Here is a 57671-nt window from a genome sequence, read left to right as displayed (position 1 = left end):
GCTAGTGCAAACGCTGAAACCGCTGCCCAGAAAAAAACCAGAGAGAAAGCAGATAAGGAAGCTAAAAAGGCAAGGGAAAAAGCCCAGAAGGAAGAAGAAAGGGCTCGGGAGGAGTTTCACAAAGCCTCCGAGAAAGCTGAAATTGAGCTTGCCAAACTGAAGGTGGAGATCATGCAGGATGGCATTGATAAAGTCTTGGCTAAACTTCGTCTGCAGCACCAGCTGGAGAAAGAGGAGCTTGATAAGCGTAAAAATGAAGTGGTGGCTAACCTTGCCGCCACCGAATCAGAAAAACAGGCTCTCCTGGACAACTTGGCTGAACAGCAGCGCCTGAAAGATGAAGAGCTGAAAGCGGCCGAGGAAAAGGCACAGGAGGATGAGAAAAAACGCCTGGAGGAAGAAGCCGCAAAAAAACTGGAAGAGAAGCTGGCTAAGCATGATGCTGATGAGGAGCTGAAGGCTGCCCAAGCTGAGAACACGTTTTTGAATGACCAGGCTCGGCTTGATGACCAGACTCTCCGTGCATTGGAGGCGGAGCAGGCTCGTGATCTGGCCATGCTGGAATTAAAAAGGGCTACTGCACAGGCAAAGCTTGCCGACATGGAAGTTGCTGGCCAGGGTGAGGCGTTGGCAGCGATAAAGCTTAAAAACGAGATCCTTAAAACAGACAAGGAGATCGCTGACACGAAGATTGCCAACGCCAAGCGTACTTCTGAGTTCAAGGCAGAGATGATCCAAAAGGAGATGGGCTATTACAGCAGCCTTCTAGATGCAACAATCCAGTTCTTCGGGGCGGATGAGGCTGCCAGGAAAAAGAATGCCTCTTTAATCAAGGCCTTCTCAGGTGCGAAGGTAATGGTTGACCTGACTGAGGAGATAGCCGGTATCTGGAAGAACGCTAACTCCAATCCCATCAACGCGATCATACCAGGCGCAGGTAACGCTTTAGCTGCTATCCAAACTGCTGCTGCGTTTGCAAGGGCAAAGAGTGCTGTTTCAAACATCCAGGCACAGCAGTTTTATGGAGGGGGTGCCACCGGGCCGAGAGGAGGATCAAGGGCACTTATAAAAATGGTGGAAAGAGGCGGTATGTGGGAAATGGCCTCCGGATATTCCGGCGGTAGCATAGGTACTTTTGCTGACGGAGGGTTTGTAAACGATGCCCGCCTCGGGCTGATCGGGGAGAGAGGAGCGGAGCTTGTTATACCTAACTGGATGATCAACTCCCCAAAATATGCCAACACCGTTTCCTGGCTGGAGTCTGAACGTGTGAAAGGTGCCACAGCCTTTGCTGAAGGGGGGGCAACGTCACAGATGCCTGCACCAACCACCCTGCAGGTTCAGGACGAGGAAATGAAGGCTTTTATGGCGCAGCTTTTGTTTGAGTTCCGGGACATGAAGACGGAGGTTACGGCTTGGCCACACAAACTGCAGGTGCACAATAACGTTTCTGACACCTATGATCAGATCCAGGTGCGGAATGAGTTGGTGGAGATGTCAGGGGCTTAATATGGGGGGCAGAAAACTGCCCCCCAGCTGTTATTTCTTGACAATTTGGTGGGTATTTTCTTTAAAACAGCATCAATAAACTTGGGCACTTGAGGTGCTTTCCAGCACTTTGAGTCTAGCGACTGCCCCCGATTTTGCCCCCCAGAAAAAAAAAGCCCCTTTACAGCGTGTAAAGGGGCTTTTTTTTTGATAATTGCGGTCCGGACGGGACTCGAACCCGCGACCTCCGCCGTGACAGGGCGGCATTCTAACCAACTGAACTACCGGACCAACATCTTCTGGAGACCAGCTGCCTCCGTTTTGATGGTGCAAATATGTAGCATTAAATTTTATCATGCAATAGCAGTTCAAAAATTCAGCAAAATAATTTAAGCCTAAATTAGTAAGGGTAGTAAATTTATAGAGAGAGGTAAACCTTGACAGGAGCTGTAAAACAAAAAAGCCCCTCCATTTCTGAAGGGGCTTTTAGCGGTCCGGACGGGACTCGAACCCGCGACCTCCGCCGTGACAGGGCGGCATTCTAACCAACTGAACTACCGGACCAACATCTTCTGGAGGCCAGCTGCCTCCGTTTTGATGATGCAAATATGGGGGGCGAAATCTTACCGTACAACATGTTTAAGCAAAGAAGCCCCAAAAAATGCTCTCTATTCAAATAAGAGTCTCATTATCAAATGGAAAAAATTTGATTAAAATGGCTTAAAGCTACGCTACTAAACTTACTAAGATTCGTTTACCTTTGTAGCCACACTTTAGCAATACAAAAGGGCGTATAACTATGCTGTTAGATTTTGAACATCCTATTGCTTCTCTTGAAGGGAAATTAGCAGAAATGAAAAAGCTGGCCTCCGAAAGCCAGGTAGACGTGAGCGAGGCGGTTTCTGCACTGGAGGAGAAAATAAAAGCACTGAAAAAAGAAACCTATTCAAACCTTACCCGCTGGCAAAGGGTGCAATTGTCGAGGCACGTAGAGCGGCCTTATACCTTAGACTATATAAAGGTTCTTTCACCTACCTTCATAGAATTGCATGGCGACCGTAACGTACGCGATGACAAAGCCATGGTGGGCGGTTTTGGTGAAATTGAAGGACATACGGTTATGTTCATTGGCCAGCAGAAGGGAAGAAATACCAAAGAGCGCCAGTACCGTAATTTTGGTATGGCAAACCCGGAAGGGTACCGCAAAGCGCTCCGCCTTATGAAGCTAGCCGAAAAGTTTAACAAGCCCATTGTTACTTTCATTGATACTCCTGGAGCATTTCCTGGTCTAGAGGCTGAGGAAAGAGGGCAGGGAGAGGCCATTGCCCGCAACCTGAAAGAGATGTTCATGCTGAAGGTGCCGGTAATCTGTATAATTATAGGTGAGGGGGCCTCAGGTGGAGCATTAGGAATTGGTATTGGCGACCGGGTGTACATGTTGGAGAACACTTGGTATTCAGTAATCTCACCTGAGTCTTGTTCTTCTATATTATGGCGAAGCTGGAATTTCAAAGAACAAGCGGCTGAGGCATTGAAACTTACTGCCAAAGACATGTTGGGCAATAAATTAGTAGATGGCATTATTAAAGAGCCTCTAGGTGGTGCTCACGTCAATCCTACTAAAATGGTTAACACACTGAAGAAAAAAATTCTTACAACTTTGGAAGAACTTTCGGCCATTCCGTCTGAGGAACGTATTATGAACCGAATTGAGAAGTTCGGGCAAATGGGAGTAGTGACGGAGTAATTCCGTTTTTGCTCTCTTTTTTGGAAAATACGCTTAAAACGGAGAGGCTATGTCGTTTACTTTATACCCCATATCTACTGGTAATTTCAAGCTAGACGGAGGTGCCATGTTTGGCGTGGTGCCTAAATCTATCTGGCAACGTACCAATCCCGCTGATGAAAATAATTTGTGCACCTGGTCTATGCGCTGTTTATTGGTGCAAACAGAAGAAAGGCTGGTGCTAATTGACACAGGTATAGGGGACAAGCAAGACGCAAAATTTTTTAGCCACTATTACCTGCACGGAGATGATTCCTTAGAGAAATCATTGAAGGCGGCTGGCTTCGGTTTTTCAGATATCACAGATGTCTTCTTGACCCATCTGCATTTTGACCACTGTGGGGGGGCAGTCAAATATGGCAAGGAAGGGAAACTGGAAACGGTTTTCCCAAATGCCAAGTACTGGAGCAATTCTGACCATTGGCAATGGGCCACGGAGCCTAACCCTCGTGAAAAAGCCAGTTTTATCAAAGAGAATATTTTGCCTATGCAGGAAAGTGGGCAGTTGCATTTTCTTGAAATAGGTCAACAGGAATTTTTACCTGGCTTTGGTGTGACCTATGTAGATGGACATACTGATAAAATGATGATCCCGCAGCTGAAGTATAAAGGTCACACCCTTTGCTACATGGCGGATCTGCTACCTTCAGTAGGACATTTGCCTCTGCCTTATGTCATGGGCTACGACACCCGTCCACTATTGACTTTAAAAGAGAAAGAAGCTTTTCTTAACAAAGCAGCCGATGAGCAGTGGGTCCTTTTCTTTGAGCACGACGCTACTAATGAATGCTGTACCGTTAAGCATACAGAAAAAGGGGTGAGGGTAGACCAGATTTTCCCTTTTTCAGAGCTGTAATATGAGGTTAGGGGTCTGCTTATCTGGTGGAGGAGCGCGTGGTGTCGCTCACTTAGGTGTATTGAAAGCGCTTCAGGAGATAGGAGTTGTTCCTGATGTTATTTCTGGAGTGAGTTCAGGCGCAATTGCCGCCGCTTTCGTAGCAGCAGGCTATACACCAGATGAGGTTCTTAAGCTGATAAATGATCTTTCTCTTTCCAGACTCATCAAGCCATCGCTTAACCGCGGACTATTAAACTCAAAGGCTTTATCAAGTATTTTCAAAGAGCATTTGTCTGACCTAAAAATTGAGGAGCTAGATACTAAACTAATTATATCTGCCCTTGACCTGGTTCAGGGTGTAACAATTTATTATACAGAGGGGGATTTAGCCGAGGCCTTGGTGGCTTCTTCATCTGTTCCTGTTGTTTTTAAGCCAGTTTCCCAGGGGAAAAAGCTGATGGTAGATGGCGGTTTAATCAATAACCTTCCGGTGGAATGCCTGCAAGGAGAGTGCGATAAAATAATTGGCGTTCATGTGAACCCCATTCACCACAGCACTAATATTGACAGCATTAAACAGGTAACCGAACGTATTTTTCATCTGGCTATTAATGAAAACGTACGGCATAGAGTGCAATTTTGTGATTTATATCTTGAGCCTCCCAAGCTCATGGATTACCACGTGTATGGCATAGATAAGACAAATGAAGTGTTTGAGATAGGCTATACCTATACCCATGAACTCGCCTCTGAAATAATACAATTACTAAAATAATCTTTTAATATTAGATTTATTAGTAAAGTGCAATCAGATAGTTTGATAAATGAATAAATAAAGCTTGTTTAATTCGTAATAGTCAATATAAGATTTAAACTAAATTATTGACTATATGAAAAAGTTTATTTACTCAATCGTTTTGCTTCTGGGTACTTTTACTGCTGTAGCACAAGAAAACAGAGGCACCCTCATTCCCGCTAAAATTTTTCAGCGCTCATTATTGGTTGGTGGTAGTGTATCAGGCGCTTACAGAAGCTTAGATAACCACATGAACAATGAAACCTCAAGAGGGGTTAGACAGCAGTTCGATTTTGATGGAATGGTCGGATATTTTGTACTGCATGATGTTGCCATAGGAGCAAAGGTTACTTTAAACCATGCCAGGTTTAGAAACAATGGCGACAGCCCAGAAATGAGAAGTACATATTTGTTGGCGGGACCTTTTGCCCGGTATTATTTAGACAACGGCTTTTATGGAGAAGGAAGCTTTGGTGTTGGCCGAAACAATGACCTCGCTGGTTCAAAGGCAAATATTATGGAAGTTGCAGGAGGAGTTGGTTATGCGCTATTTATAAATCCGAAAGTTGCGTTAGAGCCCGCTTTGCATTTATCTTACCTCAAAGAAGAGCGTCATTCTGGCGGCGCCAGACATTTTTCAGAGTTTGGCCCCACATTAAGTATTGGTTTGCAGATTTATTTGTACAGAGAACGAGGGCTTGCTGCCATGAGATAGAATATTATGTAAAAGAAAACCAGCCAAAAAGGCTGGTTTTTTTGTAATATTGTAGATCATACCACTAACAAATACAATGTTCGGAAAGGCATTAGCTAAAGTAATTTTTAAGGTTTCAGGTTGGAGGCTGCAAGGGAATATTCCTTCAGATTTAAAAAAAGCGGTCATGATTGCGGCACCGCATACCAGCAACTGGGATTTTGTTTATGCCAGGGCGGCTTTTTACCTTATGGACATACCGGTAAGAATGACTATCAAGAAAGAAGCTTTCTTCTTCCCGGTAGGGAATCTTATCAGTGCTATGGGAGCCATTCCGGTTGACCGGAAAAAGAATAACAACCTTGTTAATTTTATGGTTGACCTTTTTAACCACCACGACCAAATGATCATGATGGTGACCCCAGAGGGTACGCGAAAATATCAGCCTCGCTGGAAAAAAGGGTTCTATCATGCTGCCACCGGTGCAGGAGTACCTATTGTACTTGGTTACTTAGATTATGCCAAGAAAGAAGCAGGTATAGGACCTGTTATTTATCCTACAGGAAATTATGAGGAAGACTTGGAGAAAATTCAGGCTTTCTACCGCACCGTTACGCCTAAGTACCCTGAACACGGGGTGAAGTAAACATTCTCTTGAATTTTGCAGAAGCGTTTTGGGCCTGTTTTCAATAAAACAGGTCCAAAACGCTTTTGTATTTTCATAAAAGATTGTGACTAGGCTTTAGCTGGTATGCTCCATCGGTTCTTGCGCGCTACTGCGGAAGAAGTACATACAAAAAGTAGAGACAGGTCGCGACCTGTCCTCTGAGGTAGCTAACATTTTTCCACTTGCTATTTTAAGTGTTCGTTAAATCCCTCGGCGCTGCTCGGAATGACAGCAAAGCGTGGATCAGCGGATTTAAAAATTTCTCTTTACTACATTCAAAGGGTGTTTATGGAATGAGTGCGGACACAAGCGGACGCTTGCGCCATAATAGGATTGGCCACTAAATACTTACATGAACTTTATTGTAATAAAACCGCCGTCTGTTTCTGGCTTGTTTTTAGTAAAACAGGTCAGAATCAGACGGCGGTACACTATCAGGCAGTAGGCTTACGCCGACAACGCAGCTTCAATTTCTGGCTCAGGTGCCAGATCGCGCAAGTCAACCGGAATTACCCTTGAAACACCGGCCTCTAGCATGGTAATGCCGTAGATAACATCGGTAGAGACCATGGTGCGTTTGTTGTGCGTTACCACAATGAACTGAGAGTCATGGCTGAACTTCTTCACGATGTTGTTGAACTTGTCAATGTTGGCATCGTCCAGCGGCGCGTCTACCTCATCGAAAATACAGAACGGAGCTGGTTTCAATAAGTAAATAGCGAAGAGGAGCGAAATGGCCGTTAAGGTCTTCTCACCACCAGAGAGCTGGTTGATAGTAAGCGGACGCTTGCCCTTAGGCCTAGCCATTATCTCAATCTTCGACTCCAGCGGATTGCTTGGGTCAGCAATGATCAAATCACAGGTATCTTCTTCAGTGAACAACGAGCGGAACACGCGCATGAAGTTCTCCTTAATCTCATCAAATGCTTGCAGGTATTTCTCCTTGGCCACGGTGTCTATCTCGGCAATGGTGTCTAGCAGCTGCATTTTAGCCTCTACCAGGTCATTCTTCTGCGTCAGGATAAACTGGTGGCGGGTTTCGATTTCCTGGTAAGCCTCGGCGGCCATTGGGTTCACCGGACCAACATTATCTAACCGCTGCTTCACCGACTGTACCTGCTGGCTCAGCTCCTCATTGGAGATAACCAGCTTTTCGGTAGGGGCCTCGGCCAAATCTTCCTGACTCATGTTGAACTCCGCCGACAGACGCTCAATTACGGCCACCAACTTAATGCGGGTGTCGGTGATGGCCTGCTGCATGGTCTGGAATACCTCGTCGGTGTTCTGCTTCCGGCGCTGCAGCTCGCGTATCGCTTTCTCTTTTTCGTCAATTTCGCCGCGCAGCTGGAAGTAAGCTTTCTCTACCTCATCCAGTTGCTTGGCCATGTCTTTGCGGGCAACGGTGCCTTCTTCCAGTAGGGCAGTCTGGTCTTCTACAAACTGCTCCAGCGCCACGGTTTCATCTTCGGCTCGGGCTAACTCATCCTGAAGCTGCACCAGGCGCTCCTGATGGTTCTGGACGGTTTTCTGCTTATAGGCCAGCTCCTGCTGAATGCTCTGTAGGCGGTTCTTCAACTGGTGAAACTTGATGTTCTCCTGATTGAAGATGCCGCTGACCTCGTTGATGATTTCGTTCTGCTTTTCCTGTAGTTGATTCAGCCCTTGCAGCTCGTGCTCAAAGCTTTGTAAAGCCCGATTCTTGCTTTCAGAATCTGGTAAAAGTTCCGCCAAGTTTTCTCCCAGTTCCTGTATTTTCTCGAATAGCTCGTCTTTCTTGGCCTCACGGTTTTGCTGGTTCAGCACAAACTGCTCATAGCGCACCTTGTGGCTCACCAGCTCCTGCTGCAGGGCATTAATAGTACGCTCCTGCGCCTTTATCTCCTCCACCTTGGTGGAAGTCTTCTGTCCGTGCAGTACGTGCTGTAGCGTGCTGATTTTGGTCTTCATCAGCTCCTGCTGTTCTTTCAGCTCCTCCAGCTCCTCGGCCAGCTTCTCTAGGTTCTGCTTCCGGCCCAAACGGTTTCCGTCAAACAAACCAACGGAACCACCCGATAAACTTAGGGGCTTCTTAATGACAGATCCGTCTTTCAGGATGTAGGTGCGGCCGTCGCTCAGGAACAGTTCCGTGTCAGAAGTGGTGCTGATGTACACCTCGTTGAGCATGTAGCGCAGCAGTGGGTGGTATTTCTCCTCGGCCTTCACCACTTCCAGGGCAGCTTTGTATTTTGGTGTGCTCAGGGTGGCGGGCATCTCCAGGTCTTCCACCTCCGAAAGGATGATGAAGTTGGCGCGGCCCTTGTTCTGGTTGTTCAGCAGGTGAATGGCTTCCACGGCTTCGGTGGCAGTTTCTACCACGAAGAAGTTCATGTACGGCTCCAGGTAACTTTCAATGAGCGGCTTGTACTCCTGATCGCAGACAATGATGTCTGAGAGGAGCGGGGCCGGCTTCTGCCAGGTCTTTGACTTGTATAAAAACTTGATGGCATCTGGGAAACCCTCCAGATTGTCTACCAACGATTTGGTCAGGGTGTACTGGTTCTTTTTAGAGTCGAGCTGGCGGTTAATATCTATCAATTGCTGCCGGTACTCCTGCAGAGTGTTCTCGGTCTGCACCATTTCCTCCTGCAGTTGCTGCTCGGCTTCCTGCAAAGCGGTCAGGTTGGCCTGCGCCTCTTCCAGCTGGGCTTTGGTTTCAGCTAGAGCGGCTTCATGTTGCTGCGCCATTTCATTTTCCGAGCCCTCCATCTGCTGCATGCGCTCCAGTTCGGCGCGGTGCGTCTGCACCTGCATTTGAGTAATCTCAATGCTCTTGTTCAGCGTGAAGACCTCATTCTGTAGCTGGCGCTGCGCAATAGACTTCTCCTGCATTTCTTTCTGCAGGGCTGCTTTCTGCTGGTTCACATGCTCCAGCTCTTTCTTGGTCATGCCCAGCTGCTCTTCGCTCACCAGCAGCTCCTCTTGCACCTGCTCTAGGTCATTTTGTAATTGGCCCAGGCTGGCCTCAGTTTGGCTGATGTTCGTGGTATCCTGGTTTATCTGAAAATTCAGCGTTTTGGCCCGCTCTTTCAAATACAGATTACGCTCGCTCTTCAGCTTAATATCATTCTCCAGCTGCCGTAACTGGCTTGTATGTTCGTGTACTTCTTTCTGCGTATTCTGAAGCTCCAATTGAGTGCGGTCCAACAGGGTTTTCTGCTCCTGAAGAGAATCCTCCAGTTGCCCCAGTTCCTCAGAGTATTCCCCCTTACGCTCAGTTTCCTTTTTTAAGTTATTCTCCAACCGCTCCAGTGCCTCTTGGTGGTGGCCAATGTTGCGGCGGGCATATTCCAGACTCAGTTTTTTATATTCTTCTTTTAGGAAGAAATACTTCTCAGTGGTTTTAGCTTGACGCTCCAGGCTTTTGAGGTTTTTCCCAATCTCGAACAGCACGTCTTCCACACGCTCCAGGTCAGCATCGGTTTCCTCCAATTTACGCATGGTCTGCTTCTTGCGAACCTTGAACTTTGAGATTCCGGCCGCTTCTTCAAACAAGTTTCGGCGGGAGTTGTCCTTGTCGTTCAAGATGTCATCGACCATCTTCAGCTCAATGATGGCGTACGAATCAGACCCAATACCGGTGTCCAGGAACAGGTCGTTGATGTCTTTGAGGCGACAGGTAACGTTATTGAGCAGGTATTCACTTTCGCCGGAACGGTAATAGCGGCGGGTAATCGTTACCTGCGAATACTCGGTGGGTAAGATGCCCTTGTTGTTGTTAAACGTGAGACTCACCTCGGCCATTTGCTGTGGCTTACGGTTCTTTGTTCCGTTGAAGATCACGCTCTCCATTTTATCAGAGCGCAGGTTCCGCGTCTTCTGCTCGCCCAGCACCCACCTAATGGCGTCTACTATATTTGATTTCCCGCAACCGTTGGGTCCAACAATGCCCGTAATGCCGCTGTCAAAGTTAATGGAGACTTTATCGCCGAAGCTTTTAAAGCCTTTAATCTCTAATCTTGCTAATTCCATGCTAACTGGCCAAGTACTTTGGCTCTAACCTCAAATTTACGAAAAATAGTTCTTCGGTTGTAGTATTAATTGCCGGTTGAAGAGGGGAAAAGAATGTTTTCGCTTGTTTTTTCAAAAACAAGCCGAAAATATGAAAGGCTAAACCTTAAATGAGATTTATAGCTTGCATAGTTAATTGAGCAGCACTGGCGCAAGCGTCCGCTTGTGTCCGCACGTATTGTGGATAAATGTCAGCGTCCCTAGCTCTTCCCTCCGCCGTTGTTACATATTCTCTCAATTAACCAGAACATTGGTTCATAACTTAAGGGCTACCTCAACGTCTAATATCAGATAAATTTGCGCACTCAAGCGGACGCTTGCGCCATTAACAGTTCAGTTCTATCATGTTCCTGATTACCAGTAGTAACTGTTCACTGTTAACTATTCAAAAGCTTGTCATGGCATAGGCAATAAGGTTGGCACCCATTCTAAGGGCGGCCTGATGCTTTTCAGCTGGGGTATTATGCACAGAAACGTCTTCCCAACCATTGCCCAGATCACACTCATAGGAGTAGAAGCAAATTAAACGCCCCTGATAGATAATGCCAAAACCTTGGGCGGGCTTGTTGTCATGCTCATGTATTTTGGGCAGGCCGCGCGGGAAATCGAACTTTTGGTGGTAAACGGGGTGGGTGAAAGGCAACTCTATGAAGTCAAGGTCGGGGAACACCTTTTTCATTTCACGGCGGGCGAATTTGTCCAGGCCATAGTTGTCATCAATGTGCAGAAAACCGCCACTGGTCAGGTACTTGCGAAGGTTCTGCACCTCATTTTCAGTGAAAACTACGTTACCGTGTCCCGTCATGTGCACGAAGGGGTAATCAAATAATTCAGGGCTGCTGGGTTCAACGGTGCCCTCCCGAGGGGATATATTGGCTTTTAATTCTTTGTTGCAGAAGGAGATGAGGTTCGGTAATGATGTTTTGTTGGCATACCAGTCGCCGCCACCGCCGTACTTCAATCGGGCAATTTTAAAGCTGGGGCGCTGCACAAAAGCTGCCGAAAGTGCAAGCACAAATACCAGAGAGAAAAGGAAAAGTCGTTTTTGCATTGTTTTCCGGAAAAGAGGGCTAAAACAGTAATTAAACGTCTAAGACCACGTGTATGGTATGGCAGGCGGCTAAGGCTGCGGTTTCTGTGCGGAGGCGGCTGCTGCCCAAGGTTACGGGTTTGAAACCTGCCTGTAAAGCCTGTTCAACTTCCTCTGGGCTAAAGTCTCCTTCGGGTCCTATTAAGATAGTGTAAGTGCCATAGCCCGTAATACTTTTGGCTAAGGAAAAGCGTTCCTGTCCTTCTACTAAATGAGCTATGAACTTATGTTCATTTTGAGAGAATCTTTGTGAAATAAAATCCTCATATCTGGTTAATTCGTTGATCTTTGGCAGATAAGACTTCATGCTTTGCTTCATGGCACTGATGGCAATTTTCTCCAGCCGGTCAAGGTTTATGTTTTTGCGCTCAGAGCGGGCGCATTGCAAGAGAGAAATCTCATCTATACCTAATTCAACCGCCTTTTCTACGAACCACTCCATGCGGTCCATATTTTTAGTGGGGGCCACGGCTATGTGAATTCTAAAAGATCGTTTATCTTGATCAGAGGTGTAATTCAGGATGCGCAGTTTTGTTTTTTTAGGGGCGGCGTCAGAAATCTCTGCCTCAAAAAAGCCACCACGGCCGTCTATTAACTGTACTTTGTCGCCTACTCCTAACCGTAGCACCCGTGAGCAGTGTTTTGACTCTTCCTCTGACAAAACATACTCTGTCATGTTTGGCTGCAAATTGGGGGTGTAGAAAAGATTCATGCTGCTGTTTTTGACCTGTTTTCTCAAAAATAAGCCAAAATCAGAGAGAATGGGAAAAGGGCACGAAAAAAGCCTCCCATTTTATGGAAGGCTTTAATTGGAAATGAAGGAAATTTAAAAAGTAAGCTTTCTTCTTTGGGTTATACTTCTACAGCTACCTCTGGGGCACCCGCTAATATTTCCTCATTAGCGTAGTCTGCGTATTTATTGAAGTTTTTAACGAAAGACTTTGCCAGATCATTGGCTTTATTGTCATAGGCTTCTTTGTCAGCCCATGTATTGCGCGGGTTCAGTATCTGGGCAGGTATGTTAGGGCAACTTTCTGGCATTTCCATTCCAAAAACTGGGTGCTTTATAAAGGCCACAGTCTCTAGTTCACCATTCAAAGCAGCGGTAATCATGGCGCGGGTATACTCTAACTTCATGCGGGAGCCGGTGCCATAGGAGCCTCCAGTCCAGCCAGTATTCACCAGCCACACATTCACATTCTGTTCTGTCATCTTCTTGCCCAGCATTTCAGCGTATACGGTAGGGTGCAGGGGCAGGAACGCAGCGCCGAAGCACGCGGAGAATGTTGTCTGTGGCTCAGTGATACCCACCTCTGTACCCGCCACTTTAGCTGTATAGCCTGAAATGAAATGGTACATGGCCTGGCTTTTATTCAGACGGGAGATAGGAGGCAGTACCCCAAAGGCATCGGCGGTTAGAAAGAAGATGTTCTTTGGGATATCTGCTCTAGACGGTTCTATCGCAATGTCAATATGGTGAATAGGATAGGCGGTACGCGTGTTCTCTGTTACCGATTTGTTTGTGTAGTCAATGGTGCGGGTGCCTTCTTTGAAGCGGGTGTTCTCTACTATAGCGCCAAACTTAATGGCAGCCCATATTTGCGGTTCTTTCTCTTGTGTAAGGTCAATGACTTTGGCATAGCAGCCGCCCTCAAAGTTAAAGACACTGTCTTTCGTCCAGCCGTGCTCATCGTCACCAATGAGGCCTCGGTTTGGATCGGCGGAAAGCGTGGTTTTACCAGTGCCGGATAGACCGAAGAAAATGGCTGTGTCTCCGTCTTTGCCTACATTGGCCGAGCAATGCATGGAAAGCGTATTCTTTTGGTGCGGTAGAATGTAGTTAAGCACCGAGAAAATTCCTTTCTTCATTTCACCGGCATAACCTGTACCACCAATCAAAATCATCTTTCGGCTGAAGTTAATAATGGCGAAGTTAGCCTGGCGAGTTCCATCTACCGCTGGGTCGGCCTCAAACTCTGGGGCACAGATGATGGTAAAATCAGCTACTGGGTTTTGTTCAAGTTCTTCTTCAGTATAACGCAGAAACATGTTGTGGCAAAACAAGTTATGCCAAGCCTGGGTGTTGACTATGCGCAGGTTTAGGCGGTATTCCGGATGCGCTCCTGCATAAGCATCCCGCACGTACAGTTTACAGGTAGACAGGTGGGAAATCATTTTTTGATAAAGGGCATCAAACTTTGAAGGCTCAAAGGCAATGTTGAAATCTCCCCACCATACAGAGTCTTTGGTTTGATCATCACGCACCACAAACCGATCTTTCGGTGAGCGGCCGGTAAACTTTCCGGTGTCGCACATGAGAGCACCGGTATCAGTTAAATAGCCTTCTCCGTTGCATAAAGCTTCTTCCACCAGCTGGGCTGGCGATAAGTTCCAAAGAACTTCCCTTGCCTGCTCTATTCCCAAAGCTTTTAGATCCCTTTCTGCTGAGTTGTTGCCAAATTCTTTCATAAAGAAATGTTTAATTAATAAATCCTTAATAATGAATTCTATTAAAGAACTTAGATTGATAAAAGTATAAAAAACTAACGATTGTTATGTATTTATTTCAAAACTTTATTTCTGTTCTTTCCCGACTACTTCATTTTCTTGTGTGTGTATGTTAGATATGGTATATTTACCCTCTTTGTTACACAACTAACCAAATACAACCAAAACTTTTATGTCTTATAAAGATGACCCGCTGAGTGATCAGGTGAGCAAGCATAACATTCCGTATGGTGCACAGACCAATGATATAAGCGGAAAGCACCCAAGTGGCTTGTTTGTACTGTTCTTTACAGAAATGTGGGAGCGTTTCAGTTACTACGGCATGAGAGCGCTTTTTGTGCTCTTTCTTACTTCTTCTTTAGTAAATGGAGGATGGGGCTGGGAAAACAAGGATGCAGTTCATTTGTACGGTATTTACACTGCCCTAGTATATTTAACCCCGATTTTTGGTGGGTTATTAGCAGATAAATTTTTAGGATATAGAAAAGCAATCATCTTAGGTGCTCTTCTCATGACTCTGGGTCATGCCAGTATGGCTTTTGAAACAGAGCCTCTTTTCTATACGGGGCTGGCACTTATCATTTTAGGGAATGGGTTATTTAAGCCAAATATTTCTTCAATGGTAGGTCAACTTTATACCAACAGACCCGAAAAGAAAGACGCTGCTTATACTATCTTCTACATGGGCATCAATTCAGGTGCCTTTTTGGGTATTCTGTTGTGCGGGTACATTGGGGAAAAAATAGGCTGGAGCTATGGCTTCGGCTTAGCGGGTATTTTCATGCTGTTTGGCATGTTACAATTTGCTTTCTCAAAAAATATTTTTGGTTCAATAGGGTTAGTTCCTACTAAAGAGTCAAGAGAAGCAGCCAAGGCAAAAGAGGCAGAGGAAGATGTACCAAGCTATGTTGTACGCGACAGAATCATAGTAATAATGGTACTTGCATTCTTTACTATATTCTTCTGGATGGCCTTTGAGCAGGCGGGTGGTTCCATGACAATTTTTGCCAAGGATTACACAAACCGGTTACTTGAAGGCGATAGCGCCACAATATTTAAATGGGTAAATGCTGTACTGGTAGTAGTGCCTATGCTTATTCTTACCTATGTGCTAGCTAACCTTTTTAAGGATACCTTTAAAAAAATTCCTTACTCAAACTTGTTTTTAGGTACCAGCTTTTTGATAATCTGGGGAATTATTGTTTGGATGCTGAGACGCGAGTTTGCCGCGGATGCCACTGAAGTACCAGCTTCATGGTTCCAGATATTGAACTCTTTTTTTATAATTTCTCTGGCGCCAATATTTTCAAAAATTTGGGAAAGCAAGCTTAATCCTTCTGCGCCAGTAAAGTTTGCTCTTGGTCTAATTTTATTAGGAGTAGGATTTGGTATCTTAGCTTATGGAGGACTTGCAATTCCTCAGGGCGCAAAAACTGCTTCTGTGAGTATGGTTTGGTTAATTCTGGCTTACCTGTTCCATACATTAGGAGAACTTTGCGTTTCTCCGGTTGGCTTGTCTTACGTAAGCAAGTTGTCTCCTGTAAGGTTGGTAGGTTTGATGTTTGGAATATGGTTTGTAGCTAACTTTATTGCAAATTATTTGGCTGGTTTGACAGGTTCATTCATTGATAAAATTACGGAGCAATATTCCATCTCTATCTTCTTCTTTATTTTCACGGCACTGCCCATTTTGGCGGCCATTATAATGCTGGCGTTGAACGGTACGTTGAAAAAGAAAATGCACGGTATACAGTAAATTAGCTTATCACTATAGAAAAGCCCCTGCAATTTGCAGGGGCTTTTTTTTGCCCTGCCTGTTCTTCATGCCGAAAAGAAGCCGTAAATTTGATTATACTTTGCTCTGAAGCTGATTAAATTTTTAAATTATTACCATTGTGGCATCGCGCGCCGTACCTAAAGCAAGAAAAACTGCCCCTCGCAAAGGCTTACCCAACCAAAGCTCTCCACTTGCCTGGAAGCCATTGGCATTGGGTATAGTAGGCTTTTTCTTTCTTGTACTTGGTATTGAGTACTACAAGACTGGGGGTAGATTAGCTTTTTTACGCCACAAAGTAGAAGAGGCCACCAACACAAATTCCCTTACAACCTTCAGCCCAAAAGGGTACGATATCATAGGTTTAGATGTATCGCACCATAACCGTGAAATTGATTGGCAAGAAGTAAAGCAGCAGAACATTGTTTTTTCTTTTATCAAAGCCACCGAGGGCGTTACCCATCATGACCGATATTTTAATAAGCACTGGAATCAGGCTAAAAAACATGATGTGCTAAGAGGGGCATATCATTTCTTTCTGCCAGCGCGTGACGCTAAAGGCCAGGCTCTTAATTTTCTTAACAGAGTAAAACTGGAAGCGGGCGACCTGCCGCCGGTTCTGGATGTGGAGGTGACGAATCATCAGTCTGATGAGAAGATAAGAGAAGGGGTGCAGATTTGGCTTGATATGGTGGAGGAAAAGTATGAGCTGAAACCGATTATCTATACCAACTATGCTTTCTATGAGAAGCATTTAGCGGGCCATTTCGATCATTACCCCCTCTGGATTGCCCATTATACGCCTGAGAAAAGCCATAAAATAGAAAAACGAAACTGGTTGTTCTGGCAGCATACCGACAAAGGCAAGTTGAAAGGGGTAAAGGGAAACCTTGATCTCAATGTGTTCAACGGCACCATGGAAGATTTGTACAATTTATGCTATGAGCCTATACACGGTCATGCCGATTAAAATTATTATGTTATTTAACGAGGGAGTTGTTTTAATTTATTGATAAAAAGCGTTTTGCGTTTTGAGGGAATGTATTGAATGACTAATTTTAAGATACTAAACCCTTTACACCAATGCAACCCTTTTACAAAAAGCTCCCAATTTTATTGGTAGTGGCTGGTCTTTTTGCGTCTTGCTCCGTAGAAGATTTAATTCCTTCTACAGAAGCCGTAACTCAGGAAGAAACGCAATACACTATCAAGTCTGGTGCCCATGAAACCACCAATCCTTTCAAGCCGCTGAAAACGAACAAAATTAAATTTTCAGTAAAATTTGATAAGACGGCTAAATACAGCACCAAAGACCCAAATAATCAGGCTGACATAAACAAGCTTTATGGTATGGCGGATTGCAACAGCTTTCACCATACCAACAGTGCCCGTTTTGGGTGGAGATGGTACCAAGGCAAATTAGAATTACATGCGTACTCTTACGCCAATGGTGTTAATTCTTCTAAACTTGTCTCTGCAGTTGATTTAGACAAGTGGTACACCTGCGAAATTAAACTGGAAGACAACAAGTATGTTTTTCAAGTAGGCAACCAGAAAGTTGAACAGCCGCGAGGCTGTGACGGGGAAGGAGTAGGATACCAGCTTTACCCATATTTTGGAGGAGATGAAACTGCCCCCCATGAAATCAATATCTTAATCAAAAATGAGAAATAGGTTTTTGGCCTCATTTTAATAAACTAAGCTAAAAACAGATACCAAAAGAAAAGCCCCGGCTATAGTAGCCGGGGCTTTTTTTATGGTATAAGCTATGGGCTGATTACATCATGCCACCCATACCACCCATGCCACCTGGCATACCAGCGCCAGCGGCAGCGCCACCTTCTTCTGGTTCATCAGAAATGACACACTCAGTAGTCAATAACAAGGCAGCTACGGAAGCGGCATTCTCTAAAGCCATGCGAGTAACTTTAGTTGGGTCAATGATACCAGCGGCAAACATGTTTTCAAACTTGTCGTCGCGGGCGTTGTAGCCGAAGTCAGCTTTTCCGGCACGTACTTCGTTTACAACCACTGAACCTTCGCCTCCAGCGTTGGCTACAATAGTTCTAAGAGGAGCCTCTAGAGCTGTGCGGATGATCTGCACACCTGTTTTCTCATCTTCGTTGCGGGTGTCAACTTTGTCAAGCGCGTCAATAGCACGAATTAAGGCTACACCACCACCGGCAACAATACCTTCTTCAACAGCAGCTCTGGTAGCATGCAAGGCATCATCAACACGGTCTTTCTTCTCTTTCATTTCTACCTCAGTCGTAGCACCAATGTAAAGGATAGCCACACCGCCAGACAATTTAGCCAAACGCTCTTGCAGTTTTTCTTTGTCGTAGTCAGAAGTAGTTTTCTCAACCTGCGCTTTGATCTCGTTTACACGGGCAACAATTGCGTCTTTCTCACCACGTCCGTTCACGATAGTGGTGTTGTCTTTGTCAATGATCACGCGCTCAGCTTGGCCAAGGTACTCTAAAGTAGCGTTGTCCAGTTTGTAGCCACGCTCTTCAGAGATAACAGTACCGCCAGTCAATATAGCGATGTCTTCCAACATAGCTTTTCTGCGGTCACCGAAACCTGGAGCTTTTACAGCGGCAATTTTCAAGGAACCACGCAATTTGTTTACTACTAAGGTAGCAAGGGCTTCGCCGTCTACATCTTCAGAGATGATTACCAGCGGCTTTCCAGTTTGTACCACTTGCTCCAATACCGGAAGCAATTCTTTCATGGTAGAAACTTTCTTGTCGTAGATCAGGATGTAAGGGTTGTCAAACTCCGCTTCCATTTTCTCTGGGTTAGTCACGAAGTAAGGAGACAGGTAACCGCGGTCAAACTGCATACCTTCTACAGTCTTCACTTCAGTTTCAGTACCTTTAGCCTCTTCTACCGTGATCACACCATCTTTCCCCACTTTGTCCATGGCATCGGCAATCATTTGTCCGATCTCAGTGTCATTGTTGGCAGAGATAGTACCTACCTGAGCTATTTCTGAAGAGTTCTCAATTTTCTTTGACTGAGCTTTCAGGTTTTCAACCACTTTAGCTACGGCTTTGTCTATACCGCGCTTCAGGTCCATTGGGTTGGCACCGGCGGCTACGTTTTTAGAACCGGCACCGTAGATAGCCTGTGCTAACACAGTGGCAGTAGTAGTACCGTCACCGGCAGAGTCAGCCGTTTTAGAGGCAACCTCTTTCACCAGCTGCGCGCCCATGTTCTCCACGGCGTCTTTTAATTCAATTTCTTTGGCAACAGTCACACCATCTTTGGTGATGGTAGGAGCACCGAATTTTTTATCAATTACTACGTTGCGGCCTTTAGGGCCTAAGGTTACTTTCACGGCATTTGCCAGAGTGTCCACGCCTTTTTTAATCTTATTGCGCGCTTCTACGTCGAAAGAAATGTTTTTAGATGCCATAGTTTCTTAAAATAGATTATGGTTGAAGTTTAAATTTAAAATGAAGGATTAAAGAACCGCCAGGATGTCAGACTCACGCATGATCAGGTAGTCTTCGCCTTCCAAATTGATTTCAGTACCGGCGTATTTGCCGTACAATACCTGGTCGCCAACTTTCAACTGTGACTTTACTAAAACACCTTGATCGGAGATTTTGCCTTCTCCAACGGCAACAACTTCGCCGCGTTGTGGTTTTTCTTTGGCAGTATCCGGGATGATGATACCAGACTTGGTTTTTTCTTCAGCCGCAGCAGGTAACACGATTACTCTGTCTGCCAATGGTTTTAGATTTAAGGCCATAGGTTTGTTATAAGATTTGATTAAGTTAACGATAGTGTCCGGCCAACTTTGACCGAGGACGTAAGGCAGATAGCGATTCTTGTGCCAAGTACTTAACTCTGACAACTTGCCTTATTTTGACGCCTTCTACTCTGCCAAGATTTCAATTGTACTGACAGACTCTGCTAAAGACTGCTTAAAAATGGCAGTGTCTTTTGGCTGCCGGTTTGTTTTTGGCTCGTTTTTTAGAAACTAAGGCAAAAACAGAAAGGGTATAAAAAAAGAAATCCGAACTGGTTAAAGTTCGGATTTCGTATTGGGTTTAGTATCAGGTTTGATTACTGGTTGGCTGAATCAGCGGCCGGAGCCGGAGTGATGGCTGGTGCCTCGCTGCCACCTTCTTGTGGTATAGAAGCTGGGGGAACTGCTGCAGGAGCAGGAGCTGCTGAAGTACGCTGCTCATTTACGCTGCGTCTTTCTTCACCGGCGCCATTAGAAACAATCATGTGGGAGCTAAGGCTTAAGATAATGATACCGAAAGCAAAGCCCCAGGTAAGTTTTTCAAGAAGGTCACCGGTACGTTTCACGCCCATTAATTGGCTGGTGCCGCCACCGCCAAATTGGCTAGATAATCCGCCGCCTTTAGAGTTTTGGGATAAAACTACCAATACCAACAGCACGCAAAGGAAAAGGATGACGCTAATCAGAGCAATGTACATACTAGGGTTCGTTTCTTAATTTTTCAATTTGTTGTGCAAAGTAACTCTTTTTTTCGGGAAACTTTACTATGAGCTGCTCATAAATTTTAACAGCTTTTTTGATTTTTCCTTGTTTTATGAAGATATGGGCAAGGTTCTCTGAAGCCAGGTTCTTCTTTATTTTAGAGCTTTTAGCAGAAAGATCTTCTTGGGGCGCATTGTTCTGCTGCACATTGGCCAATGTTTTACGCCTAGGCGTATTTTTCAGGAACTGATTGATGATGTCTAACTGAATGTCCAGCTTGGCAACCTGTGGCTGTTCTTTTTCAGAGGCAGGGGAACCGTTGTTTTTGACATGCTCCAGTATCAGTTCAGGTTGGAAGTGATAAGGAGTAGCAGAGGTCAGGTCGTCTTTCAGCTGGATGCTCTCACCCAATCGGCTAGAGTTCATCCAATAAGCTAAGTTGTTCTGCGCAAATAAAGCCAAATAAGGATCATCTGGCGCAGCCGTCTCAGAATCAGTTTGTGTTCCCAAGGTCTGCATCATCGGGAACTGATATTCTATAGAGTCTAATGCCTCAGTTTCTCCTGCAGCAACAACATAATCTTCAGTTGCTAAAGAAGTATCATCAGTCTGTACCGCTTCCGCGACTGTATTCTCTGCTGTGAACGACAACGGCTCTGGTTCTTCCGCATTCGCAGCTTCAGTAGCTGACAAAATTTCAGAAACAATTTCAGCGTGCGTCAGATCAACTGCCGGAATAGGGGCGGAGTAGGTAGCAAGACTGTCTATCTGAATAAGATCAATTAGCTCTTGCTCCTCTTGAGAAGATTCGACCTTGAATTCGCTTTCTATAGCTTCATCGCCCACTGAGCAGTCTGTAGGTTGCGCTGGTTCAGTTACAATTGCTGCAGGGGCAGTTGTTTCTTCTTCTGATTCGGCATGTTCAGCTATGTCCTGTGTGTGCTCTACAGAAGGTTCTGTGTCAATTGAGAAGGCGGCAGCAACGGTGGCTATAGGACTTGCAGGAAGTGAAACCTGTAGCAGATCATCAAACGATTCATCTGAATCTACAACAGCAGGATTTTTGATTTCTGATTCAACTTCAGTTTCTGCAATAGCGGGTAATGCTGCAACAGGTAATTCTGGCTCCGTCTCTACCAGCTCCACTACTTCCGCCTCAAACGTCTCTGTTTCCTCTATGACTTCTACAGATACTGTCTCTGTAGATGCAGGCTCGGGCTCAGGTTCAGCAGTTGATTTTTCCAGTAAAGCTATGGTCGGCTCCTGAGTTTCTATAAAAAGGCTCTGTACGTTTTGGGACTGTTTTTCAGAATTTGGCTCTAAAACAGCATAAGTTTCGGCAGGAGTAGGCTCAGATAATTCCTCTTCTACTACCACCAATTCATGTACGGGAGCAGGCGTGTACACAATGCGTTTTAATAAAGCACGGTTAGATACGTGCGCGGCAGCCCGGCGTAGCTTTTGAGTGGAAAGCATGCTGCCCCTGTCATAGGCGGCTTTGGCTAAAAGAACATGAGCGGTTTGGCAATAGGGGAAAGACACCACCAATTTCTCCAGGTCTTCCACTTCCTGGTCTTTGATTGGGGCTACCTGCCGTACAATATTTAAAAATGCCGCTTTGTTCATGAACTCTTTGGTCAACTGCCTCAGCATAAGAGGCAATATCAAATTATAAATTTTTGGCTAATAATTACAAGCCACTATAGGAGCTTTTTTCTGTTTCTACCAGTTAGCCACGGTTTTAGTGAACACGCTGTAGATAATTCGCTCGGTGATCTTCTGAATTTGGGCTCTGCTAATTTGGTTGATGTCTTGTGACGGAGGAAAATCAAAAAAGCTGGAGAAGCTTTGGTCAAAATTGTTCACAGGGTTTTTAGTGTCAGTGTAATTAATCTGCACCACAATTGTCAGGCGGTTGGCACCGGCCTGGTCAATTGACACATTTGAATTTCCACCAGTAGGAATATCGTTGCGTTGAATGGCTGCCGGGCTAAAGGTATAGCTCATAATTTGGCCTTGAATCTGTAGATCACCCGCCTGAGGCAATACTCTTAAATTGGTATTGCGCTGAAAGTAATCTTTAAAGTCTTCTGTTACGAACTGCTGTAAATTAGCAGGTCCCATTCCTGAAGCGTCGCTAAAGTTAGAGATGGAGATAGTTTTCACATTATCTGGAATGCTGGTACCAGAGAATGAATAACAGCCTTGCAGTAACAGGACAACCGCCAGTAAAGGAGAAAAGAACAGACGCTGCTTATAGGTCTTCAATGTCGTATTGTTTTAATTTTCTGTAAAGGGTGCGTTCAGAGATTCCCAGGTCTTTGGCGGCATATTTCCGCTTGTTCCCATGTTTCTTCAACGCCTTCAGTATCATTTCCTTTTCTTTTTGTTCTAAAGAAAGGCTTTCTTCTTCAGTTTCGTGGGCAATATCTTCTACTTTTTCCTCGTAGTCTTCCTCTTCATGCTGGTCACTAACCGTCAGCACATAGCCTTCGCGGCGCTCTGGAGTTTGGCGGTAAACCGGTGGCTCAAAGTTTCTGACTTCATCAAACAAATGACTATTGGCCTTAAGTAGTTCCGAATCTTCCTGCTGATGCGATAATAAATCAAAAACAACCTGCTTTAAGTCATTCATGTCTTTGCGCATGTCAAAAAGCACTTTGTACAGCAAGTCGCGCTCAGAAATGCCGGCAGCACCGTCAGCACCGGCTTTAGCACCGTTAAACAAAGCTGGCAGCTGGTTAATTTGCTCCTGGGGCAGGTACTTGCGCAGAGTTTCAGCGTTTACTTCTCTGTCATACTCCAAAACGGAAATCTGCTCTACAATATTTTTGAGCTGACGGATGTTACCCGGGAAGCGATAGCGCAGCAACTCCCGTACCGCATCTGGGTAAAGGGTGACCGGCTTCACATGGTACCGCTCGGCAAAGTCAGAGGCGAATTTTCTGAACAGCAAATGTATGTCATCTCCACGCTCACGCAGGGGCGGGACGTTGATGGGAACTGTGTTCAGGCGGTAATACAGATCTTCTCTGAACTGCCCCCGTTCTACCGCCTGCAACAGGTTAACGTTAGTGGCCGCCACTACGCGCACGTCTGTTTTTAACACTTTAGAAGAACCCACTTTAATGAATTCGCCGTTTTCCAACACCCGGAGCAGGCGGGCTTGGGTTCCTAAAGGCATTTCCCCAATTTCATCCAGAAAAATGGTGCCTCCGTTGGTGACCTCAAAATATCCCTTGCGTGCCTCTTGGGCGCCCGTAAAGGAGCCTTTCTCATGGCCAAACAGTTCAGAGTCTATGGTTCCCTCCGGAATAGCGCCGCAGTTGATAGCTATGAACTGTCCGTGCTTGCGGGGGCTCAGTTGATGAATGATTTTGGAAAATGATTCTTTTCCGCTTCCACTCTCACCTGAAATAAGAACGGTCATGTCAGTAGGAGCCACCTGAACCGCCACCTGAATAGCGTGGTTCAACAACGGAGAATTACCTATTATACCAAAGCGTTGTTTAACAGACTGAATCTCTATATCGCGCATGCGTTAGATGTGTAGATTTGAAAATGTGAAGATTTGGAAATGCAGAACGCCTGCCAAAGAAAAGATTTAACTTCAAATCTCCTCATCACCAAATTTCCAAATTAATGAACTGGCTCTCCAAACAAAGTACCTACAGAGCAGTCGGTAATCAAGACATTCACATAATCTCCTTTTTTGAAATGTTGTTTAGGGAAAATGACCACCTTGTTTTGATCGTTACGGCCACTGAGCATTTCATCTGAACGCTTAGAAAATCCTTCCACCAGCACTTTCTGCACTTGGCCAACTGCCAATTGATTTCTTATCTGGGAGTACTCCCGCTGCTTGTCTATAATTTCCTGTAAACGGCGCTTCTTCACTTCCAGCGGAATGTCATCTTGTAGTTTTCTGGCTGCCAACGTGCCGGGGCGCTCAGAATAAAAGAACATGTAGGCATAGTCGTACTGCACGTAGTCAATCAAAGACAAGGTATCTTGGTGTTCTTCTTCGGTTTCAGAACAGAAACCAGCAATCATGTCAGTAGAAATACCGCAATCCTCACCTAAAATTCTTCTGATGGCGTCAACGCGTTCTATGTACCAGTTGCGGTCATAGGTGCGGTTCATCAGCTCAAGAACTCTGGAGTTACCGCTTTGTGCTGGCAAATGTATGTATTTGCAGATGTTGTCGTACTTCTTCATGGTGTACAACACTTCATCTGTAATGTCTTTGGGGTGGGAGGTAGAGAATCGAACCCTTAAATCTGGACTGATTAAGGCCACCCTTTCCAGCAGCTGGGCAAAGTTTACTTTTTCAACTCCGTCTTCAGATTGCCATTTATAGGAGTCAACGTTCTGGCCCAGCAAGGTAACTTCTTTATAGCCCTGTTTTACCAGATCCTGCGCCTCGCGTACAATTGAATGCGCATCACGGCTACGTTCGCGGCCACGGGTAAAAGGCACCACGCAGAAGGAGCACATATTGTCACAGCCCCGCATGATAGAAACGAAAGCACTCACGCCGTTGCTGTTCAGCCTGATTGGATTTATATCTGCGTAGGTTTCTTCTCTTGAAAGAAGAACATTCACGGCTTTCTGCCCCTCGTCTACCTCATTGATAAGCGATGGAAGATCACGGTACGCATCAGGACCCACCACCAGGTCTACCATCTTTTCTTCCTCCAGCAGGTTTTTCTTCAGGCGTTCCGCCATACAACCCAGTACACCCACTACCATTCCCGGTCTTTTCTTTTTTAAATGCTGTAGCTGGGTTAAGCGGTGTCTAACGGTCTGCTCTGCTTTTTCACGTATGGAACAGGTGTTCAACAGCACCAGGTCAGCGTTGGCGGCTTCAGAGGTGGTATCAAATCCTGCCTCAAACAATATAGAAGACACTATCTCGCTGTCAGAGAAGTTCATCTGGCAGCCATAGCTTTCAATGTAGAGTTTGCGCTGCCGTCCAGTATTAGTTTCTTCAGTGACTTTGGTGTCACATGAAGTGGCTGATGCCTGCTCAGGGGTACGGCTATCTATAAAATCTAAATCCAGAATAGGTGAATGCATGTCTTGTTAATAAAGCGCAAAGATACGTAAATCTAGGTGCTTGTGACAGAATGGCAGCTTATTTTTGAGGTTCTTACATAAAAAAAGCCTGCCTAGGGTGAGCAGACTTTGCTATTAAATTTTTGAATATGGTCTAGATCAATTCTTTAGTTCAAGCTTCAAAGGACCGGAAGAGCCCTCGCGCAAGCAAAGAATACTATAGGCAGTTTCTCCAATGCCAACTACTTTGTTCATGATATAATGCCCGATAAGTTCATTTCTCATTTGGTTAGGGGAAATCGGATAATAAAAGTATATAAATTAGTTTGAAGAACTCTTAAGTAAGTATTACCTCTTCGTTAAGTAAAATCAATGCTTCTCTAATACTGATTTGATGGCAAAAGCTTTTAAAAGGCATTCTTCATATTCCTGTTCCGGGACTGAATCATACGTAATGGCGCTACCTACTTCATAATTGAGATATCTGGTGGCGGCATTATACTGTATGCTCCTTATCACCACATTGAAATCAAAATCACCGTTTGGTAAAAAGTAGCCGAAACTACCAGAATAAAGTCCACGCTTCGTTTTCTCGTACTTTTCTATAAGCTCTAGTGCTTTTATTTTAGGCGCTCCGGTCATGCTTCCCATTGGGAAAGCAGCTTGTAAAGCCTGCACTGCGTCCGCTTCAGGTGAAAGTTTTCCGGTAATGGTGGAGATCATCTGCCATACATGCTGAAAGCCATACAAACCAAAAAACTCCTCCACTTTTACAGTTCCTATTGCTGCTACACGGTTTAGATCGTTTCGTACCAAGTCCACGATCATCATGTTTTCTGCGCGTTCTTTTTCACTTGAGGCAAGAGTGGCTTTATTGGCCAAGTCCTCTTCTGGGGTACTTCCTCTTCGAATGGTGCCTTTGATAGGTTGAGATATCAGCAGGTCATTTTCTTTTTTCAAAAACCGCTCAGGGCTTGCGCAAAGCAGGTATTTATCATGCCATTTCAAGAAGCCAGAAAAAGGGGTGGGGGAAATCTCGTTTAGCTTAAAATATACTTGTACCGGATCAAGGCTTGCTTGTTCAGCGTAAAATTCCTGACAGAAATTGATTTCATATACATCGCCTTCTACAATATGTTGCTGTAGTTTTTGAACGCTTTGTATATACTCTTCTCTAGAGATGCGGGCTACTGTTTTAAGGCTGTTTTTTGGGAAACTGCTTGAAAACGTAGTGGATGAAATAGCTTGTATAATAGAATCAGGTGAATCTACTTCAGAATAGACGGTAAGAGTTTCTTCCTCAAAATGGATGTATGCTTCTGGTGCAAAAAATGCAAGCTCAGGAAAGCCAATGTTATCAGGGTGTTGGCTTGTAAGATTTTCCAGGCTGTTCTTCAGATCATACGTCAGAAACCCGAGAAGAGGAGTAACAGTGCTTTCTTGTAGATTTTTTAACTCCTGCCAAGTGGAGGCAATAACACTATTGGAGCCTTGGCAGCATTTCCGGACCCCAAGCAAATTTTTAAATGCGCCGTGGCGATAGTCAATATTATTTGAGGAATAGTAAGCTACTGCCTCGTGATGTTGGTTTGCCCATACTATTGCTTTCTGTTTCCACTCCTCAATTGGGACCGGTAGCTGCTGGTAAGAGATTGAAAGCTGTAACATGCAATTAAGCCAGATATGATCAGCGGCAATGAAAACAGAAAGCGCAGATTTACAAAATCTTCAGGCTTTCTATGGGCTGTGGGCGATGTAGTTTACTGCAGATATAAATGAACAGTCACAAAAAAAGGATGGCAAAACCATCCTTTTTCATTATTCAACTGTACCTAATACTAGGCAATAGCTTTTTGCTCAACATCGGCTAAAATACGGCCGCAGTGCTCGCAAACAGTAATTTTCTTTTTTGAAGCAATGTCAGACTGGCGTTGAGGAGGAACGGTGTTAAAACATCCGCCGCAGGCGTCACGTTTTACCATTACAACCGCTAAGCCATTGCGTACATTCTTGCGGATACGGTTATAGGCGAAAAGAAGACGATCTTCAATTTGTTTCATCGCCTCTTCCTTTTCTTTGTTCAGGCGGCGCTCATCTTCCTCGCTCTCATTCACCATAACTTGTAGTTCGGCGTTTTTAGAGTTAAGGTCTTTTTGGCGCTCCTCCAGTCTGTTTTTGGTTTCCTGGATATCCTGGTTTTTCTGCTCTATCTGGAAATTAGCCTCACGAATTTTTTTCTCGTTGATCTGAATTTCCAATTTCTGCAGTTCAACTTCTTTGGTGATGGCGTCAAACTCGCGGTTATTGCGCACATTCTCCTGCTGCTCCTCGTACTTCTTGATCAGTTTTTCGGAGTCTTTAATAGCCTGCTTGCGGTTGGCAATTGACTGCTGGAGATCCGCAATTTCCTCATCAAATTTGCTTACGCGTACTTGGTAGCCGGCGATTTCATCTTCCAAATCGCGAACTTCTTCTGGAAGGTCGCCTCTTACTTGCAGGATTTGATCTAGTTGAGAATCTAAGCTCTGAAGTCTTAGAAGTGCATCTAATTTACTTGCTACAGTACTTTCCATGTATATTTAGCTGTGTCTAACGGGATTTGTGTTAGTGGCTGACAAATCGACTGCAAAATTAGAAAAAGTTTTTGTAAGTATATCATAAAAAAGCTCCTTCGTGTAAACTTCGCTTTCATAATGCCCTACGTCTACCAAAGCCATTTTGCTGTTTGCCTCAAAAAACTCATGGTACTTTAGATCGGCGGTCACAAAAACATCGGCTCCGGCGGCTTTTGCTTTGCTTAACAAAAAGCTGCCGGCTCCTCCGCAAACAGCTACTTTTTTAATTAATTTATCTGGCCAGGCTGTATGCTTGAACGTTATGAGGTTCAATTGCTTTTTTAGGTGCTGGGCAAATTCCTCGGCTGTTAAAGCAGTTTCTAATTCGCCTATCATACCAGCGCCTACTTCCTGATTCTCGTTTTCAAGTTCTATCAGAAAATGAGCTACTTCTTCATAAGGGTGGGCTTTGAGCAGGGCCCGCATCACTTGGTTTTGTTTAAAGCTCGGGAAAATTACCTCAATCCGGTTTTCTATTGTCTCCTCGGTTTTGCCTGTTTGGCCAATATGCGGATTTGCTTGCGATGAGGGGGTAAAGCGTCCGGTGCCGGTTATTCTAAAGCTACAGTCGGTATACTCCCCAATTTGACCGGCGCCGGCAGCATGTACTGCCTCCAGCACTTTTTCTGTGTCTTCAACCGGTACAAAGAATTCTAGTTTGGTAAGTAAGTTTGATTTAGGCGCCAGAATTCTGGTATTTTCAATGCCTAGTTTCTCACAGAGTTTGGCATTGACGCCATTGTGCACATGGTCTAAATTAGTGTGGCAGGCAAAAATAGCTATTTGGTGCTTCAGCGCCTTTAGCAACGTGCGTTCCACTGGTGTGCGACCTGTCAAACTTTTTAAAGCTTTGAAAATGACTGGGTGATGCGCTACTATTAAATTGCACCCACGCTCTATCGCTTCCTCCACAACTTCTTCTGTACAATCTAAAGTTACTAATACCCGATTGACGGTTGCTTCTGGGTCACCTACCTGTAACAAGGCATTGTCATAGGCTTCTTGATAGGCGGGAGGGGCATATTGTTCCAGTGCCCTTACAACATCTTTTATTTTGGTCATTGTTTGGCTTTAGGGAGTAAGTCTGCAAAGAAAGTTAAAATTCAGCTACTTTTGTACGTGATGCGGCTCTTGTTTCTTATACTGCGGTTCTTGCTTTTGCCCTTTTCTTGGGTGTACGGAACTGTTATGCGCGCTCGGAACTACCTGTACCATCACAGTTTTTTCTCTACGTATCAGGCGCCCGTGCCGGTTATTTGTGTGGGCAATCTCGCCGTAGGCGGTACCGGAAAAACACCTTTGGTAGAGTACTTGGCAAGAATGTTACAGCCCAAAAAGATGGCAATTTTGAGTAGGGGGTATAAGCGGCAAACAAAAGGATTTGTATTGGGTAGCGCTAAAGAAACGGCCGCTACTTTAGGTGACGAGCCATTTCAGTACCTGCAGAACTTACCCAACGTGACGGTGGCGGTTTGCGAAAAACGAGAGACAGGCATAAAGAAACTCTTGGAACTGCAACCTGATTTGGATATTATACTTCTAGATGATGCATTTCAGCACCGTGCTGTTACAGCTTCTACCTATTTATTGCTGACAGACTATAACAAAGTATTTACTAATGATTTACCTCTGCCGGCTGGCAGGCTAAGAGAACCTCGTTCAGGAGCAAAAAGAGCACAAGGGGTAGTGGTTACTAAATGCCCTGCTTTACTGGCGGAAAGGGAGAAACAGAACATTGCCCATAAGATTGGCATGTACACCAAAAAAGGAACCCCCGTGTTTTTTTCTGAAATAGTTTACGCCGCCGCCGTACCTTTCGGAAAGGTTCAGGCGTTAGGTAAAAAACTGGTGCTGGTAACAGGTATTGCCAATGCCAGACCTCTGGTGAATTTTCTAACAGAAGAAGGATATGAGATCATCAGGCACTTTGAGTTTTCTGACCATGCTGCCTATACTCCTGAGCTGGTAAAGGAAGTGGTAAATTTTTGGGGCACGTTCAGAGACCAGGGGCTAAGTGTACTCATGACTCATAAAGATGCCGTAAAATGGCAGGCACAAGAACTGGAGTATGTGTGGCAGGGTCTTCCTGTCTTCTATCTTCCAATTACAGTTTCCTTTGCCGAACAAGAACCTTCTTTTGATGATTTTATCCGGCAGCAGGCAACACTGCCGGGCATAGGTATTAATTCTTAAATTTGAGCGTGAATTATAAGAAGCTTATCGCTACGGCGTGTTTTGCAGGTATAGGACTGGCAGCGTCAGCCCAGTCTTCGGTGATAAATGACACTACCAAAGCCATCTATGGTTCGGCAACTACGCTGAAGCTTTATGAACGGGATGTTTTTAAAGGCAACCTAACCCCTGCACGCATTGATACTGCCATAACCAATCTTCCGATAATCCGGCATTGGTATTATGATTCTACGTTACATCAAGACCTCGGAAACGTGGGCACTGCGGCTCAGCCTCTGTTCTGGCAAATGCCCACTGTGTTAGGTACACGTTTAGGCCGTAATACCCTTGACCGTTACACCCCAGATCCTGCGTCTATTGAATATTATGATACAAAATCGCCTTTTACCTTTCTAAATTACCTGCAGGGGAGTTTGGGTGAGCAAATATTCAAGTCTAAGCACACCCGCAACATTAAGCCAAACTGGAATATAGGCATTGGATATGAACTGTTAAGTTCTGAGCGGCAAATAGGTGGCGTAGGCGGCAGACAGAACGACTTGATAAGCCACTATGGTTTAATGGCTTTTACGCAATACGCCAGCCCCAACGAACGGTACAGAATCATGGCCAACTACATTCAAACCAGCCATGACCAAATAGAGTCTGGGGGTATTAATCCCGCAGGCAATGTGGATGGGGACGAGGATCTGTTTGATGGTAACGAGGCGGTGTGGCTGTTTTATGCAGCATCAGAAGAGAAAAGGCGGATGGTGCACGCCACCCAATGGTACAAGCTATTGGGTTCTGGGCTTCAGTTATACCACACCATAGATGCTTATGCGCAAGACAATGAATTCTCTGACAATCAGCTGCCTTATGAAACAATAGGCGAGGAGGGAAATAGAAGAAGAGTGCTGCAATTTTACCCTCAAGCCCTCAGAGATACCGCTCAAACTTCAGATAAATCTAACTTCAGGAAGCTGGAAAATACCTTTGGTGTCATGGGAAACAGCCGGCTATTTGTATATAGAGCCTATGTAAAGCGGCGCGATGGAGATTATGAAGTTACCTCCAGAGGACGCATAGCGGTTGTTGACCAGTTTAAAAACCGCCCCTTTAATTATGTTCTTTTTTATGAAGATCAAGCAAAGAGAACTTTCGCTGATAATTTCATAGGAGGAGATGCCCAGTTTCGATTGAAGAATGACATTTACATGCACACTGATGCCGAATTTCAAATAGGAGGCGGAGATTACCGCATAAATGCGCAGGCACGGTATAAATTCCTCACACTTCGGCAAACCAGAACTTCTTACTCACCTTCTTTGCTCCAAAATCTTTTCATCAGCAACCATTTAGAGTGGAACAATGATTTTGAGAATATTCAAGTTAATCAGTCTGCCGCTGTACTGGAAGGCAGGATAAAGAACCACTTGTTACAAGGTGAACTAAAATTTACCAATCTTAGAAATTATGTTTACTACCAAGACTCTCTGAGTGCAGGTGATTGGGCAAAACCAGCTCAAGTAGCAGGAGGGACTAATTTGTTGCAGGCTAGTTTGCGCTACAAACTCAGCGTAAAATCATTTGTCTTAGACAACACTGTTTTCTATAGCGCTACCGCTGATGAAGATGTGATCAGAATGCCTGAATGGTATTTGCAAACCAGAGCCTATGTGCATGGGCCAATGTTTAAGGGAGCCATTTATGTACAGACCGGGGTAGATGTAAATTTTCATACCGCCTACTTAGCAGATGGGTATATGCCTGTCACGCAGCAGTTTCACCTGCAGAATGATTTCACGGTAAAGCGGTACCCAACTGCTGATGTTTACTTGAGCGCTGATATCAAAACAGTGAACCTTTTTATCAAGGCTAGACATTTAAATACCGCCATACCTGGTTTAAACCCAGGGTATTTTACAACGCCCTATTATTCTGCTAATCCGTTCAGTTTGATATTTGGTTTGCAGTGGAATTTTTATGACTAAGGGTTCTCAGCCTGTAGCATTGAAGTATAGATCCGAGGGGGGCATGTAGGGCAAGGCTAATTAATATTAGGGGCACTCTCCGTTTTTGCCTTATTTTTTCAAAATCAGGTCATAAACATGAAGGCACTTTTTTGGGCTGGTTCATTGATATAGGACATTAAAATTGATTTTTACAGAAAACCTACCACAGCTTTGGCTAAGACAATTTTAAGATTGGAGCTTCCTACTGATCCGCGTTGGGTGAACATAGCGGAAATGAACATTGAGGAGATTTTAGTGGACCATGCCTACTGTGAGCAAAAGGCTGCTACTTCGGGCATTTCATTGATTGTTAAATACCCAGACAAGACAAAACTGGTAGAGGAAATGACTGCTTTGGTAGCCGAGGAGTGGAGCCACTTTGAACGGGTACTGGAAGAACTGAAGAAGAGAGGCTATGAGCTGGGTCGTAATAGACCAGATGAATATGTCGTGCAGTTGAGCAAACATATCCGGAAGGGAGATAAGCGGGAGCGTCAGCTCATGGACCATTTATTGGTGAATGCGCTGATTGAAGCCCGCAGCTGCGAACGTTTTAAACTCCTCTGGAAAAACCTGACGGACCCTGACCTGCAAAAATTCTATTATGAATTAATGGTCTCAGAGGCGGGGCACTATGTTAGCTTTGTAAAGCTGGCGAAAGAGTATATGCCCAAAGAAGTTGTAGACGCCCGCCTGAAAGAACTGCTGGAAATAGAAGCCAACATCATAGCCAACCTGGAGCCAAGGCCAGACCGTATGCACTAGTTAATGATTAATGAACAATGAGCAATGATTAAAACATATTACAAATTAATCATTACTCATTGTTCATTAATCATTATTAAGTTTTTTGCTTTTTCTTTTTAGCAGCCGGGAACAAGATATTGTTAAGTATTAATCTGTAGCCTGGAGAATTGGGGTGCAAAGAAAGGTCCGTTGGCTCTTCCTCCACAAAATGCTGGTAGTCCTCTGGATCATGGCCACCGTAAAAGGTCCAGGTGCCTTTGCCGAATGTGCCGTGGATATACTTGGCTTCATCAATGGCCGGATTTTCACCCATCACCACCACATCTGGTTTTATCAGTTTCTTCTTGAAACCTGTAGTAAGGCCCATAAAACCCTTGATTGTTTTAGCATGGTTTTGGGTAAGCATGGTGGGCACGGGATCCCACTTGGCGGAGTAGGTAAAGAGCTGGAAATAGTCATTCCCTTCGCGCAGGCCACGTTCCATTTGGGTGTTGTCGATGTTGGAGAACTCTGGGTGGTAAGGGTCTCTGATTAACGTAAAGTCTTTAAAGGCAAAGGTGTTATCAAAGTTTAGCTTCTGCTGCGCTTGAGGGTCAGAGGGGTCGCCGTCAAACATCACTTCCGTGATATCCACTCCGTGTGAGGCCAACGCTATGTCGTAAGTGTCGGTGGCAGAGCACATGGCAAACATGAAGCCGCCTCCAGCGCAGAAGTCTCTTATTTTCTCAGCTACGGCTCGTTTCAGTTCGGGCACTTTGGTGTACCCGAAGCGCTTGGCAATAGCTTCCGCCTCGCGTTTCTGTTCAATATACCAGGGCGCATTTCTAAAAGCAGCGTAGAATTTCCCTTGCTGTCCGGTAAAATCCTCGTGGTGCAGGTGAAGCCAGTCGTACTTGGGCAATTTGTCTTCCAGTATTTCTGGGTCATAGACTATGTCATAGGGAATTTCGGCGTAGGTAAGCACCAAGGTCACCGCATCATCCCATGGCTGTTTAGATTTTGGGGAATAGACGGCTATTTTTGGCGCCTTCTCCAGCTTCATAATGTCCATGTTAGACTCTTGGGCGGCTATCTCGGTCAGTACCTGGTTGTATTGCGCATCTGAAATGGTAGAGTAGCTTATTCCCCTTACAACCAACTCGTTTTCAAGGGCTGGCAGATGCTTGAAAGCAAAAGATCCGCCACGGTAATTCAAGAGCCAATCAACTTCCACTTCACGTTGCAAAGCCCAATACGCAATGCCATAGGCTTTTAAATGATTCTTCTGGTCTTGGTCCATGGGCAACAGCAAGTATGAAGCCCAGCTAGCCGGTAAAGCCAACAGCCAAACCAAAAGAAAACAAAATATCCTGCGCAACATCTTCAATAGTATTAGTTTAAACAAATTTAACAAAAGCACACAGTAACCAGTAACTTAGGGGCTTATATCTTTCGGCTAGAACAGGCATCTTACCTAAACCTATCCTTTTACCACTGGTTCTTTTGCAATTGGTGATGATATTTAATTTGGCTCAGTTAAAATCCTTACTTTTATATAGTAATAAAACTATTAGTTGTACGACCAATGAAAGGTTCCGGTACAGCTCCTCAACGAAAACATGAATCTCCTCGAAAATACCAAAGAAGGTTTCCGTTCCATAAAGGGTAATCTTTTACGCACTATTTTAACCGCACTTATCATCTCCATAGGCATCATGTCTCTGGTTGGTATTTTAACGGCAATTGAGGGAATCAAGTATTCGGTGGCTAACACCTTCTCTTCTTTAGGGGCTAATTCTTTTGACATCGAGAAAAAATGGGAGGGCCGGAATACCCAGGGCGGGCGCGTGAACAAAGTATATGCGCCAATCACAGAGTTTCAGGCAAAGCAATACAAAAACCTGATGCAGGACAAAGCGCGCGTAAGTGTTTCCACCTATGTATCAGGGGCTACTACCATAAAAGCAGGAAACATCAAAACCAATCCGAACATGAGCGTGATTGGAGGGGATGAAAATTACCTTCTGAACGAGAATTACGATTTGGAGCTGGGAAGACCATTTTCTACCATTGAACTAGAAAACGGAGCACCGGTAGCCATCATCGGAAAAGAAATAGCGGACAAGCTCTTCCCAAACCGCAGCCCTGAAGGCAAATTCATTTATATGCTGGGCCGCCGGTTTAAGGTGATAGGTAAAATCAAAAGCGAAGGCGGCGGACTTGGTGGCGGCGGTAACAACCGCATGGTCATCATTCCCCTGGAAACAGCCACCCAGATACCGTCTCAAAATTCCCTTACCTTTCAGATTAAATCTGTGATAGTGAATGACAACAGCCTGGACTACGTGCTGGCCGAAGCCACTGGCATAATGCGCAAAATCAGGCAAGACAGACTGGGGCAGGATGATTCGTTTGAGATTACCCGCTCAGACTCAGTGGAACAGGAGCTGAACAACATAACCGGCTACCTGAAGACCGGAGGGTTTCTCGTAGGTTTTATCACGTTGCTGGGTGCTTCTATTGGCCTTATGAACATAATGATGGTAAGCGTAACCGAGCGGACCAGGGAGATAGGAATCAGAAAGGCTTTGGGGGCTACCATTCAGCAAATCAGGCGTCAGTTCATAATTGAGGCTATTGTTATTTGCGTGCTGGGCGGAGTGGCTGGTATTTTCCTGGGGGTGCTAATGGGCAATGGCATTTCTATTCTTATTGGCCAAGGAGATTTTTTTGTGCCGTGGCTCTGGATGACGGTAGGTATGATCATTTGTATCACAGTGGGTCTTATCTCCGGTTATTACCCGGCTTACAAAGCCTCTAAGCTAGATCCAATAGAATCTTTGCGGTACGAATAGTGATACTGTTTTTGCCTTATTTTTCAAAAAATAAGCAAAACAGAGACTTTAAATAATTAGCGGTAGGCTTAAAATTAAAATATTTTCACTGGCAGTTTTAGTGCTGTTTTTAGAAAAACAGGTTCAAAACATCTTTTAGCCATTGATATATTGCTTTTTCTTTGACTACTGAAAAATAGCTGTCTATTTTTGGGAAATGGTGATGGGGTGCCACCAATATTAACCGCCTGTCCTGAGGCTGATGACTCCTACTTCTACGCCAATAAACTTGGCGTTGGTTTTTCTTGTACCATATTAGGAGTATGCCCTTATTTAAATCTTATCTGAGATTTTCTTTTTTTAGGAGGTACCGCTATGCCCTAGAGGTGCTGGTCATGAGCAGGTATTTGATCCGGTGGTTGTTGATTGCCACAGTAGTGGGTGTGTTGGCGGGCAGTGCCTCCGCCCTTTTTCTGGTTCTGCTGGAAGCGGCCACTGTTTACCGTGAAGCAAATACTTTCATCATAGCTTTTCTTCCAATAGCTGGTTTTGTCATAGGCTGGGCTTACCACAATTGGGGCAAAACCGTGGAAGCCGGCAACAACCTGCTATTGCAGGAAATAAGGCAAACCTCCAGAAGCAGGATTTCATGGCTGATGGCCCCTTTAGTAATGGTAACAACCGTACTGACACATCTGTTTGGCGGATCAGCTGGCCGAGAGGGGACGGCTGTTCAAATGGGCGGAGCGCTGGCAGACCAACTAACCCCTCTGTTGAAGTTACGGCCCAGAGACAGAAAGATTATCTTGATTTGCGGAATAAGTGCGGGTTTTGCCTCTGTGTTTGGTACTCCTCTGGCAGGAGCTGTTTTCGGGTTAGAAGTTTTCTTGCTGGGCCAGCTACGGTACAACGCGCTGTTGCCTAGTTTTTTGGCCGCTGTTATTGCCGATGCAGTGACAACAGCCTGGGGAGTAGGGCATACGTTATATCCCACAGTTTCAGTACCAGAATGGAGCCTTTATACGTTTGGCGCAACTGTAGCAGCGGGAGTCGCATTTGGTTTGGCAGCTCGTTTATTTTCCTGGTCTAGCCACGCGGTGGCCGAAATTTTCAAAAGCAGAATATCTTACGCACCCTTGCGACCGGTGGTAGGTGGAGTGGTATTGATATTCATTGTCTGGTTATTGGGAACCACTAAGTACATAGGGTTAGGAATTCCTACCATTGAGGCTTCATTTCAGATGCCTTTGCCGCAATATGACTTCCTCTTGAAAATTGCGCTTACCGCTCTCACCTTGGGTTGTGGCTTCAAAGGAGGCGAGGTGACCCCCTTATTTTTTATAGGAGCCACGTTAGGCAATGCCCTGTTCCCGTGGTTGCCTTTGCCACTGGAGTTGCTGGTGGCAATGGGTTTTGTGGCTGTATTTGCCGGTGCTGCCAATACTCCATTAGCCTGCACCTTGATGGCCATAGAGCTTTTTGGTGCGGGTTGCGGGATGTTTGCTGGCTTGGCTTGTGTGATTGCTTATCTTTTCTCCGGGCACTCTGGTATTTATGGTGGTCAAGTGGTGAGCAACAGCAAACATCCTTATTGGGGACGAGACGCCGGTAAGAAATTAACAGAGCTGTAAAAACAGAAAAGCCCGGGTTTGCCGGGCTTTTCTGTTTTATGCTGGGGTAGAATTACTTTTTAGCAGCAGGTTTGCTCTTTTTGTATTCTTCGTTCAATCCGGCAATCACATCTTTGGTAATGTCTAGCGAGGCGTCTCCGTAAAGAATAGAGCTGTTGCCACGAGTGTAGCTTAACACCATTTTGTAGCCTCTTTCCTGGCTAAGCTTCTTGAGGTAAGCCTCTACTTTTTCGTAGATTTTTTTCATTTCCTCATTCTCGTCTTTGGCTAGTTGGTTGCTTGCCGTCTGTTGTTGGTTTCCCAACTGTTGCTGCTTCTGGGCCAGGCGCTCCTCGGTAGAAGCTCTTTGCTCTTGCGTTAGACCGGCCGCAGACTGCTGGTACTGGCCAACTTCTCTTTGGAAGGCGTCGGCCTTGGCGCGCAAGTCACGCTCCAGGCGCTGCCCTTTAGTTTCTAAACGTGCTTTGGCGTCAACAAAATATTGGTAGTTGCTTACTAATGAATCTGTGTTGATGTACACTATTTCTGGATTGGCTTGTGCACTGGCTTCTAGAGTAGTGTCATCAGAAGCAGTGGCAAGAGAATCTTCGGTTTCAACAGGAGCGGTGGCGTTGCCAGCCGGAGCAGTGCTTTGGTCGTTTTTACAGGCGGTAAAGGCAGCCGAGGCTACCACAACTACTAATAGTTTCTTTACTAGATTCACAATCAAGGGTTTGTTGGTTTCAGAAAAATTCACAGGGGCAAAGATAAAGTTCTTCTTTGCCCCTGTGAAACAGTTTAAGATGGTAATTTAATAATAAATATTGGAAGCAGGTGATTTTTGATTAATTACCACCGGCTCGGTTTACCTCTTCTAAAGAGTTGTTGCGGCGTTTCATTTCAAACTTTTCGCCTTTGTTGAAGCGGTAGCGCAGGTTCAGCCTGATACCTCTATTATAGTGATACATGTCAATTTCATTTGTAGTGCCATCAACTGTAGAAGTGCCTCTCATCTTGCGGCTCGCAAATAAATCTGTGGCGGTTAAGGTAACGTCCAGCTGGTCTTTCAGGAATGACTTTTTTACCCCAAGGTCTACCCAGTAGCTCGGCAAGGTGCGGTACACGTTAAACACACCGGCACCCTGATAGCCGCCGCTAACTTCTAACCTAAATTTATTCGGAAGCATCACGTTGTGGTTCGTTTGCGCAAATACAGATACCTGCTCATTATTGATGGTAATATCCGGAAGGACGGTGGTGTATTTCTGGTACGCCAGCGTGATATTGTTATTGAAGTTCCATTTTGAAGAAACTGTAACAGGGGTAACCAAAGTGGCATTCATAAATTCGCTTTCCACGTTACGCTGCTGAAAAGTAATCTTTTTCGTCTCAAGATTAGGTACTGGTACCTCAGACATGGCGTCTTTTGATTGTGAGTATCCTAACACCAGGTTATAGCTCTTCTTAAACGTCTGTGTCATCTGAAAAGAATTGGTGTACTGCGGTTTCAGGTGCGGGTTACCCGTAGCCTCGGTGCCATTATCTATAATCAAGGTAAATGGGTTCAGGTTATTGTAACGGGGACGGTTAATACGTCGGCTGTAGTTGTAGCTGATCTGGTAGTTTTCTGACACTTGTTGGGAAAGGAAAATGCTCGGGAAGAAATCTAAATACTCACGGCGGTTGGTAGCTTTGGTAGGCACAGAATGTCCTTTTGAGCGGGTGTATTCACTTCTTAAACCTGTTTGCAGGCTCCATTTGCTACCCAAAGCAGTGTTGAAATTTGCATAGGCCGCATAGATATTCTCATCATAAATGAAGTGATCGGTTCGGTTGGCAATTGGGGTGCGCTGGATATCATTTATCTCAAAGAAATTAATTGCGTTGTCTGACCGCACGTAGCTTCCTTTTAAACCACCTTCAAATTTGCCTTTCAACTGGGGCAGCGGCCGGACGAAATCTACTTTTGCCGAGTAGATACTATATGATGTTGGGTTATCGTTTTCCAGCAGATAGCCAGCATTAGAGTTATTAGCACCTTCAGGAGTCAATCTAAATGTTCCAAAACTTTTATCAGTTATTCGCACCACGTCTACATCAGCTGAAAGGGAAGTGCCTAATGAATCTAGTTTTCCCTGATAATGAAGGTTAGCGGTGGCGTTGGCAAACTTGCTGTCGTTGTTGTTTACAGATCTGTTTACTTCAGGACCAGTAGAAGACTGGAGGTTTGAGGTAGTGGTGGTGAAGAAAAGATTATCTGTAGTGGAACGGGCTAAACTTACGCTGCCCCCCAGGCTGTGGTTTGAGTTAAAGTCATAGTCTGTGCCAATTCTTATTGATTGAGAATACTGCATTCCGTCCTCGCCACCAGTAAGCAGCATTTGTTTGTCACTTTCGGCCTTGGCAAAGTTGCGGTTCATGGTAAACTCTCTCATTCTGGGTCTCTGCGACAGGTCTGCGGTGGCAAAAGAGCTCCATTTTCCTTGCTTTAGGTTAATGCTGGCTCCGCCGTTGTAGCCGTGCTCTTTGTTGAATTGATAGCCGCCGTACACACTACCGTTCAATCCATCTAACTGGTTTTTCTTCAGATTGATATTGATAATACCAGCTGTTCCCTCTGCATCATGCTTAGCCGAAGGGTTGGTGATAATTTCAAAATTCTTCAGGTTTTCGGCTGGCATGCTTTGCAGCATGGTCTGCAGTTGCTTGCCATCTAAGTAGGTGAGTTTGCCGTTGATCATGACCCGAGCGCCTTGCTGTCCGTTTAACTGTATATTCCCGTCCTGATCCACCCACACTCCTGGCATTTTAGTAAGCACGTCATAAGCGGTGTTTCCGGCGGCCATGGCAGTGCCTTCAACGTTCACTACCATTTTATCGGCTTGGTGATCTATCATAGGGCGCATACCTTCCACGGTAACTTCCTGTAAAACTTCAGAATCCTGTTTTAAGGCTATTTTTCCGAAATCTTTGCTAAAAGAGGCGGTGGTGACTTCAAAAACAGGTAAATCTTGGTTGGCAAAGCCCATGGCGCTGATTCTTAAGAAATATTTTCCTGAAGCCGGAGCCTTCATTTTGAAATTACCCTGTACATCTATGGCTTCGCCTGTAACCAGAGAGGCATCTGGTGCTTTGTGTAAGGTGACAGTTCCGTAGCTGAGGGGCTCGCCTTTGTCGTCTACCACTAGGCCGGTTAAACTACCAGCAGTTTGCCCAAACGAAGCTTGTATCATACAGCCCATGGCAATTAAGAAGAGCAGGAAGTGATTCATTTTTTTCATAGCGGTGTGTTTAGGATTTCTAATTGTATAAAGTACTATGCATTACAAGGTACATGGGCCAAAAAAAAGGGCTTTGGCGGTATCAGTGAAAAGAAGGCTAATACAAGCTGCAGAAAAGGCAGGCAGTGCTGTAATAATCAATAAATCTATAGAAGAGATTTTCTTACTAGAGTTAGTCGGTTTCGTTGTTCTGGATTTCATAGCTGTGGCAGAGACTTGGTTAATGATGAGGCAAAACTAATATAAGGTACTATGTAAAGCAAGGTACTGTTAAAATATTTTTCCTTGCTTTTTTACATAGATGCAGGAGGCATGGTAAAAGTTGCCCGTTTTAAAAAAATAATTTTGATTTCTATTTAAAGCGGGTAGAATATTTTAATACCAACCTATAGCGGGAGAGACTAGCTATAGACAGACAAGGATAATCAAGCTTTCTGATTTGGGCTGCGAGAAAAACCAATAACCTGGGCTACTTTTGTTTCGTTTTCCGTTTTTGCCCTTGTTTTTGAAAAGTAGCAGTAAAACAGATTAAATTAGAAACAGTCTTTGAGTAAAACTGACCCACCGCAAGTAATACGTGTAAAGCCACTGCACAGAATTCAGGCCATTACCAAACGTATGGGCCTAGACACATTTTTGTTACTCATGCTTTTAATGATCGTTTTGGCTTACCTGAAGCCGGAACTGGGAGAGGAGCATGGCCCCTTGCCCTTAGAGGAAATTACCACCTATGGCGTTTCCCTTATCTTCTTTTTCTATGGACTTAGGCTTAGCCCCACAAAACTAAGAGCCGGGCTCAAAGACTGGCGATTGCATGTGGTGGTGCAACTGAGCACCTTTTTTCTTTTCCCATTGGTTGTATGGGCCGGAAGTGCTCTTCTAGGCGGAGGAGGAGAAAGTTTGCTGTGGCTGGGGGTATTCTATATTGCCGCATTGCCATCCACCGTTTCCAGTTCAGTTGTGATGGTGTCAATTGCTGGCGGGAACATACCAAGTGCTATTTTCAACGCCAGTATCTCCAGCCTGCTTGGTGTATTTATGACCCCGCTAATAATGGGGCTTTTCATGAGTACCAGCTCCAGTGCTGAAATGGATTTAGGGAGTGTCATTATAAAACTGGTGCTACAGGTGTTGGTTCCAGTTCTATTGGGTGTATTGCTGAATGGCAGGTTTGGTCATTTTGCTGAAGCCCATAAAGCACGTCTCCGCAAATTTGATCAGTTCATAATCTTGCTGATAGTGTACTCTTCTTTCTGCGAGTCCTTTGCGCGGGATATGTTCAGTGGCTTCGGGCCTTTGCAATTACTTTTGTTAGGGGCAGCGTTATTAGGCTTGTTTTTTCTGATTCTATGGCTGATAAATATGTTGGGGAACTGGTTTGGCTTTTCCCGCGAAAACAGAATTACAGCGGCCTTTTGCGGTTCAAAAAAATCATTGGTGCACGGCACGGTTATGTCTAAAGTGCTCTTCCCAGATGCTGATGTGGTAGGTATTATATTGCTACCCCTTATGGTTTACCATGCGCTACAATTAATAGCTGCCAGCGTGCTGGCACAAAGAATGGCTTTAAAGAAAGAGGAGCATTAAACAACAAATGAAAAGCTATTAGGTGAAGTTTCTGTTGTATGTTTTTGGCTCGTTTTAAAAAATAAAATCCTAAAAGGCACTTCAGTAAGTAAAACAAACAGCCCTGTAGCTATGGCTACAGGGCTGTTTCAGTTCTTAGGGTTTGTCAATCTCCTTCTTCCAACATAAAGAGTTCCTCCACTTTCTTTTTCAGCACCTTTGCCACTTTTAGAGCCAGCACGGTAGAAGGAACGTATTTATTGGTTTCCATGGCGTTTATGGTTTGCCGGCTTACACCAATACATTTTGCCAATTCATCTTGCGTCAGTTTTAAAGCTGCCCGTTCATTTCTGACGTTATTCTTCATAAGCGGGCACTTTGGCAGATTGAAACAAAACTAGGTGGAAGCGCAACAAAAACAACAACATCAAAGTGAACAGGTTGAACACCATGATCTGGTAAAAGCCTAGCCCATACACAAAAATAAGGCAGAACAGCAGCATCGCCGCGTTCACATAGGTGGCCCAAAGCAATGACTCCAGCCGAAGCTTGGCTATGTATTCGTCTTCCTCTCTGGTTTCTGAACAAGCCACCAAAAGCGTTCCGATGATGAGCAGGCAAGCTAAGATTTCATCGGCTACATTGTTTTCAATCACTGTGAAGGAACTTGCGCCAGTCTCTCCCAACATTTTGGGGCTGTACAGCGCTAAAACCTGAGTGTCTAGCCATGGAAAAGAAACCACCTCATTCAACAAGAGCAACCCAAGTGCTAAAGAAGGAATCAGAATGATCCAGCCCAATTTCTTAAACCGGTGCGGGAAAAGGTAACGTGTTTTCATTTTTGTAAAGTTTGCTTTACAAATGTAAAGGATATTTTACAAAAGTCAAGTTTGCTTTACAAATAAATTTTAGGCACAAAAAAGCCTGGCTTTCTGGAGAGAAGTCAGGCTTTTAGATACTGTATGATGGCTAGTGAGCCAAAACTTCAGCAAAGGTTTCCTCAGCTTCCATTAAACCGGCAGCGGTGATAGAAGTCAGCCGCACATGTTTTTCTTCGTTCACCAATACAGGGTCATACTTTGCTACCACCCGTACATAATTCTCGGTAAAGCCTTCCATAAAGCCGTCGGTGATGTCTGCTTCAAACAAAACCTTGCCCTCGTAGCCAATCTGGCTTTCATAGAACGCTCTTTTTTTCTTCTCAGACAGAATGCGCAGCATATCGGCGCGGCGGTTTCTTTCTTTCTGCGGCACCGGGTTCGGCATGTCAACGGCCATAGTATTGGCACGCTCAGAATAAGGGAACACGTGCAGGTAACTTATATCTAACCCATTAAGGAAGTTGTAAGTCTCCAGAAAATCTTCCTCGGTTTCACCCGGAAAACCTACAATTACATCTACGCCAATACAGGCATGAGGCATGGCTTCTTTGATCCAGCTTACCCGCTGCGCATACAATTCACGCAAATACCGGCGGCGCATCAATTTTAATATTTTGTTGCTGCCCGACTGCAGCGGCACGTGAAAGTGCGGCATAAATCGGTTGGAGGAGGCTACAAATTTGATAATCTCTTCACTCAGCAGATTAGGTTCAATAGAAGAAATCCGGAAGCGGCTTACATTCTCCACCTTGTCCAGCTCCTGTATAAGCTGGAAAAAGTTTTCCTTCCGTTCGCCTTCCTGCAAGCCAAAATCACCGGTGTTTACACCTGTCAGCACAATTTCCTTTACGCCAGAGTCTCCAATGGCTTTTGACTCTTGCACTACTTTTTCAATTGTATTGCTTCTACTTTTGCCTCGGGCCTGCGGTATTGTGCAGAATGTGCAAGAGTAGTCGCAACCATCCTGTACTTTAAGAAATGTGCGGGTGCGGTCACCAAAAGAGTAAGCGTTCACGAAAGTGTTGGCTTCTGACACTGGGCTGGCAAACACCTGCGGCGCAGCTTTCTTTTCAAATGTCTCTAGAATGTCTACCAACTGAAATTTTTCAGCGGCACCTAAAACTGCATCTACCCCCGGTATTTCAGAAATTTCCTTTGGCTTTAACTGGGCATAGCAGCCTACAATAGTAATAAAAGCATTAGGAGAGTGCTTCAAGGCTTCCTTCACCACCTTGCGGCATTTTTTATCTGCATTGTCGGTGACAGAGCAGGTGTTAATCACAAATATGTCGGGCGTGTCGGTAAACTCCACCTTCTCAAACCCACGCTCCTGAAAGATACGGGAAAGGGTAGAGGTCTCAGAAAAATTGAGTTTACAGCCCAGAGTATAAAATGCTACCTTTTTCATAATCAGGTTGCAAAGGTACGGAATTTTATCAGTGAACAGAATTACAGTAAACAGTCATCAGTTGTTGAGACGTATTTAGCAGTTAAAAAATATACAGTGATCAAAAATAGATTTCAGAGATTGAAGAACTGGAAAGCTGAGTGTGATTTATAAGCGTGTTTTAAAAAAATTGCTTAAAACACTACCATGGAAGCATGTTGCACTTCCTATACATACTTTACAAACTTTTCACTAAACACTATTAACTGATTACTGTTAACTGCTCACTGATTTCTGAAATCATTTTTTCAGGAAATCGGCAAAACTGGTTTGCATGTAAGCTTTTCCTTGGTCTATCTGCTTTTCTGTCACGGTAGAATCCTGGAGGTTAGGCCGCTTCGAGACATTGTCTACGGTAACTACTCCGTCTGGAGTGACCATACCAAAACCATCGTTAAAGACATAAAAGGCAAATTGTTTGGCATTAGGGTCTAATAGATTTTTACCCCAAGAGTAAGCCATGGCTGGAAAACCTAACTGCTGAAGCAAAGTAGGCGCTATGTCAGTTTGGGAGCCAATGTTTTGGATGATGGTATCTTTTACGGCAACGGCACCACCGGTAAGTAGTAAAGGTATTCTAAACTTAGAAGGAGCATCTACCGGATCATTTCCTGGATAAGGGTGACCATGATCAGCCACAATCACTACCAATGTATTTTCCCACCATAGCTGTTTTTTAGCCTGATCAATGAATTTACCTAATGCCCAATCAGTGTAATAAACTGAATTTTTGAATTTGGATTGATCATCTGAGCCGGGAAACTTTGTTGGTATTGGTGTTTCAAAAGGCTCATGGCTACTCAACGTATACACAGTTGTGAAGAATGGCCGCCGCGGTATCTTGTGCTCCTGCAGTACCTTTTCAAAAAGAATATGGTCGTGTACTCCCCATTTTGAGTTGTAGTGCTCACTTGAGAAATCAGTTTTCTCAATTAAACGCCCGTATTTACCATTCAACAAATACGACTTGATGTTGGCGAAGGCTAGCTCGCCGCCGTAGTAAAAGCTGGTGGCGTAGCCGTTGTCTCTCAAATCTTTAGCAAAATGTGGCAAACGCTCCGTCTTTTTGGGTGTTTTAATAATAGAGGTAGTGGTCTGTACAGGATATCCGCTCAATAATGCCACCATGCCTTTTTCACTACGGTCGCCGGAGGCGTAAATATTAGTAAAAAAGATCCCCTCTTTTGCAAGAGCATTTAAGTTGGGGGTTACATCAGTAGGGCCACCAAGAGGGCCAATAAACTTAGCGGTATAGCTCTCCAGTATAATATAAAGTATATTTGGCTTCTTACCTTTGATCAAAATCGGAACTGAATCTGATTTGCTTTGGTAAAGTTCTTCAACCAGTTGTCTTGCCTTTTCTTCCTCAAAATAGTCATAGGGGTTTTTGGTCTGGTGATTCTTTTTAATCAGCGAATGCATTAAGTTCCAGGGCACATTAACCCCAGAATGGTTGGCGAAAAGCTTTTGCGAAAAATATACATCGCTTTGATTCAGCGGAATCTGCTGCCAACCTCCTCTGATGGGTAAAATCAGAAGTGCTACCAGAAACAAGCTTAACAATAGGTCTACCGCTAAGTGTTTTCCTCTGTTCAGCAGAGAAATATTCCAAAGGGGCCGTACTGCTTTGTATAGAAGATAACCTATTCCTACTAAAGCTATATATATAAGGAGTAAAAGCCATAAAGGAGCCGAACTGGTAGAGGCAATCATTTCAGCTGGGGTATTCAAGTACTGAAGCGGAGTTGCGTCTAAACGATAGCCCCAGGCGGAGTATAGTTCTAAGTCTGCCGTTACCAATAGGGCTATCAAGCCCAGTAGCACCCACGTGTAAACCGAAAGTATTTTTATAAAAACAGGTTTTCGGAAGGCTGTTTCATTCAGAAAAAGCAGAAATGGTATAACGCTCAGGTAGCCAGCAAAAGATAAATCCATTCGGAGACCATGCCAGATCACCTGAAAAATTTCCATAGAGGTCAGTTCATCTGCCTTGTCATAATGGTATCCCAGAAAAAAGAAACGGCAAATGACAAAAAAGAACGTCCAGAATAAATAATAGGCGAAAGATCTTAATATAATATGTTTCACATAGCAAATATAGTTTATACTACAGGCCAACTCCAATTTTAGCGTTAAAAACCTAATGTTTGTTTTTTGAGGGGGTGTTAAAAATATTAAATATAAATTTTAATGAAGGGGTTTATGTTTTGAAGGGGTTTTGAAGAAAAAACATCAGTTTTTAATAAAAGGTGTTAAAATTTTATACCCTTTTATTGCTGATAAAGATTCTTGTTCTAAATTTGGGGCATAGATATATAACCCTTTTCAAAACCCATGGCTATTCTTCGTTTTAAAGCGCTTGAGTTGGTTAACCAACGTGAGCCAGTGGAGGTGAAGTTACCTTCAGACAAAATTTCAGATTACTTCGGGTGCAATGTGTATGGCCTGGAAGCCATGCGTGCTACTCTTTCCGGAGATTATTACAAGCGCCTGCGCCAAACCATCAAATCTGGTACTAAAGTAGACCGTAATCTGGCAGATGCTGTGGCCGCCGCCATGAAAACGTGGGCTTTAGGGAAAGGTGCTACTCATTACACCCACTGGTTTCAACCATTAACTGGTGAGACTGCTGAGAAACATGATTCATTTTTTGATTTAAGTTCTGACGGCCGCGCCATAGAAAACTTCAAAGGCAGCGCGCTGGTACAGCAAGAGCCAGACGCTTCTTCGTTCCCGAACGGTGGTATCAGAAATACTTTTGAGGCTCGCGGCTATACTGCCTGGGACCCAACCTCTCCGGCCTTCATCATAGAGAATGCTGGTGCTAAAACCTTATGTATTCCCACTATTTTCGTTTCTTATACCGGTGAGGCCCTTGACTATAAAGCTCCGCTTTTAAAGAGCCTTGCATTGGTAGAGAAAGCCGCCGTTGACGTTTGCCAGTATTTTGACAAAGACGTTACCAAAGTAACCACTACTCTGGGTGTTGAGCAGGAATACTTCTTAGTTGACCGTGCTTTATTTGATGCCCGCCCTGACCTGGTATTAAGCGGCCGCACCGTGTTTGGCCATGAGCCAGCTAAAGGACAACAGTTGGAAGATCATTACTTTGGCGCTATTCCTTCTCGGGTGCATGCTTTCATGGTTGACTTTGAGATAGAAGCTCACCGTCTTGGAATTCCTTTGCGCACCCGCCACAATGAGGTGGCTCCAAACCAGTTTGAGTGCGCACCTACGTTTGAAGAGGCTAACCTGGCTGTAGACCATAACCAGCTGTTAATGGACCTGATGGATACCGTGGCAGAGAAGCACAACTTTAAAGTGTTACTTCACGAGAAACCATTCAAAGGCGTAAACGGCAGCGGTAAGCACAACAACTGGGCATTAAGTACAGACACTGGTGTGAACCTGCTGGCCCCCGGCCGTAAGCCAAAAGAGAACCTTCAGTTCCTGACTTTCTTCATCACCACCATCAAGGCGGTGCATGAGTACGCTGATCTGTTAAGAGCCAGTATTGCCTCTGCCAGCAACGATCACCGTTTAGGAGCCAACGAAGCACCTCCGGCTATTATGTCTGTCTTTATCGGTACAAAACTAACTGAGATACTGGACGAATTAGAGCGTACTGCAAAGTTACCGTTGGATAAAGGAGACAATGTATACCTGAAATTAGGTATAGACAAAATCCCTGAAATCCTGTTAGACAATACAGACCGTAACCGTACCTCACCGTTTGCCTTTACCGGTAACAAATTTGAGTTACGTGCAGTGGGATCATCCGCAAACTGCTCAAACGCCATGACTACTTTGAACGCGATTGTGGCTCACCAACTCATTGAGTTCCGCAACAGCGTGGAAGCCATGATTGCAAAGGGTAAGAAAAAAGAAGTAGCCATAATTGACGTATTGCGTGAATATGTGATTTCTTCTAAAGCTATTCGTTTTGAAGGCAATGGTTATTCACAGGAGTGGGAAGATGAAGCTGCTGGCCGTGGTTTGAGCAACATCCGTAAAACGCCACAAGCGTTAGATAAACTAGTAGATGAGCGTGCATCTGGCCTGTTTACCAAGTATAACATATTCAATGAGCGTGAGTTACATGCCCGCCACGAGATTTTGCTTGAAGACTATATCAAGCGCGTTCAGATTGAGGCTCGTGTTATGGGTGACCTGGCCATGAACCATATCATTCCTACAGCAGTAGCTTACCAAACTAAATTGGTGCAAAACATCAAGGGTCTGCGTGAAATAGGTCTGGAAGATGATGAGTATGCACAAACTACTCTTGATACCATCAAAGCCATCTCCCGCCACTTGACCACCATCAAGACTAGTGTAGATGCCATGGTTGAGAAGCGTAAAGTGGCCAATAAAATTGAAGACACCCGTGAGCGTGCCATCATGTACAGCGAGGAAGTAATGTCATTCTTTGATACCATTCGCTACAGCGTAGATAAATTAGAGCTGATAGTGGACAACGAAGAGTGGCCATTGGTGAAATACCGCGAAATGCTGTTTGGTAATTAATTAGCAAAGTTCTTAGCTTGTTTTAAAATAAAAAGCCCCGGAAATTCCGGGGCTTTTTATTTTATGTTGTTAGCCGTTTCAGTCATTGGTCTAATATACATTATATGAACATGGCTTGGTCTGTGCTTGTGCTGGAAGTACTAAGGTTTTTCTTTACTCCCATAAGGCTATTCTTAATTTCGCCTGTTGTGGGCAAACGCTCTTTCCAGTTCTGATCCTGCCACCAAGTCTGAAGTTTACCGTTCTTTTGAAACTGTTCATACACCCTTTTCAGCACAAACGGCAAAATAAGAGAAGCAACATTGGTGGCCAGTTTTCCTTTAATTCCTAAATGAATAATCAGTTTTACCAGAAGGAGCTCCTTTAGCTGCTCAAACAGCATTTGCGAGCCCTTCTCCTGAACGTGTCCTTTTAAAACCTGGAAGGCCTGTTGGGCATTTCCTTTGGCCATTTCACGGCTAAACCAAGTTTCAACGGTGGTGCGGGTAACCTGTACGGCATCAGGAATCTGTGAAACCGTTAATCCAGCCTTGTGTAGCAAACGAGCTGCGTAAGCATGGCTTCTTTGTAGAAATGGCAGAGACATATGAATGAAGGTGTAGTTGGTGACAGGTTCAGATATTCGGGCTACGTTTTATTGCTGTGGTTGGTTACATGATTTTTTATCTATCATGAAAATAGTTGATAGAGAGATAAATGCATAGCAAATAGGTCGTTTAGTTTAGGATGATTTTTACACGTAATTTATTGGAACAGCTCATCTAAAGAAAAAAGTACGTGCTGTCATTGGTAAGTGCACAACAGACATTTGTTTGGCCTAGAGCGTTTCTGTGGCTCGCAAAAAGGTATTACTTTTACAGAGGATTCGCTGAACATTATCGTTAGAAAAATAGTTATCAGGTAATGGAATCTATACTTCCTATGAATACAGAAACCGCTGCGCTAGATGGTATTTATTGCCCTAGCTTAACTGACTATAAGCGCCGCCTAACCCGCGAAGTGAAAATAGGTGACTTGGCCATGGGGGGCACAAACCCTATTCGGGTACAGTCTATGACCACTGTTGATACCATGGACACCCTTGGCTCTGTAGAGCAGGTGATAAGAATGGTAGAGGCAGGCTGCGAGTATGTTCGCATTACAGCACCAAGCATCAAAGAGGCCGAAAATCTTGGTAATATTAAGAAAGAACTTCGTGCCCGTGGTTACTCAGTACCTCTTATAGCAGATATACATTTTACACCCAATGCCGCTGAAATGGCGGCAAGGCTGGTGGAGAAAGTACGGGTAAACCCCGGTAACTACGCCGATAAAAAGAAATTCCAAACCATAGAGTATACTGATATTACCTATCAGGCCGAGCTGGACCGAATAAGGGATCGCTTTGTGCCGCTGGTAAACATCTGTAAAGAATACGGTACTGCCATGCGTATTGGTACGAACCACGGCTCATTGTCTGATAGAATTCTTAGCCGCTACGGCGATACACCGCTGGGCATGGTAGAAAGTGCTTTGGAGTTCCTGCGCATCTGCGAAGACCTTAACTACTTTGATGTAGTGCTTTCTATGAAAGCCAGCAATACCCAGGTAATGGTTCAGGCATACCGTTTACTGGTTCAGAAACTACATGAGGAAGGTCTGCAGCCTTACCCGCTGCACCTGGGCGTGACAGAAGCTGGCGAAGGTGAGGATGGCCGTATTAAATCAGCGGTAGGCATAGGTACTTTATTAGAGGACGGTTTGGGAGACACCGTGCGGGTTTCATTGACGGAGGCTCCAGAACTGGAAGCACCGGTAGCTAAAATGCTGATAGACCGCTACAATACCCGCGCCGGACATACACCAATTAAGCCTATTTGTCACCTCCCTTACAACCCGTTTCAATACCAACGCCGCGAAACACGTGAGGTGCTGAACCTTGGTGCTCACAACGTGCCTAGGGTAGTAGCAGACTTGAGCCGATTGGAAAATGTGCAATATGAAGACCTTCGGCCAGTAGGGCATATTTATAGAGAGGCGCTGGATAAGTTCACCATGACTGACCAAGGTGCTGACTATGTTTATACCGGTAGTACCCCTGTTGGTTTCATGTTGCCGAACGGCTTAAAAGAGATTGTAGATTATACTGCCTGGTTAGAAGCCGAACACCGAGAAGACAGGTTACCACTGTACACAGCCCAGCAGTTTGAGATTGCAGATACGTGGCACCCACAGCTCAACTTTGTATTGGTTACCATCGGCCACCTGACAAATGACTTTATAGAGCGTTTGCATACTCGACCAGATGTAGTGCTGATTCTGGAAACAGAGAATGAACATGCTATGCCGGAGCAGCGCAAAGCTTTCATCCGCCTCATGAACCAGGGGCAGCCGGTACCTATCATTATTAAGCGATCTTATGAGGACCTGACGGATGAGCAAGTGCAGCTGTATGCCGCTACTGATATAGGAGGTTTGCTGATAGACGGGTTTGGCGATGGTGTCATGCTCAGCACACAAGATTTGAGTTACCGCACAAAAGAGGAGTGGGGCTATACTCTGGAAGGACTGAACAAGTTAGCCTTCGGAATTCTGCAGGCAGCCCGTACCCGCATGAGTAAAACGGAGTACATCAGCTGCCCCAGCTGCGGACGAACACTGTTTGATCTGCAAGAAACCACTGCCATGATTCGGAAACGTACCGACCACCTGAAAGGCGTGAAAATTGGTATCATGGGCTGCATAGTCAATGGTCCCGGTGAAATGGCTGATGCTGATTACGGATATGTGGGCGTAGGAAAAGGTAAAATTGCGCTATACCGCGGTCAGCAGGTAATTAAAAAATCAGTTCCGGAAGAAGCCGCCGTAGATGAGCTAATAGAGCTGATCAGAGAAGATGGCAACTGGTTAGAGCCGGTTGGGACAGGGGAATAATTTCATCTCTGTAAACTCCTTACCTCAAGCTGTTGTTTTTAAAATTAGAACGTACTTAAATTTAGATATATGAAAGGTTTGTTTGATTTCACAGAAGTGGCAACGTATTTCTTCCGTAAGAAAGACCCAAACCGTAAGACCAACTTCAATCTGCGCACCATGCACCTCATTAATAAAATTTCAATGCTGATGTTTCTGGCAGGGCTGGTGTATCTGGTGTTTAAATTGATGACGAGATAAATCAATATAATTTTGAATGTTGATCCCCCTGTTTTGGAGCTGTTTTAACGGAAACAGCCCCAAAACAGGGGGATCTCTTTTTTACATTATTTAGACTGGGTACAACTTCTAGTATATTTAAGCCATTGAGTTTAAAAACCGATTAGAAGTGCTGCATCATGAACATAGAAGAATTTAGAGAGTATTGCTTAGCAAAGCCACACACAACTGAAAGCCTTCCTTTTGATAATGATGCGCTGGTATTCAAAGTTGCGGGTAAAATTTTCGCCATTGCTAGTTTGTCTGAGTATGAAGCAGGAGTGGCGCTGAAGTGTGACCCAGAGTGGGCAGTAGAGTTGAGAGAGCAGTATGATGCGGTAAAGCAAGCATATCATATGAATAAGAAACACTGGAACAGTGTTTTACCAGCCGGCAACCTGCCTTCCGACCTGTTTAAGAAATTGATTGACCACTCTTATGGTTTAGTGCTTCATGGTATTCCTAAAAAGAAACGACAGGAGCTGCAACTACAAAATTATCCGGATTCTACAATGAATTAAACATTTTAATAAAATTTATAATCTTGAAGCAACCTTTCGGGTGGTAAGTGAATCTATGTAGTAAAGCAACCAAAATACTATCTATTTTATTATCATGCCCGCTTATACTAATTCCTTTTCGTTCCTTCTTCTTTATTGTTCTTGCCTGTTTACCTGCACCAGCTGTTTAGATGTAGAGGGAAACCCTATTGTTACTGAAAATGTGAGTGTAAAGCAGAATAGTTCTGTTGATTACAGTTTAGGTACTTTAAGTGTAGAGGCAGGGGCAGTAGTAGAAATGCATCCAGCTCATGCAGAGGTGAGCGAGCTAGTGAGAGAACAGACAGGTGAAATTAAATACAAATACAAGCCACAACCAGGATTCAAAGGAAAGGATTACGTGCAGATTAGATTTGCCAAAGGAACTAACGGAACCTCTGAGAGTACTCTCATCAAAATAACTAAAATCAATCTGATAGTAGAGGAGTAACATATCCCCCCTTTACATATAAGAAAGTCCGGCTAGTATGGCCGGACTTTCTGCTTTTATTATGTTTTGGGTCTGTTTTCAGAAAAACAGCACCAAAACGTTAAATTACTACGTTCACAATTTTACCTGGAACTACAATCACCTTCTTCACCGGCTTGCCTTCCAGCAATTTCTGCACTTGCTCAGAGGCAAGCACTTCTTTTTCTACTTCTTCTTTAGATGCCTTTAAATCAAACGTGAGTTTGGTTTTCACTTTTCCGTTGACAGAAATAGGATAATCAAAAGTGCTCTCGGTTAGGAATTCTTCTTTCCATTCAGGATAGGCGGCATAAGCAATGCTTTCAGAATGTCCGAGTCTGTTCCAAAGTTCTTCGGTAATGTGCGGAGCGTAAGAAGCCAGCACCACCGTCAACGGCTCAAGAATAGCGCGTTTTTTTGTTTTCAGGGCGGTCAGTTCATTCACGCAAATCATGAACTGGCTCACACTTGTTCCGAAGGAGAAACGTTCAATGTCTTCCTCTACTTTCTTGATGGTCTTGTGCAGCGACTTCAGTTCAGCAGGAGTTGGTGTTTCTTCGGTAACAGCCCAGTTGCCCTGATCGTCAAAGAACAGCTTCCAGAAGCGGCGCAGGAATTTGTACACGCCGTCCATGCCATTTGTATTCCATGGCTTGAACTGCTCCAACGGCCCCAGGAACATCTCGTACATGCGAAGTGTATCGGCGCCGTATTCTTTGATTAGAACGTCAGGATTAACAACATTATATTTTGACTTAGACATTTTCTCGACTTCAGGTCGAGTCATAAATGCTGAAGGAATTTCATTATGGCTTGTCTTATTACCAATTCCTGTAGAATTTAAATTAGGACTTTCGCCTTCGTAAATAGGTTCAAATCCAAAGTATTTATAATCATTTTCAGCATTATCATAATGAAAAATATGATATCCGTTTTTTACAGTGAAAACTGAACTCATCCTTTCATTCTTCCATCTTAAGAATTCAAGAATTTGTTCAACCTCCATTGTGTGATTAGTTGTAAACTCAATAGGCACAAATAGAGTAGAATTCTGTTTTTGTGTACCCGCTTCAGTTAGGAAAGAATCAACATCCATACTTAGATACTGACTGAATACCTCTATGTCATTAAGTTCTCTAGCCCCTGTAATAGTTCGAATGATTTCCATATTCGAAGAAATCGCTCCACCACTTCTAACAATTTTTTCAGATACTCCTAAAATCATGCCTTGGTTGATGAGCTTTTTAAATGGCTCATCCTGGTTTACTAATCCAAGATCAAAGAGAAATTTGTTCCAGAAGCGGGAGTAGAGGAGGTGACCCGTAGCATGCTCTGAACCACCAATATATAAATCAACGGCCTGCCAATAATTTATGGCTTCTTGGCTAGCGAAAGCCTTGTCATTTTTAGGATCCATGTATCGGTACCAGTACCAGCTGGAACCCGCCCAACCCGGCATAGTGCTCAACTCATACTCAAACTCACCACGGTATTTCCAGTCCTGTGCGCGGCCCAACGGTGGTTCACCAGTTTCAGTAGGCAAATATGCATCAACTTCTGGCAACATTAATGGCAACTCGCTTTCCTCCAGTAACGCAGGAATACCGTCTTTGTAATATACTGGCACCGGCTCACCCCAGTAGCGCTGACGACCAAACACAGCATCGCGCATGCGGTAGTTGATACGGGCTTTACCCACACCCAATTCCTCAGCGCGTTGAATGCCAGCTTTAATGGCCTCTTTCACTTCCAGCCCGTTCAGGAAATCAGAGTTGATGATTTTTCCTTCCTTGGCAGCGTGTGCTTCTTTGCTCAAATCTCCTCCGGCTACTACTTCCGGAATAGGCAAATTGAATTTTATCGCGAAGGCGTAGTCGCGGCTGTCATGGCCGGGCACAGCCATGACAGCGCCGGTTCCGTAGCCTGCCAATACGTAATCGGCAATCCACACCGGTACTTTCTCTCCGGAAATAGGATTGATGGCATAGGAGCCGGTAAAGGTTCCGGTCACCGTTTTTACGTCGCTCATACGGTCACGCTCAGAGCGGTTCTTTGCCCAAGCCACGTATTCCTCTACCTCGGCTTTTTGTTCTGGCGTGGTGATTTCAGTTACGTACTCATGTTCCGGCGCCAGCACTACAAAGCTCACCCCGAATATAGTGTCAATGCGGGTAGTGAAAACGGTGATGTGCTTGTGCTCATGGCCGTCAATCTGGAAACGCAATTCAGCCCCCACGGATTTACCGATCCAGTTGCGCTGCATTTCCTTCACCGGCTCTGGCCAATCAATGGTATCAAGTCCTTGGAGCAAGCGCTCAGCGTAGGCAGTAATGCGCATCATCCACTGCTTCATCAGCTTGCGCTCTACTGGGTAACCCCCGCGCTCTGATACGCCGCCAATTACCTCGTCATTGGCCAACACTGTTCCCAAAGCAGGACACCAATTAACCACAGCTTCTGACAAGAAAGTAAGGCGGTACTTCAGTAACAAATCCTGTTGCTCTTTTTCTGATAATCTGGCCCAGGCATCGGCGGTTACGTGAGGCGTGTCTTCGTCACAGGCGGCATTTATGGTGGTATTGCCCCGCATGCTGAATTCAGATACCAGCTTCTCAATAGGTTCCGCTTTATTAGTATCATAGTTATACCAGCTATTGAAGAGCTGCATAAATATCCACTGCGTCCATTTATAATAGCTTGGTTCTGAGGTTCTAATTTCGCGGTCCCAGTCAAAAGAGAAGCCTAGGTTGCTCAGCTGCTCAATGTACCGCTCAATGTTCTGCTTGGTGGTTACCGCCGGGTGCTGCCCGGTTTGGATGGCATATTGCTCAGCGGGCAAACCAAACGAATCGAAACCCATTGGGTGTAAAACGTTGAACCCTTTCAGGCGCTTGTAGCGGCTCACAATGTCAGAGGCAATATACCCCAGCGGGTGCCCTACGTGCAGTCCTGCCCCCGATGGATAGGGAAACATATCCATAGCGTAGAACTTAGGCTTGCTTTTGTCTATGTCGGTCTTGAACGTCTTGTTCTCGCTCCAGAAGCGCTGCCACTTCTGTTCAATGGATCGGTAATCGTACTCTGACATATTATAGTTTCTGTTGAAAGGTTCTGGTTCTTATTGGCTTGAAAGGCCATTGGCAAAAGTAATGAATTTCTGAGGAATCTTAACCTGAAGCTGGTTTCTGGAGGATTGAGTTGTTGCTGAGCCGTTTTGGAGCTGTTTTTAAGAAAAGAGGCCGAAAACACAATTGGTTTTAAGAGTTGCAATAGCTATAGCAGGCCACTCAGCGGGTCTTTCCCGTTCCAAGTGCCATGGCTACTGATTGGGGTAAAACGAGCGAAAAGCTCTTCTGTATACCAGCCTTTACTACGGGTCTGTTTAATGACCTCGCGGTGGGCGGCCATTCGGTAGGCATAGGCTTTCATGCTGGCTTCGTCTTTCCAAAGACTGAAAGTGGCTTGGCGTAGAAAAGGGGCCTCACCTAAACCGATAGAAGCCAAAAGTCCTTCTGCGTGGTCAAGGCTGGCGCTGGCTTGAGGCACGTTCCGCCAAAAGTCAATGGCTTTGGAGAGTTTAATAGAGGCACGGGTGAGTACGGCAATAGGTGCGTTGGGCGGCGCCGGAAGTGTTTCTGCCGTGAAAGGATTTTGCCCGCTCCAAAGTCCATGCGCCTGTAACGGCTGTAATGCTACGGTGTATTGCTCAAAGGTATGCTGCCGGTACTCCTCTAAAAGCGGGTGACTCTGGAAAAAGTCTTCGGCAGCAGCGGGTGAGGCCCAGGTAGCCATTAATCCGTAGCGGTACCAGTTCGGTTTCAGGCTGAATCCGCGGCCTTGTCCACTTCCCAGCAGTTTAAAGAAATTCAGTCCCTTTACCTGTTGCAGCGGCCTGACAGTGGTACCCATTTGAGCCAATCCCCAACGCCAGTGGCCTTGTTTTACGCCGAAAAGTGATAAAGTAGTATGGGCAGGAGCAGAGGGTTGGGCAGTGGGTAGCAAGTTGCGTGTTGTTTTTGGCCTGTTTTTCTAAAAGTAGGCAGAAAACAGGAGGCTGAAAATTGTTGTGCATTAAAAAAGGGAGCCGAAGCTCCCTTTTTTATTACAAATTTATCTTTTTGTTGTCACCTGGATGAGCAGGTTCACCAGTTATAGCGGCTTTCACCATGCCATATAAATGAACCACCGCACTGTTCGGAGAGTCCCAATATTCCGCCTGCTCCACGGTCACCTTCAACACGCCAATATTTGGATCATCTTTTCCCTCTGGGAACCATGCTAGCATAGCTGGATTCCAGAGCTCATCAATTTTCTGCTGGTCACGGTAAACAGAGGCTCTGCCTGAAACAGATACATATAGTTGATCACCGGGCTTTGCGTAGCTTAAGTTTACGTGGCTGTCATTCTTTATCTCATGCGTTTTACCAGAGGCGTAACCAGTGAAGAAATAGATGGTGCCGTCTTCATTGGTCTGTAAGTGGCGCATGGGCCGCGAACGGATAGTGCCGTCTGGCTCTACGGTACTTAGCATAGCGGTATTGATATCGTTGATTTTGTCTAGCAGGTTCTTAATCTGTTCCTGCTTATTTTCTTGTGCGTTTTCCATAGTT

46 protein-coding genes, 2 tRNA genes and 1 riboswitch (1 of these 49 only partly in view) are annotated in these 57671 nt (G+C 44.8%); of the genes, 21 read left to right on the top strand and 27 right to left on the bottom strand.

Annotated features, from left to right (window positions below; all coding sequences use genetic code 11):
• Positions 1-1509 carry the 3' portion of a phage tail protein gene (locus tag A8O23_RS11295; protein WP_066621084.1) on the top strand. 1494 nt of this gene lie to the left of the window's left edge, so 1509 of the gene's 3003 nt are visible here — the last part of the coding sequence; its start codon lies beyond the left edge, outside the window; its stop codon occupies positions 1507-1509.
• A 196-nt stretch (positions 1510-1705) separates the two neighbouring features.
• On the opposite strand, the gene A8O23_RS11290 is transcribed toward A8O23_RS11295, so the two are convergent.
• A tRNA-Asp gene (locus tag A8O23_RS11290) sits at positions 1706-1779 on the bottom strand.
• Between the two features lie 199 nt (positions 1780-1978).
• Positions 1979-2052, bottom strand: a tRNA-Asp gene (locus tag A8O23_RS11285).
• Between the two features lie 235 nt (positions 2053-2287).
• Between A8O23_RS11285 and A8O23_RS11280 the strand changes: the two genes are divergently transcribed.
• From A8O23_RS11280 to A8O23_RS11260, 5 genes are all read left to right on the top strand, one after another.
• Positions 2288-3235: an acetyl-CoA carboxylase carboxyltransferase subunit alpha gene (locus A8O23_RS11280; protein ID WP_066621081.1), complete on the top strand. Its 948-nt coding sequence runs from the start codon at positions 2288-2290 to the stop codon at positions 3233-3235.
• Between the two features lie 49 nt (positions 3236-3284).
• Entirely contained in the window at positions 3285-4130 is an 846-nt protein-coding gene (locus tag A8O23_RS11275) for an MBL fold metallo-hydrolase (RefSeq protein ID WP_066621078.1), read from the top strand.
• Position 4131: 1 nt separating this feature from the next.
• Entirely contained in the window at positions 4132-4887 is a 756-nt protein-coding gene (locus A8O23_RS11270) for a patatin-like phospholipase family protein (RefSeq protein ID WP_066621076.1), read from the top strand.
• A gap of 115 nt (positions 4888-5002) precedes the next feature.
• Complete coding sequence (locus tag A8O23_RS11265; protein ID WP_066621074.1) at positions 5003-5623, top strand: hypothetical protein; 621 nt, start codon at positions 5003-5005, stop codon at positions 5621-5623.
• Positions 5624-5699: 76 nt separating this feature from the next.
• A complete protein-coding gene (locus A8O23_RS11260) occupies positions 5700-6248 on the top strand; it encodes a lysophospholipid acyltransferase family protein (RefSeq protein ID WP_066621066.1) in 549 nt (182 codons plus the stop codon).
• 468 nt (positions 6249-6716) lie between these two features.
• Here A8O23_RS11260 and smc read toward each other — a convergent pair whose 3' ends face one another.
• The 4 genes from smc to pckA form a co-directional block, all read right to left on the bottom strand.
• Positions 6717-10277 (bottom strand): chromosome segregation protein SMC, encoded by a 3561-nt coding sequence (gene smc / locus A8O23_RS11255; RefSeq protein ID WP_066621064.1) that lies wholly within the window; start codon positions 10275-10277, stop codon positions 6717-6719.
• A 424-nt stretch (positions 10278-10701) separates the two neighbouring features.
• Positions 10702-11367: a DUF4159 domain-containing protein gene (locus tag A8O23_RS11250; RefSeq protein ID WP_066621062.1), complete on the bottom strand. Its 666-nt coding sequence runs from the start codon at positions 11365-11367 to the stop codon at positions 10702-10704.
• A 31-nt stretch (positions 11368-11398) separates the two neighbouring features.
• Complete coding sequence (locus A8O23_RS11245; RefSeq protein WP_066621395.1) at positions 11399-12118, bottom strand: 16S rRNA (uracil(1498)-N(3))-methyltransferase; 720 nt, start codon at positions 12116-12118, stop codon at positions 11399-11401.
• A 140-nt stretch (positions 12119-12258) separates the two neighbouring features.
• Positions 12259-13875, bottom strand: a complete 1617-nt coding sequence (pckA, locus tag A8O23_RS11240) for a phosphoenolpyruvate carboxykinase (ATP) (RefSeq protein ID WP_066621060.1) — start codon at positions 13873-13875, stop codon at positions 12259-12261.
• 244 nt (positions 13876-14119) lie between these two features.
• Here pckA and A8O23_RS11235 point away from each other — a divergent pair, with 244 nt between their 5' ends.
• The 3 genes from A8O23_RS11235 (at position 14120) to A8O23_RS11225 (ending at position 17362) form a co-directional block, all read left to right on the top strand.
• Positions 14120-15670 (top strand): peptide MFS transporter, encoded by a 1551-nt coding sequence (locus tag A8O23_RS11235; RefSeq protein WP_239693390.1) that lies wholly within the window; start codon positions 14120-14122, stop codon positions 15668-15670.
• Positions 15671-15809: 139 nt separating this feature from the next.
• Positions 15810-16658, top strand: coding sequence for a glycoside hydrolase family 25 protein (locus A8O23_RS11230; protein WP_066621056.1), 849 nt, complete (start codon positions 15810-15812; stop codon positions 16656-16658).
• Between the two features lie 113 nt (positions 16659-16771).
• Entirely contained in the window at positions 16772-17362 is a 591-nt protein-coding gene (locus tag A8O23_RS11225; RefSeq protein WP_066621054.1) for a hypothetical protein, read from the top strand.
• 103 nt (positions 17363-17465) lie between these two features.
• Here A8O23_RS11225 and groL read toward each other — a convergent pair whose 3' ends face one another.
• From groL to A8O23_RS11175, 10 genes are all read right to left on the bottom strand, one after another.
• A complete protein-coding gene (groL, locus tag A8O23_RS11220) occupies positions 17466-19109 on the bottom strand; it encodes a chaperonin GroEL (protein WP_066621045.1) in 1644 nt (547 codons plus the stop codon).
• Positions 19110-19157: 48 nt separating this feature from the next.
• The gene (gene groES / locus A8O23_RS11215; RefSeq protein ID WP_066621042.1) at positions 19158-19448 is read right to left on the bottom strand and encodes a co-chaperone GroES; all 291 of its coding nucleotides are present in this window, start codon (positions 19446-19448) and stop codon (positions 19158-19160) included.
• A 317-nt stretch (positions 19449-19765) separates the two neighbouring features.
• A complete protein-coding gene (secG, locus tag A8O23_RS11210; RefSeq protein WP_066621034.1) occupies positions 19766-20146 on the bottom strand; it encodes a preprotein translocase subunit SecG in 381 nt (126 codons plus the stop codon).
• 1 nt (position 20147) lies between these two features.
• Entirely contained in the window at positions 20148-21776 is a 1629-nt protein-coding gene (locus tag A8O23_RS11205; RefSeq protein ID WP_153042165.1) for a hypothetical protein, read from the bottom strand.
• 96 nt (positions 21777-21872) lie between these two features.
• Positions 21873-22418, bottom strand: a complete 546-nt coding sequence (locus A8O23_RS11200) for an LptE family protein (protein WP_239693385.1) — start codon at positions 22416-22418, stop codon at positions 21873-21875.
• Positions 22405-23688 carry a sigma-54 interaction domain-containing protein gene (locus A8O23_RS11195; RefSeq protein ID WP_066621030.1) on the bottom strand — a complete coding sequence of 428 codons (1284 nt, stop codon included), beginning with the start codon at positions 23686-23688 and terminating at the stop codon, positions 22405-22407. The genes A8O23_RS11200 and A8O23_RS11195 overlap by 14 nt, the downstream gene beginning before the upstream one ends.
• A 101-nt stretch (positions 23689-23789) precedes the next feature.
• A complete protein-coding gene (miaB, locus tag A8O23_RS11190) occupies positions 23790-25229 on the bottom strand; it encodes a tRNA (N6-isopentenyl adenosine(37)-C2)-methylthiotransferase MiaB (RefSeq protein ID WP_066621028.1) in 1440 nt (479 codons plus the stop codon).
• A 348-nt stretch (positions 25230-25577) separates the two neighbouring features.
• A complete protein-coding gene (gene pabB, locus A8O23_RS11185; RefSeq protein WP_066621026.1) occupies positions 25578-26876 on the bottom strand; it encodes an aminodeoxychorismate synthase component I in 1299 nt (432 codons plus the stop codon).
• A 170-nt stretch (positions 26877-27046) separates the two neighbouring features.
• Entirely contained in the window at positions 27047-27781 is a 735-nt protein-coding gene (locus A8O23_RS11180) for a zinc ribbon domain-containing protein (RefSeq protein WP_066621019.1), read from the bottom strand.
• A 6-nt stretch (positions 27782-27787) separates the two neighbouring features.
• Positions 27788-28885, bottom strand: coding sequence for a Nif3-like dinuclear metal center hexameric protein (locus A8O23_RS11175; RefSeq protein ID WP_066621017.1), 1098 nt, complete (start codon positions 28883-28885; stop codon positions 27788-27790).
• A 60-nt stretch (positions 28886-28945) separates the two neighbouring features.
• Between A8O23_RS11175 and lpxK the strand changes: the two genes are divergently transcribed.
• The 3 genes from lpxK (at position 28946) to miaE (ending at position 32775) form a co-directional block, all read left to right on the top strand.
• Entirely contained in the window at positions 28946-30016 is a 1071-nt protein-coding gene (lpxK, locus tag A8O23_RS11170) for a tetraacyldisaccharide 4'-kinase (protein WP_066621013.1), read from the top strand.
• An 8-nt stretch (positions 30017-30024) separates the two neighbouring features.
• Positions 30025-31989: a putative porin gene (locus tag A8O23_RS11165; protein WP_161486723.1), complete on the top strand. Its 1965-nt coding sequence runs from the start codon at positions 30025-30027 to the stop codon at positions 31987-31989.
• A 192-nt stretch (positions 31990-32181) separates the two neighbouring features.
• A complete protein-coding gene (gene miaE, locus A8O23_RS11160) occupies positions 32182-32775 on the top strand; it encodes a tRNA-(ms[2]io[6]A)-hydroxylase (RefSeq protein ID WP_262506440.1) in 594 nt (197 codons plus the stop codon).
• A gap of 76 nt (positions 32776-32851) precedes the next feature.
• On the opposite strand, the gene A8O23_RS11155 is transcribed toward miaE, so the two are convergent.
• Positions 32852-34117 carry an asparagine synthetase B gene (locus A8O23_RS11155; protein ID WP_066621010.1) on the bottom strand — a complete coding sequence of 422 codons (1266 nt, stop codon included), beginning with the start codon at positions 34115-34117 and terminating at the stop codon, positions 32852-32854.
• Positions 34118-34355: 238 nt separating this feature from the next.
• Here A8O23_RS11155 and A8O23_RS11150 point away from each other — a divergent pair, with 238 nt between their 5' ends.
• Positions 34356-35591, top strand: a complete 1236-nt coding sequence (locus A8O23_RS11150) for an ABC transporter permease (RefSeq protein WP_066621009.1) — start codon at positions 34356-34358, stop codon at positions 35589-35591.
• A 189-nt stretch (positions 35592-35780) separates the two neighbouring features.
• A riboswitch (Fluoride riboswitch) is annotated at positions 35781-35849 on the top strand.
• Positions 35850-35893: 44 nt separating this feature from the next.
• A complete protein-coding gene (locus A8O23_RS11145; protein ID WP_082883008.1) occupies positions 35894-37201 on the top strand; it encodes a voltage-gated chloride channel family protein in 1308 nt (435 codons plus the stop codon).
• A gap of 52 nt (positions 37202-37253) precedes the next feature.
• On the opposite strand, the gene A8O23_RS11140 is transcribed toward A8O23_RS11145, so the two are convergent.
• Together A8O23_RS11140 and A8O23_RS11135 are read right to left on the bottom strand one after the other, a co-directional pair.
• Positions 37254-37904: an OmpH family outer membrane protein gene (locus tag A8O23_RS11140; RefSeq protein WP_192849044.1), complete on the bottom strand. Its 651-nt coding sequence runs from the start codon at positions 37902-37904 to the stop codon at positions 37254-37256.
• 121 nt (positions 37905-38025) lie between these two features.
• Complete coding sequence (locus tag A8O23_RS11135) at positions 38026-40461, bottom strand: outer membrane beta-barrel family protein (RefSeq protein WP_066621006.1); 2436 nt, start codon at positions 40459-40461, stop codon at positions 38026-38028.
• Between the two features lie 37 nt (positions 40462-40498).
• On the opposite strand from A8O23_RS11135, the gene A8O23_RS11130 reads away from it, so the two are divergent.
• Positions 40499-40702, top strand: a complete 204-nt coding sequence (locus tag A8O23_RS11130; RefSeq protein WP_066621003.1) for a hypothetical protein — start codon at positions 40499-40501, stop codon at positions 40700-40702.
• A gap of 305 nt (positions 40703-41007) precedes the next feature.
• The gene (locus A8O23_RS11125; RefSeq protein WP_317039539.1) at positions 41008-42048 is read left to right on the top strand and encodes a bile acid:sodium symporter family protein; all 1041 of its coding nucleotides are present in this window, start codon (positions 41008-41010) and stop codon (positions 42046-42048) included.
• Between the two features lie 145 nt (positions 42049-42193).
• Here the strand turns inward: A8O23_RS11125 and A8O23_RS11120 are convergent, their stop codons facing one another.
• The 4 genes from A8O23_RS11120 to A8O23_RS11105 all read right to left on the bottom strand — a co-directional run bounded on the left by A8O23_RS11120 (position 42194) and on the right by A8O23_RS11105 (position 46443).
• On the bottom strand, positions 42194-42394 hold the full coding sequence (locus A8O23_RS11120) for a helix-turn-helix transcriptional regulator (protein WP_066621000.1): 201 nt from the start codon (positions 42392-42394) through the stop codon (positions 42194-42196).
• On the bottom strand, positions 42384-42866 hold the full coding sequence (locus tag A8O23_RS11115) for a hypothetical protein (RefSeq protein WP_066620997.1): 483 nt from the start codon (positions 42864-42866) through the stop codon (positions 42384-42386). Before A8O23_RS11115 ends, A8O23_RS11120 begins: the two co-directional genes overlap by 11 nt.
• A 130-nt stretch (positions 42867-42996) precedes the next feature.
• The gene (mtaB, locus tag A8O23_RS11110) at positions 42997-44316 is read right to left on the bottom strand and encodes a tRNA (N(6)-L-threonylcarbamoyladenosine(37)-C(2))-methylthiotransferase MtaB (protein WP_066620994.1); all 1320 of its coding nucleotides are present in this window, start codon (positions 44314-44316) and stop codon (positions 42997-42999) included.
• 279 nt (positions 44317-44595) lie between these two features.
• Positions 44596-46443, bottom strand: a complete 1848-nt coding sequence (locus A8O23_RS11105) for an LTA synthase family protein (RefSeq protein ID WP_066620991.1) — start codon at positions 46441-46443, stop codon at positions 44596-44598.
• 246 nt (positions 46444-46689) lie between these two features.
• On the opposite strand from A8O23_RS11105, the gene A8O23_RS11100 reads away from it, so the two are divergent.
• Entirely contained in the window at positions 46690-48882 is a 2193-nt protein-coding gene (locus A8O23_RS11100) for a glutamine synthetase III family protein (RefSeq protein WP_066620988.1), read from the top strand.
• Positions 48883-48982: 100 nt separating this feature from the next.
• Here the strand turns inward: A8O23_RS11100 and A8O23_RS11095 are convergent, their stop codons facing one another.
• Positions 48983-49468: a hypothetical protein gene (locus A8O23_RS11095; protein WP_066620986.1), complete on the bottom strand. Its 486-nt coding sequence runs from the start codon at positions 49466-49468 to the stop codon at positions 48983-48985.
• A 317-nt stretch (positions 49469-49785) separates the two neighbouring features.
• On the opposite strand from A8O23_RS11095, the gene ispG reads away from it, so the two are divergent.
• The 4 genes from ispG (at position 49786) to A8O23_RS11080 (ending at position 53043) form a co-directional block, all read left to right on the top strand.
• Positions 49786-51795 (top strand): (E)-4-hydroxy-3-methylbut-2-enyl-diphosphate synthase, encoded by a 2010-nt coding sequence (ispG, locus tag A8O23_RS11090; RefSeq protein WP_153042164.1) that lies wholly within the window; start codon positions 49786-49788, stop codon positions 51793-51795.
• Positions 51796-51864: 69 nt separating this feature from the next.
• On the top strand, positions 51865-52035 hold the full coding sequence (locus tag A8O23_RS21695; protein ID WP_192849043.1) for a DUF6728 family protein: 171 nt from the start codon (positions 51865-51867) through the stop codon (positions 52033-52035).
• A 158-nt stretch (positions 52036-52193) separates the two neighbouring features.
• A complete protein-coding gene (locus tag A8O23_RS11085; protein ID WP_066620980.1) occupies positions 52194-52574 on the top strand; it encodes an MmcQ/YjbR family DNA-binding protein in 381 nt (126 codons plus the stop codon).
• 202 nt (positions 52575-52776) lie between these two features.
• Positions 52777-53043, top strand: a complete 267-nt coding sequence (locus A8O23_RS11080) for a hypothetical protein (protein ID WP_153042163.1) — start codon at positions 52777-52779, stop codon at positions 53041-53043.
• A 100-nt stretch (positions 53044-53143) separates the two neighbouring features.
• Here the strand turns inward: A8O23_RS11080 and A8O23_RS21210 are convergent, their stop codons facing one another.
• The 3 genes from A8O23_RS21210 to A8O23_RS11065 form a co-directional block, all read right to left on the bottom strand.
• A complete protein-coding gene (locus tag A8O23_RS21210) occupies positions 53144-56149 on the bottom strand; it encodes a leucine--tRNA ligase (RefSeq protein WP_074988361.1) in 3006 nt (1001 codons plus the stop codon).
• Between the two features lie 185 nt (positions 56150-56334).
• On the bottom strand, positions 56335-57063 hold the full coding sequence (locus A8O23_RS11070; RefSeq protein WP_066620974.1) for a spheroidene monooxygenase: 729 nt from the start codon (positions 57061-57063) through the stop codon (positions 56335-56337).
• Between the two features lie 100 nt (positions 57064-57163).
• Entirely contained in the window at positions 57164-57667 is a 504-nt protein-coding gene (locus A8O23_RS11065) for a pyridoxamine 5'-phosphate oxidase family protein (RefSeq protein ID WP_066620971.1), read from the bottom strand.
• Positions 57668-57671: the final 4 nt, after the last annotated feature.

This window comes from Rufibacter roseus (genome assembly GCF_001647285.1).
Classification (GTDB): domain Bacteria; phylum Bacteroidota; class Bacteroidia; order Cytophagales; family Hymenobacteraceae; genus Nibribacter; species Nibribacter roseus.
Note: the sequence above shows the minus strand (reverse complement) of the source record. Positions and strands in the feature narration are given on the sequence as shown.

Excerpts from the sequence above, each read along its gene's own strand:
- A8O23_RS11115 (WP_066620997.1), bottom strand. The coding sequence starts at position 42,866 with ATGAAAACACGTTACCTTTTCCCGCACCGGTTTAAGAAATTGGGCTGG.
- A8O23_RS11275 (WP_066621078.1), top strand. The coding sequence starts at position 3,285 with ATGTCGTTTACTTTATACCCCATATCTACTGGTAATTTCAAGCTAGAC.
- A8O23_RS11150 (WP_066621009.1), top strand. The coding sequence starts at position 34,356 with ATGAATCTCCTCGAAAATACCAAAGAAGGTTTCCGTTCCATAAAGGGT.
- A8O23_RS11065 (WP_066620971.1), bottom strand. The coding sequence starts at position 57,667 with ATGGAAAACGCACAAGAAAATAAGCAGGAACAGATTAAGAACCTGCTA.
- ispG (WP_153042164.1), top strand. The coding sequence starts at position 49,786 with ATGGAATCTATACTTCCTATGAATACAGAAACCGCTGCGCTAGATGGT.
- A8O23_RS11130 (WP_066621003.1), top strand. The coding sequence starts at position 40,499 with ATGCATTACAAGGTACATGGGCCAAAAAAAAGGGCTTTGGCGGTATCA.
- A8O23_RS11265 (WP_066621074.1), top strand. The coding sequence starts at position 5,003 with ATGAAAAAGTTTATTTACTCAATCGTTTTGCTTCTGGGTACTTTTACT.
- A8O23_RS11250 (WP_066621062.1), bottom strand. The coding sequence starts at position 11,367 with ATGCAAAAACGACTTTTCCTTTTCTCTCTGGTATTTGTGCTTGCACTT.
- A8O23_RS11145 (WP_082883008.1), top strand. The coding sequence starts at position 35,894 with ATGCCCTTATTTAAATCTTATCTGAGATTTTCTTTTTTTAGGAGGTAC.
- A8O23_RS11135 (WP_066621006.1), bottom strand. The coding sequence starts at position 40,461 with ATGAAAAAAATGAATCACTTCCTGCTCTTCTTAATTGCCATGGGCTGT.
- smc (WP_066621064.1), bottom strand. The coding sequence starts at position 10,277 with ATGGAATTAGCAAGATTAGAGATTAAAGGCTTTAAAAGCTTCGGCGAT.
- A8O23_RS11180 (WP_066621019.1), bottom strand. The coding sequence starts at position 27,781 with ATGGAAAGTACTGTAGCAAGTAAATTAGATGCACTTCTAAGACTTCAG.
- A8O23_RS21695 (WP_192849043.1), top strand. The coding sequence starts at position 51,865 with ATGAAAGGTTTGTTTGATTTCACAGAAGTGGCAACGTATTTCTTCCGT.
- A8O23_RS11280 (WP_066621081.1), top strand. The coding sequence starts at position 2,288 with ATGCTGTTAGATTTTGAACATCCTATTGCTTCTCTTGAAGGGAAATTA.
- A8O23_RS11175 (WP_066621017.1), bottom strand. The coding sequence starts at position 28,885 with ATGACCAAAATAAAAGATGTTGTAAGGGCACTGGAACAATATGCCCCT.
- A8O23_RS11225 (WP_066621054.1), top strand. The coding sequence starts at position 16,772 with ATGCAACCCTTTTACAAAAAGCTCCCAATTTTATTGGTAGTGGCTGGT.
- groES (WP_066621042.1), bottom strand. The coding sequence starts at position 19,448 with ATGGCCTTAAATCTAAAACCATTGGCAGACAGAGTAATCGTGTTACCT.
- A8O23_RS11270 (WP_066621076.1), top strand. The coding sequence starts at position 4,132 with ATGAGGTTAGGGGTCTGCTTATCTGGTGGAGGAGCGCGTGGTGTCGCT.
- secG (WP_066621034.1), bottom strand. The coding sequence starts at position 20,146 with ATGTACATTGCTCTGATTAGCGTCATCCTTTTCCTTTGCGTGCTGTTG.
- A8O23_RS11260 (WP_066621066.1), top strand. The coding sequence starts at position 5,700 with ATGTTCGGAAAGGCATTAGCTAAAGTAATTTTTAAGGTTTCAGGTTGG.
- A8O23_RS11205 (WP_153042165.1), bottom strand. The coding sequence starts at position 21,776 with ATGAACAAAGCGGCATTTTTAAATATTGTACGGCAGGTAGCCCCAATC.
- lpxK (WP_066621013.1), top strand. The coding sequence starts at position 28,946 with ATGCGGCTCTTGTTTCTTATACTGCGGTTCTTGCTTTTGCCCTTTTCT.
- A8O23_RS11195 (WP_066621030.1), bottom strand. The coding sequence starts at position 23,688 with ATGCGCGATATAGAGATTCAGTCTGTTAAACAACGCTTTGGTATAATA.
- A8O23_RS11100 (WP_066620988.1), top strand. The coding sequence starts at position 46,690 with ATGGCTATTCTTCGTTTTAAAGCGCTTGAGTTGGTTAACCAACGTGAG.
- mtaB (WP_066620994.1), bottom strand. The coding sequence starts at position 44,316 with ATGAAAAAGGTAGCATTTTATACTCTGGGCTGTAAACTCAATTTTTCT.
- miaB (WP_066621028.1), bottom strand. The coding sequence starts at position 25,229 with ATGCATTCACCTATTCTGGATTTAGATTTTATAGATAGCCGTACCCCT.
- A8O23_RS11120 (WP_066621000.1), bottom strand. The coding sequence starts at position 42,394 with ATGAAGAATAACGTCAGAAATGAACGGGCAGCTTTAAAACTGACGCAA.
- A8O23_RS11095 (WP_066620986.1), bottom strand. The coding sequence starts at position 49,468 with ATGTCTCTGCCATTTCTACAAAGAAGCCATGCTTACGCAGCTCGTTTG.
- A8O23_RS21210 (WP_074988361.1), bottom strand. The coding sequence starts at position 56,149 with ATGTCAGAGTACGATTACCGATCCATTGAACAGAAGTGGCAGCGCTTC.
- A8O23_RS11155 (WP_066621010.1), bottom strand. The coding sequence starts at position 34,117 with ATGTTGCGCAGGATATTTTGTTTTCTTTTGGTTTGGCTGTTGGCTTTA.
- A8O23_RS11245 (WP_066621395.1), bottom strand. The coding sequence starts at position 12,118 with ATGAATCTTTTCTACACCCCCAATTTGCAGCCAAACATGACAGAGTAT.
- pabB (WP_066621026.1), bottom strand. The coding sequence starts at position 26,876 with ATGTTACAGCTTTCAATCTCTTACCAGCAGCTACCGGTCCCAATTGAG.
- pckA (WP_066621060.1), bottom strand. The coding sequence starts at position 13,875 with ATGAAAGAATTTGGCAACAACTCAGCAGAAAGGGATCTAAAAGCTTTG.
- groL (WP_066621045.1), bottom strand. The coding sequence starts at position 19,109 with ATGGCATCTAAAAACATTTCTTTCGACGTAGAAGCGCGCAATAAGATT.
- A8O23_RS11085 (WP_066620980.1), top strand. The coding sequence starts at position 52,194 with ATGAACATAGAAGAATTTAGAGAGTATTGCTTAGCAAAGCCACACACA.